41 protein-coding genes (1 of these 41 running past the window's edge) are annotated in these 57671 nt (G+C 71.9%); 23 read left to right on the top strand and 18 right to left on the bottom strand.

Annotated features, from left to right (window positions below):
- Positions 1 to 2: 2 nt before the first annotated feature.
- The 3 genes from prfB to ACWGKT_RS03520 form a co-directional block, all read right to left on the bottom strand.
- Positions 3 to 1109 (bottom strand): peptide chain release factor 2, encoded by a 1107-nt coding sequence (gene prfB / locus ACWGKT_RS03510; protein WP_235452634.1) that lies wholly within the window; start codon positions 1107 to 1109, stop codon positions 3 to 5.
- A gap of 213 nt (positions 1110 to 1322) precedes the next feature.
- Positions 1323 to 2564 (bottom strand): serine/threonine-protein kinase, encoded by a 1242-nt coding sequence (locus tag ACWGKT_RS03515; RefSeq protein WP_453272284.1) that lies wholly within the window; start codon positions 2562 to 2564, stop codon positions 1323 to 1325.
- Between the two features lie 112 nt (positions 2565 to 2676).
- The gene (locus tag ACWGKT_RS03520) at positions 2677 to 4311 is read right to left on the bottom strand and encodes a serine/threonine-protein kinase (RefSeq protein WP_453272285.1); all 1635 of its coding nucleotides are present in this window, start codon (positions 4309 to 4311) and stop codon (positions 2677 to 2679) included.
- A gap of 326 nt (positions 4312 to 4637) precedes the next feature.
- Between ACWGKT_RS03520 and ACWGKT_RS03525 the strand changes: the two genes are divergently transcribed.
- The 9 genes from ACWGKT_RS03525 to ACWGKT_RS03565 all read left to right on the top strand — a co-directional run bounded on the left by ACWGKT_RS03525 (position 4638) and on the right by ACWGKT_RS03565 (position 21689).
- Entirely contained in the window at positions 4638 to 8039 is a 3402-nt protein-coding gene (locus tag ACWGKT_RS03525) for an FHA domain-containing protein (protein ID WP_453272286.1), read from the top strand.
- 157 nt (positions 8040 to 8196) lie between these two features.
- Complete coding sequence (locus ACWGKT_RS03530; RefSeq protein WP_453272287.1) at positions 8197 to 9573, top strand: ABC transporter substrate-binding protein; 1377 nt, start codon at positions 8197 to 8199, stop codon at positions 9571 to 9573.
- A 70-nt stretch (positions 9574 to 9643) separates the two neighbouring features.
- Positions 9644 to 10924, top strand: coding sequence for a carbohydrate ABC transporter permease (locus ACWGKT_RS03535; protein ID WP_453272288.1), 1281 nt, complete (start codon positions 9644 to 9646; stop codon positions 10922 to 10924).
- Complete coding sequence (locus ACWGKT_RS03540; RefSeq protein ID WP_356142702.1) at positions 10921 to 11829, top strand: carbohydrate ABC transporter permease; 909 nt, start codon at positions 10921 to 10923, stop codon at positions 11827 to 11829. Before ACWGKT_RS03535 ends, ACWGKT_RS03540 begins: the two co-directional genes overlap by 4 nt.
- A gap of 164 nt (positions 11830 to 11993) precedes the next feature.
- Positions 11994 to 14261 (top strand): bifunctional glycosyltransferase/CDP-glycerol:glycerophosphate glycerophosphotransferase, encoded by a 2268-nt coding sequence (locus ACWGKT_RS03545; protein ID WP_453272289.1) that lies wholly within the window; start codon positions 11994 to 11996, stop codon positions 14259 to 14261.
- A gap of 165 nt (positions 14262 to 14426) precedes the next feature.
- Positions 14427 to 16628: a bifunctional glycosyltransferase/CDP-glycerol:glycerophosphate glycerophosphotransferase gene (locus ACWGKT_RS03550; protein WP_453272290.1), complete on the top strand. Its 2202-nt coding sequence runs from the start codon at positions 14427 to 14429 to the stop codon at positions 16626 to 16628.
- A 6-nt stretch (positions 16629 to 16634) separates the two neighbouring features.
- On the top strand, positions 16635 to 18857 hold the full coding sequence (locus ACWGKT_RS03555) for a bifunctional glycosyltransferase/CDP-glycerol:glycerophosphate glycerophosphotransferase (protein WP_453272291.1): 2223 nt from the start codon (positions 16635 to 16637) through the stop codon (positions 18855 to 18857).
- Positions 18857 to 20131: a hypothetical protein gene (locus ACWGKT_RS03560; protein WP_356142694.1), complete on the top strand. Its 1275-nt coding sequence runs from the start codon at positions 18857 to 18859 to the stop codon at positions 20129 to 20131. Before ACWGKT_RS03555 ends, ACWGKT_RS03560 begins: the two co-directional genes overlap by 1 nt.
- A gap of 118 nt (positions 20132 to 20249) precedes the next feature.
- Complete coding sequence (locus tag ACWGKT_RS03565) at positions 20250 to 21689, top strand: hypothetical protein (RefSeq protein ID WP_453272292.1); 1440 nt, start codon at positions 20250 to 20252, stop codon at positions 21687 to 21689.
- Positions 21690 to 21713: 24 nt separating this feature from the next.
- On the opposite strand, the gene ACWGKT_RS03570 is transcribed toward ACWGKT_RS03565, so the two are convergent.
- A complete protein-coding gene (locus ACWGKT_RS03570) occupies positions 21714 to 22127 on the bottom strand; it encodes an organic hydroperoxide resistance protein (protein ID WP_356142690.1) in 414 nt (137 codons plus the stop codon).
- Between the two features lie 129 nt (positions 22128 to 22256).
- On the opposite strand from ACWGKT_RS03570, the gene ACWGKT_RS03575 reads away from it, so the two are divergent.
- Positions 22257 to 22787 carry a MarR family winged helix-turn-helix transcriptional regulator gene (locus ACWGKT_RS03575; RefSeq protein ID WP_453272293.1) on the top strand — a complete coding sequence of 177 codons (531 nt, stop codon included), beginning with the start codon at positions 22257 to 22259 and terminating at the stop codon, positions 22785 to 22787.
- Here ACWGKT_RS03575 and ACWGKT_RS03580 read toward each other — a convergent pair.
- Positions 22735 to 24360, bottom strand: coding sequence for a glycosyltransferase family 39 protein (locus ACWGKT_RS03580; protein WP_453272294.1), 1626 nt, complete (start codon positions 24358 to 24360; stop codon positions 22735 to 22737). The genes ACWGKT_RS03575 and ACWGKT_RS03580 overlap by 53 nt on opposite strands.
- 106 nt (positions 24361 to 24466) lie before the next feature.
- Here ACWGKT_RS03580 and ACWGKT_RS03585 point away from each other — a divergent pair, with 106 nt between their 5' ends.
- From ACWGKT_RS03585 to ACWGKT_RS03595, 3 genes are all read left to right on the top strand, one after another.
- Positions 24467 to 25783 (top strand): glycosyltransferase 87 family protein, encoded by a 1317-nt coding sequence (locus ACWGKT_RS03585; RefSeq protein WP_453272295.1) that lies wholly within the window; start codon positions 24467 to 24469, stop codon positions 25781 to 25783.
- Between the two features lie 72 nt (positions 25784 to 25855).
- Positions 25856 to 26836 (top strand): UDP-glucose 4-epimerase GalE, encoded by a 981-nt coding sequence (galE, locus tag ACWGKT_RS03590; RefSeq protein ID WP_453272296.1) that lies wholly within the window; start codon positions 25856 to 25858, stop codon positions 26834 to 26836.
- Positions 26837 to 26929: 93 nt separating this feature from the next.
- Positions 26930 to 27946, top strand: coding sequence for an ADP-ribosylglycohydrolase family protein (locus tag ACWGKT_RS03595; protein WP_453272297.1), 1017 nt, complete (start codon positions 26930 to 26932; stop codon positions 27944 to 27946).
- Here the strand turns inward: ACWGKT_RS03595 and ACWGKT_RS03600 are convergent.
- Positions 27923 to 28567, bottom strand: a complete 645-nt coding sequence (locus ACWGKT_RS03600; RefSeq protein ID WP_453272298.1) for a TetR/AcrR family transcriptional regulator — start codon at positions 28565 to 28567, stop codon at positions 27923 to 27925. The genes ACWGKT_RS03595 and ACWGKT_RS03600 overlap by 24 nt on opposite strands.
- A gap of 189 nt (positions 28568 to 28756) precedes the next feature.
- Here ACWGKT_RS03600 and ACWGKT_RS03605 point away from each other — a divergent pair, with 189 nt between their 5' ends.
- Together ACWGKT_RS03605 and ACWGKT_RS03610 are read left to right on the top strand one after the other, a co-directional pair.
- Positions 28757 to 29677, top strand: a complete 921-nt coding sequence (locus ACWGKT_RS03605; protein ID WP_356142677.1) for an ABC transporter permease — start codon at positions 28757 to 28759, stop codon at positions 29675 to 29677.
- Positions 29670 to 30542 (top strand): ABC transporter ATP-binding protein, encoded by an 873-nt coding sequence (locus ACWGKT_RS03610; protein WP_453272299.1) that lies wholly within the window; start codon positions 29670 to 29672, stop codon positions 30540 to 30542. The genes ACWGKT_RS03605 and ACWGKT_RS03610 overlap by 8 nt, the downstream gene beginning before the upstream one ends.
- A 40-nt stretch (positions 30543 to 30582) precedes the next feature.
- Here ACWGKT_RS03610 and ACWGKT_RS03615 read toward each other — a convergent pair whose 3' ends face one another.
- Together ACWGKT_RS03615 and ACWGKT_RS03620 are read right to left on the bottom strand one after the other, a co-directional pair.
- On the bottom strand, positions 30583 to 31065 hold the full coding sequence (locus ACWGKT_RS03615) for a GtrA family protein (protein ID WP_453272300.1): 483 nt from the start codon (positions 31063 to 31065) through the stop codon (positions 30583 to 30585).
- A gap of 168 nt (positions 31066 to 31233) precedes the next feature.
- Complete coding sequence (locus tag ACWGKT_RS03620) at positions 31234 to 36189, bottom strand: NAD-glutamate dehydrogenase (RefSeq protein WP_453272301.1); 4956 nt, start codon at positions 36187 to 36189, stop codon at positions 31234 to 31236.
- Positions 36190 to 36767: 578 nt separating this feature from the next.
- Here ACWGKT_RS03620 and ACWGKT_RS03625 point away from each other — a divergent pair.
- Positions 36768 to 37334, top strand: a complete 567-nt coding sequence (locus tag ACWGKT_RS03625; protein WP_356142671.1) for a DJ-1/PfpI family protein — start codon at positions 36768 to 36770, stop codon at positions 37332 to 37334.
- Positions 37335 to 37386: 52 nt separating this feature from the next.
- Here the strand turns inward: ACWGKT_RS03625 and ACWGKT_RS03630 are convergent, their stop codons facing one another.
- Complete coding sequence (locus ACWGKT_RS03630; RefSeq protein ID WP_356142669.1) at positions 37387 to 38052, bottom strand: HAD family hydrolase; 666 nt, start codon at positions 38050 to 38052, stop codon at positions 37387 to 37389.
- A gap of 91 nt (positions 38053 to 38143) precedes the next feature.
- Positions 38144 to 38656 (bottom strand): DUF6912 family protein, encoded by a 513-nt coding sequence (locus ACWGKT_RS03635; protein ID WP_453272302.1) that lies wholly within the window; start codon positions 38654 to 38656, stop codon positions 38144 to 38146.
- Between the two features lie 332 nt (positions 38657 to 38988).
- Between ACWGKT_RS03635 and ACWGKT_RS03640 the strand changes: the two genes are divergently transcribed.
- The gene (locus ACWGKT_RS03640; protein WP_356142666.1) at positions 38989 to 39453 is read left to right on the top strand and encodes an Rv3235 family protein; all 465 of its coding nucleotides are present in this window, start codon (positions 38989 to 38991) and stop codon (positions 39451 to 39453) included.
- A 316-nt stretch (positions 39454 to 39769) separates the two neighbouring features.
- Here the strand turns inward: ACWGKT_RS03640 and secA are convergent, their stop codons facing one another.
- A complete protein-coding gene (gene secA, locus ACWGKT_RS03645; protein ID WP_356142664.1) occupies positions 39770 to 42586 on the bottom strand; it encodes a preprotein translocase subunit SecA in 2817 nt (938 codons plus the stop codon).
- A 313-nt stretch (positions 42587 to 42899) separates the two neighbouring features.
- On the opposite strand from secA, the gene ACWGKT_RS03650 reads away from it, so the two are divergent.
- Entirely contained in the window at positions 42900 to 43484 is a 585-nt protein-coding gene (locus ACWGKT_RS03650) for a GNAT family N-acetyltransferase (RefSeq protein WP_453272303.1), read from the top strand.
- A 121-nt stretch (positions 43485 to 43605) separates the two neighbouring features.
- On the top strand, positions 43606 to 44781 hold the full coding sequence (locus ACWGKT_RS03655; RefSeq protein ID WP_453272304.1) for a winged helix-turn-helix domain-containing protein: 1176 nt from the start codon (positions 43606 to 43608) through the stop codon (positions 44779 to 44781).
- A gap of 15 nt (positions 44782 to 44796) precedes the next feature.
- Here ACWGKT_RS03655 and ACWGKT_RS03660 read toward each other — a convergent pair whose 3' ends face one another.
- The 7 genes from ACWGKT_RS03660 to mtnA form a co-directional block, all read right to left on the bottom strand.
- Positions 44797 to 45543 carry a response regulator gene (locus tag ACWGKT_RS03660; RefSeq protein ID WP_235452576.1) on the bottom strand — a complete coding sequence of 249 codons (747 nt, stop codon included), beginning with the start codon at positions 45541 to 45543 and terminating at the stop codon, positions 44797 to 44799.
- Between the two features lie 204 nt (positions 45544 to 45747).
- On the bottom strand, positions 45748 to 46440 hold the full coding sequence (hpf, locus tag ACWGKT_RS03665) for a ribosome hibernation-promoting factor, HPF/YfiA family (RefSeq protein ID WP_374292803.1): 693 nt from the start codon (positions 46438 to 46440) through the stop codon (positions 45748 to 45750).
- Between the two features lie 314 nt (positions 46441 to 46754).
- Positions 46755 to 47786 carry a ComF family protein gene (locus ACWGKT_RS03670; protein WP_453272321.1) on the bottom strand — a complete coding sequence of 344 codons (1032 nt, stop codon included), beginning with the start codon at positions 47784 to 47786 and terminating at the stop codon, positions 46755 to 46757.
- A gap of 148 nt (positions 47787 to 47934) precedes the next feature.
- Positions 47935 to 49755, bottom strand: a complete 1821-nt coding sequence (locus ACWGKT_RS03675; protein WP_453272305.1) for an LpqB family beta-propeller domain-containing protein — start codon at positions 49753 to 49755, stop codon at positions 47935 to 47937.
- On the bottom strand, positions 49745 to 51829 hold the full coding sequence (mtrB, locus tag ACWGKT_RS03680; RefSeq protein WP_453272306.1) for an MtrAB system histidine kinase MtrB: 2085 nt from the start codon (positions 51827 to 51829) through the stop codon (positions 49745 to 49747). The genes ACWGKT_RS03675 and mtrB overlap by 11 nt, the downstream gene beginning before the upstream one ends.
- A gap of 1 nt (position 51830) precedes the next feature.
- Positions 51831 to 52520 carry a two-component system response regulator MtrA gene (gene mtrA / locus ACWGKT_RS03685; protein WP_015659998.1) on the bottom strand — a complete coding sequence of 230 codons (690 nt, stop codon included), beginning with the start codon at positions 52518 to 52520 and terminating at the stop codon, positions 51831 to 51833.
- Between the two features lie 104 nt (positions 52521 to 52624).
- Positions 52625 to 53770: an S-methyl-5-thioribose-1-phosphate isomerase gene (mtnA, locus tag ACWGKT_RS03690; RefSeq protein WP_356142653.1), complete on the bottom strand. Its 1146-nt coding sequence runs from the start codon at positions 53768 to 53770 to the stop codon at positions 52625 to 52627.
- 140 nt (positions 53771 to 53910) lie between these two features.
- Between mtnA and ACWGKT_RS03695 the strand changes: the two genes are divergently transcribed.
- The 4 genes in view from ACWGKT_RS03695 to ACWGKT_RS03710 are tightly spaced (at most 4 nt apart) and all read left to right on the top strand, a layout consistent with a single transcriptional unit that may run on beyond the window.
- Entirely contained in the window at positions 53911 to 55290 is a 1380-nt protein-coding gene (locus tag ACWGKT_RS03695; RefSeq protein ID WP_453272307.1) for a DUF7544 domain-containing protein, read from the top strand.
- 4 nt (positions 55291 to 55294) lie between these two features.
- Positions 55295 to 56020 (top strand): DUF4129 domain-containing protein, encoded by a 726-nt coding sequence (locus ACWGKT_RS03700; RefSeq protein WP_453272308.1) that lies wholly within the window; start codon positions 55295 to 55297, stop codon positions 56018 to 56020.
- Positions 56017 to 57216 carry a DUF4350 domain-containing protein gene (locus ACWGKT_RS03705; RefSeq protein WP_453272309.1) on the top strand — a complete coding sequence of 400 codons (1200 nt, stop codon included), beginning with the start codon at positions 56017 to 56019 and terminating at the stop codon, positions 57214 to 57216. The genes ACWGKT_RS03700 and ACWGKT_RS03705 overlap by 4 nt, the downstream gene beginning before the upstream one ends.
- Positions 57216 to 57671: the 5' portion of an AAA family ATPase gene (locus ACWGKT_RS03710; protein ID WP_453272322.1), read on the top strand. Its footprint extends 534 nt past the window's final position; the window shows 456 of its 990 coding nt (coding positions 1-456); its start codon is at positions 57216 to 57218; its stop codon lies beyond the right edge, outside the window. The genes ACWGKT_RS03705 and ACWGKT_RS03710 overlap by 1 nt, the downstream gene beginning before the upstream one ends.

Genomic DNA, 57671 nt, shown 5'->3' on the forward strand with positions numbered 1-57671 from the left:
AGTTACTTCTCTTGCTGCTTGCGCCAGCGAATGCCGGCTTCCAGGAAGCCGTCGATCTCACCGTTGAACACGGCCTCCGGGTTGCCCACTTCGTGCTCGGTGCGCAGGTCCTTGACCATCTGGTACGGGTGCAGCACGTACGAACGCATCTGGTTGCCCCAGGAGTTGCCGCCGTCGCCCTTGAGCGCGTCCATCCTGGCCTGCTCCTCCTGACGGCGCCGCTCCAGCAGCTTGGCCTGGAGGACGTTCATCGCGGTGGCCTTGTTCTGGATCTGCGACCGCTCGTTCTGGCAGGAGACCACGATGCCGGTGGGGATGTGGGTGAGGCGCACCGCGGAGTCGGTGGTGTTCACGCCCTGGCCGCCGGGGCCCGAGGACCGGTACACGTCCACCCGCAGCTCGGACTCGTCGATCTCGATGTGGTCGGTCTGCTCGACCACGGGCAGCACCTCGACGCCCGCGAAGGAGGTCTGGCGGCGGCCCTGGTTGTCGAAGGGCGAGATGCGCACGAGACGGTGCGTGCCCTGCTCGACGGAGAGGGTGCCGTAGGCGTAGGGGATCTGGACGGCGAAGGTGGTGGACTTGATGCCCGCCTCCTCCGCGTACGACGTCTCGTACACCTCGGTCTTGTAGCCGTGCTGCTCCGCCCAGCGCAGGTACATCCGCTGGAGCTTCTCGGCGAAGTCGGCGGCGTCCACGCCACCGGCCTCGGCGCGGATGTTGACGAGCGCCTCGCGGGAGTCGTACTCGCCGGACAGCAGCGTGCGGACCTCCATCTCGTCCAGTGCCTTGCGGACGGCGGCGAGCTCGGACTCGGCCTCGGCAAGGGTGTCCGGGTCGTCCTCCTCCTCGGCCATCTCGAAGAGCACGGCGAGATCGTCGATCCGTCCGCGCAGCGCCTCCGCCTTCCTGACCTCGGCCTGGAGGTGGGAGAGCTTGCTGGTGATCTTCTGCGCCTCGTCCGGGTTGTCCCACAGGGACGGCGCGGCCGCCTGCTCCTCGAGCACGGCGATGTCTGCCCTCATGCTGTCGAGGTCCAGAACGGCCTCGATCGACTCCATGGTCGAGGAGAGGGACTTGAGCTCTTCGGATACATCGAGGACTGCCACGCATCCAGCGTAACGGCTCCGCCGGGCGACCAGTGCCGGGCGGCTGCGCCTGGCTTTCGCGGGTGCTTCAGGCGCCCGGTACCTGCGCGGCACCCGGTGCGTGTGTGGGCCTTCCCGGGGGCTGTGCCCCCGACCCCCCTTCGGCCTGGACGGCCTCGTCCTCAATCGCCGGACGGGCTGATCGTGCGGGCGCCTCTCAGATGGTGGCCCTTGTCACGGTGTCGACGACGTGTGCGTTCCCGGTGGGGTGTCCGGGTCGTCGCCCGAGGTCGCCAGCCAGGCGCCGATGCCGAGGGCCGCGGCCAGGACCGCTCCCGCCACGGCCAGGGTGATCCTGCGGCGGCGGGCAACGGCCCGGTGGCGGGCCGAGCCGGGGCGGGGTGCCCCCGCGGGGCGCGGCACCCGGGCCGTCCCGCGCGCACCGCCGGCCAGCTCGTCGGGGCCCGGCACCCGCATCGACGTGTGCGTGTCACGGTTGGAGTCCGGCTTCGCGCCGGGGACCAGGGGCACCGCGCCGCGCCGTACCTGCTCCCCGGAGGCGGACGGCGTCGAGGGGGTCGCCTGTGTCTCGTCCGCCGCCCCCTCCTCGGCGAGGTCCGCGTCCGGCTCGTCCACGTCCAGCGGGGGCATCCCGGCCAGCGTCGGCAGCTGCTCCTTGAGCCGCGCCGCCAGTTCGGACGCCCGCAGCCGGGAGGCCGGTGCCTTGGCGAGGCACTGGACGATCAGCTGCCACAGCTCGTCCGGGATCCCGGGGAGCGGGACCACGGTCTCCGTGACGTGCCGGCGCAGCACCGCGCCGGGGTGGCCGCCGCCGAAGGGCGTGAACCCGGCGAGCAGCTCGTACAGCACGGTCGCGAGGGCGTAGATGTCGACCGCCGCGCGCGGCGGCAGGCCCTCCACGATCTCCGGGGCCAGATAGTCCGGCGTGCCGATGATCTTCGTGGCCCGGGTCCGCTTCGGGGAGTCGATCAGCTTGGCGACGCCGAAGTCGGTCAGGAGGGCGGGGTGCGCGCCGCCGGGGCCGAGCGGCCCCTGCATGTCCAGCAGCACGTTCTCCGGCTTCACGTCCCGGTGCACGACCCCGGCCGCGTGCGCCGCGGCGAGCCCGTCCGCCACGTCCGCGACGATCGCCACCGCCGCCTCGGGCGACAGGCGCCGCTCCCGCTCCAGCCGGGTGCGCAGGTCCGTGCCGCGGACCAGGTCCATGACGAGCGCGAGGTCGTTGCCGTCCACGACCAGGTCGCGCACCGACACGATGTGCGGGTGCTCCAGGCCGAGCAGGGCCGTGCGCTCCTGCACGAAGCGTCCGACGAGCTCCTGGTCGGACGCGAGGTCCTCGCGCAGCAGCTTGATGGCGACGGGCCCGTCCGGCCCCTCGCCCAGCCACACCGTGCCGGCGCTGCCCCGCCCCAGGATCTGGTTGGCGGTGTACCGGCTGCCGATCTTCCGTGCCAAGACTGCTCCTACCAGACGCGTGTTGTCGCTAAAAGTACGCGTCCGACGAGCCAACCTTCACCACGGAGGCGGAAATCACCCGCCAGATATCGACAAATCAACAGGCCAATCGTCAGTTACTGCCGGTAGCGTTCCCGAGCTTCTTGACCCAGTCGCTCACGGTGCCGGCCCAGTGGGTCAGCTCCTGCCAGTAACTGCGGCCCGTTCCGAGCCAGTGCTGCAGCGGACTGAACTCCCAGATCAGCCATCCCGCCACAAACAGGATGACGATCGTGAACAGACAGCCCTTCAGGCAGCCGAGCCCGGGGATCTTCATCGGGTTCGCGCTGCGCTGCCTCGGCTGCCGGGGCTCGCGCACCGGCCGCTGGGGCTCCGGCGGGGCGGCGGGCGGCGCGTACCGCTGAGGCTGCTGACGCTGCGGGGCGTACTGCTGCGGCTGCTGCTGTTGCGGATAGCCGTAGCCGGGCGGCGGGCCCTGCTGCTGCCGGCGCGGCTGCTGTTGCTGCTGCGGCCGGGCCACCTGCCGCTGCGGGCGGCGGCGCAGCGGGTCCTGGTCGGGGTCGAGGTACTGGATCTGCGTCTGCTCGTTGCGGTCGCGAGCCGCGGCCAGCTGGTTCTGCCAGGGGTGCGGCTGGTCGGGCCGCTGTCCCTGCGGCAGCACGGCGGTGGGGTCCGCCGCGCCGGTGTTCGGCAGGACGGCGGTCGGGTCGGCCGCTCCGGCGGGACCGCCGGTGTGGGGCAGGACGCTGGTCGCCGCGTTCGGGTCGTACGCGCCCTGCGCCGAGCCGGTCGGCAGCACCTGGGTGGGATCGGCGGCCCCCGGTACGGCGGTCGGCGCCGGGTCGGGGGCCAGCAGGGCGCCCACGCCCTCGGCGGCGGCGATCTGCGCGGAGTTCGCGTGCACGCCGATGCCCTCGGCGACGACCCGCAGGCCGCGCGCGAGGTTCTCGGCGCTGGGCCGCTCGTCGGGGTTCTTGCGCAGGCAGCGCTCTATGACCGTCCACAGCGGGTCGGGCACGGTGGAGGGGCGGCGCGGCTCGGCGCTCAGGTGCTGGTGCAGCACCTCGAGGGCGCTGCCGCCGGAGAACGGCGGGCGGCCGGTGACCAGTTCGTACAGCAGGATGCCGGCGCCGTAGATGTCGACGGCGGAGGTCTGCGGGCGGCCCTCGGCCGACTCCGGGGCGACGTACGCGGGCGTGCCCACGAACTCGTGGGTGCGGGTGAGGCCGGGGGAGTCGGCCAGGCGCGCGATGCCGAAGTCGGTGAGCAGCGGGTGCAGCTGGCCGTCGCGCTGCTGGAGCAGGACGTTGGCGGGCTTCAGGTCGCGGTGCACGACGCCGTCGGCGTGGCTGGCCGCGAGCGCGTCGGCGATCTGCGCCGTCATCAGCGCGGCGGCGACGGGCGTGAAGGGGCCGTTCTCGCGCAGGTAGCGGTGCAGGTCGGGGCCCTCGACGAGGTCCATGACCAGCGCCAGCAGTTCGCCCTCGACCACCAGGTCCCGGACCCGGACGATGTTCGGGTGGGTCAACCGGAGCAGAACGGACCGTTCCCGCAGGAACCGCATCACGATGTCCGCGTCGCTCGCGAGCTCCTCCTTGAGGACCTTGATCGCGACGGTCTCACCGGGCTGCCCGGGCACGGCCGCCTCGGCGCCCGCGGTCTCACGCTGGCGGGCTCGCCAGACGGTCCCGGTGGCGCCGCGTCCGAGCGGCTCCTCCAGGAAGTACTTGCTGCCTACCGGCCGCACGTCATGTGCTCCCTGCTGCTTGCTGGTGTTCCGACCACTGTAGTGCCGCTCCCCTGGGCACTACGTACGCGTTCCCGAGCATGTTCGAAGGAAAGACGCTCGCCTTGGTCTCCCGGTTGCCGAAGCCGGACGTGACCGATCTCAAGTGATCGCCGACGAGGTACTGGTCAGGCACTTTTAGGGGCAGAGCTGACCAATCAAGATCACTTATTACCGGGTCGCGGGCGCGTTGTCAGTGGCAGGTGCGAGGATGCCTGCAGTACTGGCCGACGTGCTCGTGGGGTGGGGGGTAGTCCGCGCCCGCGCAGAAGGGACCGCTGACGCCGATGCAGATCCGGCTGACCGTCGTAGACCCGCTTGGCCCGTCCCCGCAGCGGGGCCGTGCCGCGAGCCGCGACGTGCTGGTCACGGCGCCCGCGGGCACGGACCTGGCCGCGGTGGCGTCGGCACTATCCTCGGCGGTCTCCGGGGACGGGAGCGTGGGCCGGGAGGCCGGCGGCGCCCCGGTCGTCTTGTTCGCGGGCGCGGAGCGGCTCGACGCCCGCCGCAGCACCCTGGGCGAACCCCCGCTGGTCGACGGCGCCGTGCTGTCCCTGGGCGCGCCCGCCGATCCCGAACCGCATCCGGAGCTCGACGACGCCCCGACCCAGCTGCACGTGGTCGCGGGCCCCGACGCGGGCGGCGTCCACCTGCTGCACGGCGGCCAGGTCACCATCGGCCGCTCCGCCGACGCCGACGTCCCGCTCGACGACCCCGACGTCTCCCGCCTGCACTGCGCGGTGACGGTCGCCGCGGACGGCCGCGTCTCGCTCGCCGACCTCGACTCCACGAACGGCACCAGCCTGGACGGCACCCGCGTGTCCGCCCGCCCCGTGCGCTTCCCCGAGGGGGCCCTGCTGCGAATCGGCGAATCCGCCCTGCGGCTTGCTCCGTCCGGGGGGCCGGGCGCCCGGGTGGAGACCGTGCCGGACGGCGAGGGGTGCGTGCGGGTGGCCCTGGACGAGGCCGCGGCGGACGACGCCGCGGAGCCCCACGCGCGCGTGACGCACACCGCGAGCGGCGCCACCCCGGACGGAACCACGCACCACGCGTACGGCTCGGCGGGCTGGGAGGACCCGGACGCCCAGGAGCACCTGCCGGCGGAGGCGCCCGTGGTCCCCGGTCAGGGCGGCGCACCGCGGATCGAGACCCGGGGCTCCGTGAGCGGCGGGGCGGACACCCACGCCGGCCGCTTCGGCGTCGGTGGCCCGGGCCATTCCTTCGGGGCCACGCCCCCGGGCACGACGGCCCACGGCACGGCACCGGACGACGGCCTCTCCGAATCCGACGCCCGCGCGCGCGAGGAACGCGACGAACACCGGGAAGCCGCCCCCGGCGGCCGCAAGGGCACCCCCCTGCGGGGCACCGACGTCCCCCCGGGCGTGCGCAGGCGCGGGATAGGCAAGTGGGCACGCCGACTGGCCGGCGGGCGCGGCGAACAGCCGACGGCCGACGCGGAGGCGTACGGCGAGGAGGGCGGCGTCGAGATCGGCGCCCCCGCCGAGGGCCTGCCGCGACTGCCCGAGACCTGGCCGGACCCGGCGGCGCTGCTGCTGACGGCGCTGGGGCCCGGACCGCGGCTGTGGGAGCGCGGACCGGCCCACCCGGAGACCCTCACGGTGCGGCTGGGCACGGCCGACCGGGCGGTGCCGGGCGGCTCGGGCCTGCTGCCCGCCGTGCCGGTGACCGCGGATCTGCGCGAGGCCGGGTCGCTGGGCCTGGCCGGTCCGCGCGCGCGGCTGTCGGGGCTGGCCCGCGCCGTGCTGGCCCAGCTCGCCGCGCTGCACTCCCCCGACTCCCTGGAGCTCGTCCTGCTCAGCGCGGACCGCTCGCGCACCCTGGAGGAGCGCACCGCCGAGTGGTCCTGGCTCGGCTGGCTCCCCCATGTCCGTCCGGGCCACGGCCAGGACTGCCGCCTTCTGCTCGCCTTCGACCGCGAACAGGCCGCGGCCCGCACCGAGGAACTCCTGCGCCGCCTTGAGGAGTACCTGGCCGACGGGACGGCGGCGCCGCGCCCGTCGGCCGCGGCGCACGGCGACGCCGCCGACGGCGAGCGGCGAGCCGCCCGCCGGCCGTCCTGGGCCCGGGACGACGCGGACGGGACGGGCGGCTTCGCCGGGCCGTACACCGTGGTCGTCGTGGACGGCGACCCGGGCGGCGCCGGTCTGCGCGAGTCGGTGGCCCGGCTGGCCCTGGAGGGGCCGCGGGCCGGGATACACGTCGTGTGCCTCGCCGAGACGGCACCCGCGTCGCCCACCTCGCCGGTTTCCGAGACGTACGAGGCCGCGTGCGCGGTCGCGCCGACGTTCCGCGCCTGCGGGGCCGTGGCGCTGCTCGGCGGTGACGTCGCCACGGCGCTGCACCTGGTGCGCGTCGCGCGCGCGGACGCCCACGGCGCCGCGGCGCACCCCGTCGGCCCCGGCGCCGTCGCCGCCGTCGACGCCGTCTCCCCCGCCTGGGCCGAGCGGTTCGCGCGGGCGCTGGCGCCGCTGCGCACGGACGGCCCGGCCGGTGAGCGGCACACGCGCGTGGCCGCACCGCTGCCCCAGTCGGCGCGGCTCCTGGACGAGCTGGGCCTCGCCCGGGCCACTCCGGCGTCGCTGATGGCGCGCTGGGCGGACGCCGCCGACGACACACAGTCGCTCGGCGGGCGGGCCTGGGCCGTGCTGGGCGCCGGGCCGCGCGGCCCGCTCAGCGCCGACCTGGTCGCCGACGGACCGCACCTGCTGATCGAGGGACCGCCCGGCAGCGGCCGTACGGAGCTGCTGCGGGCGGTCGTCGCCTCGCTCACCGCCGCCGAGCGTCCCGACCGGCTGGGCGTGGTCCTGATCGACGGCCGGGACGGCGTCGGCACGGGTGCCGGGCACGGCGAGGGCCTGCGCGTCTGCACGGACATACCGCATGTCACGACCCACCTCACCGCCAACGACCCGGTCCGGATGCGGGAGTTCGCGCAGTCCCTGAGCGCCGAGCTGAAGCGGCGGGCCGAACTGCTCGGCCGGTCCGACTTCGCCGACTGGCACGCCCACCACGAGGTGTCGGGCCGCATGGTCCCGCAGCGGACGGCCACCGCGCGGCCCGCCGCGTCCGGGAACGGGGACATAGAGGCGCCGCCCAGTTCGACGCTGCGGCTGCGGCCCTCGGCGACGGCCCGTCAGCAAACCGAGGCCGCACCACCGTTGCCCCGGCTCGTGGTGGTCGTGGACGACCTGGACGCGCTGGTCTCCCCCGCGCTCGGTTCGCCCGGCCGGCCCGCCGCGGGGTCCGTCATACGCGCGCTGGAGGCGGTGGCCAAGGAGGGCGAGCGGCTCGGCGTCCACCTGGTGGTGGCGGCCGGCACCGGCGGCCGTACGGCGGAGACGGAACCGGCGCGCCGGGCCACCCTGCGGGTGACACTGGACGCCCCGACCGCCGGACCGGACGAACCGGCACCGGGACGCGGGCGTCTGACGTCGGCGGACGGACGCGTCACCGCCTTCCAGGGAGGCCGCGTGACGGGCCGCATCCCCCGCACCGCGACCCAGCGCCCCACGGTCGTGCCCGTGGAGTGGCACCGCATGGGCGACCCGCCGGCCCGCCGTCCCGTGCGCGAACTGGGCAACGGGCCGACCGACCTGGCGCTCCTGGCGAGCGCGGTGGAGCGGGCGGCGCGGGAGGTGGGCGCGGCGGAGGTTCCCTCGCTGCTGTAAGCCCCGCATCGCCCCGCATACACCCCTGGTCACGAGCCGGTCACGATCACCCGGTTGACAGCGCGGGTGCTCTTGCCGCCTTCGAGTGGCCGGGCGTAGACCGGACCGCACGGGACAGCGCTCGGACGTTCAACGGAGAACGAAGAACGGGGCAGTGATGCGCAGCAGCAGCAACACCATCCGGACAAACAGGGCCGTCACGACACTCGCCACCCTGCTCGCGGGAGCGCTCGCGCTCACCGCTTGCTCAAGCAACGACGACAAGGACGGCACCGAGAGCCACAGCACCACCGCGACCGGTTCCGGCCTCAGCCTTCCCAAGCTGGACGGCACGAGCCTGGAGGTCGCCGCCGTCTGGACCGGTCAGGAGCAGAAGAACTTCAAGCAGGTCCTCGCGGAGTTCGAGAAGCGCACGGGGGCCAAGGTCACCTTCGTGCCCGCCCAGGACCCGATCATCAACTTCCTCGGTTCGAAGATCGCCGGCGGTCAGCCGCCGGACGTCGCCCTGCTTCCGCAGCCGGGCGCCATCAAGCAGGCCGTGCAGAAGAAGTGGGCCAAGCCCCTCGGCGCCGAAGCCCAGGCCGAGCTCGCCAAGAACTACTCGCAGGGCTGGCAGGACATCGGCAAGGTCGAAGGCAAGCAGTACGGCGTCTACTACAAGGCCGCCAACAAGTCGCTGATCTGGTACAACGCCAAGGCCTTCGAGAACGCGGGCGCCAAGGAGCCGAAGACCTGGCCGGAGCTGCTGACGGCGGCGCAGGCGGTCTACGACTCGGGTGTCACCCCGTTCTCCGTCGGCGGCGCCGACGGCTGGACCCTGACCGACTGGTTCGAGAACGTCTACCTCTCGCAGGCGGGCCCGGAGAAGTACGACCAGCTCGCCCAGCACAAGATCAAGTGGACGGACCCCTCCGTGAAGGCGGCGCTGACCACGCTCGCGCAGGTCTGGGGCAAGAAGAACTACGTGGCGGGCGGCGCGGACGGCGCGCTGCAGACGGAGTTCCCGGCCTCGGTCACCCAGACCTTCACCGGCGGCGACCAGCCGAAGGCGGCCATGGTCTACGAGGGCGACTTCGCCCAGGTCAACATCGGTGAGACCAAGGCGAAGGTGGGCACGGACGCGAAGGTGTTCCCGTTCCCGGCGGTGGGCTCCACCGCGCCCGTGGTCTCCGGCGGCGACGCGGCCGTCATCCTGAAGGACTCCAAGGGGGCCCAGGCGCTGGCCACCTTCCTGGCCTCGCCGGAGGCGGCGACGATCCAGGCGAAGCTCGGCGGCTATCTCTCCCCGAACAAGAACGTGCCGGTCTCGGCGTACCCGAACACGGTGCAGCAGACGATCGCCAAGGCCCTGATCGCCTCGGGCGACGACTTCCGCTTCGACATGTCCGACCAGGCCCCGCAGGCCTTCGGCGGCACCCCCGGCAAGGGCGAGTGGAAGGACCTCCAGGACTTCCTGAAGAACCCGAAGGACGTCGCCGGCACCCAGGCCAAGCTGGAGAAGGACGCGGCGGCGGCGTACGGCAGCGGGAGCTGATCCGGCAATGACGTCGGCAGCGGCGGCAGGGGTCCCACCGGCCCCTGCCGCACCGAAGCGTCGCAAGAGCGTGACCGGCACCCGCAGGACCGTGGCAGCGCTCTTCCTGCTGCCCGCCCTGGTGCTGCTCGGCGCGCTCGTGGTCTACCCGATCGGGTACTCGATCATCCGCAGCTTCTACAACGCCTCGGGCGACGGTTTCGCCGGGGTCGACAACTACAAGGCGCTGTTCACGGACGACGGCATCCGCACCGCCCTGAAGAACAACATCATCTGGGTGGTGTTCGCGCCCACGGTCTCCACCGCCCTCGGCCTGATCTTCGCGGTGCTGACCGAACGGGTGAGCTGGGGAACGGCGTTCAAGCTGGTCGTCTTCATGCCGATGGCGATCTCGATGCTGGCCGCCGGGATCATCTTCCGGCTGGTGTACGACCAGGACCCGGACAAGGGTGTCGCCAACGCCGTGTGGGTCGGCGTCCACGACACCTTCGCCCAGTCGTCCGCGTTCCCCAAGGCCCACCCGGGCCGCGAGTCGCCGCTGGTCGCGCGGGACGGCGGGTTCATCACCAAGGCGCCCGTGCACACCGGCCAGGTCGTCGCCCTCCCCCTCGTCGGCGTGGCCCCCGACCAGATGCCCGACGGCGCGAAGAAGGCCGCCGCGGCGAAGCCGGACCCCGCCGGGATCACCGGCACCACCTGGCAGGACTTCACACGGGGCAAGGGCGTCGGACGGCTGGGCGCCCCCGACCCCACCGAACTCGGCTACTCCGGGATGAAGATCGAGGCGGTCCTGGACGGCAAGGTGGTGGCCACGACGAAGGCGGCCTCCGACGGCACCTTCACCCTCCCGGCCAAGGCCGACGGCGCGCTGCTGCGGCTTCCGGCGGGCAACTTCAAGGAGCCGTACAACGGCGTCGAGTGGCTCGGCCCCTCGCTGGTCACCCCGGCCATCATCGGCTCGTACGTGTGGATGTGGGCGGGCTTCGCGATGGTGCTGATCGCGGCCGGGCTCGCCGGCATCCCCCGGGAGTTGCTGGAGGCGGCGCGCGTCGACGGGGCGAACGAGTGGCAGGTGTTCCGGCGGGTCACGGTCCCGCTGCTCGCGCCGGTCCTCGCGGTCGTCGCCGTCACGCTGATGATCAATGTGCTGAAGGTCTTCGACCTGGTGTTCATCATCGCGCCGGGCTCGTCCCAGGACGACGCGAACGTGCTCGCCCTGGAGCTGTACCGGAAGGGCTTCGCGGAGGACCAGCCGGGCATCGCGAGCGCCATCGCGGTGTTCCTGCTGCTGCTCGTGATCCCGGTGATGGCGTTCAACATCCGCAGGCTCAGGCGGGAGGTCAGGCGATGACGACCCATGCCGGAAGCATCGGCAAGGTGGCTCCCGCGCAGACGGTGAAGGCCCGGCGGTCGCTCGGCTCGCGGATCGCAGAGAAGTTCAGCGGCGGTCTGGTCCGGGTGTTCCTGATCGTCGTCGGCCTGTTCTGGCTGGTGCCGACCATCGGTCTGCTCGTCTCCTCGCTGCGCACGCCCGAGGACATGAGCGCCAGCGGCTGGTGGAAGGTGTTCACCGAGCCCTCCCAGCTCACCTTCGACAGCTACCAGAAGCTGCTGGAGAACAGCGACATCACCGACTCCCTGGTGAACACGCTGCTGATCACCGTCCCGGCGACGATCCTGGTCGTCGTCATCGGCTCGCTCGCGGGCTACGCGTTCGCGTGGATGGAGTTCCCGGGCCGCGACTGGTGGTTCCTGGGCGTGGTCAGTCTGCTGGTCGTCCCGGTGCAGGTGGCGCTGATCCCGATCGCCGAACTCTTCGGCAGGATCGGGCTGTTCGGGACGATCTTCGGGGTGATCCTGTTCCACGTGGGCTACGGCCTGCCCTTCGCGGTGTTCCTGCTGCGGAACTTCTTCGCGGAGATCCCACGGGAGCTCCTGGAGGCGGCCCGCCTGGACGGCGCCGGTGAACTGCGGCTGTTCGCCCGGGTGGTGATGCCGCTGGGCGGGCCCGCCATCGCGAGCCTCGGCATCTTCCAGTTCCTGTGGGTGTGGAACGACCTGCTGGTCGCCCTGGTGTTCACCAAGTCGGGCACCCAGCCGATCACGGTCGCGCTGCAGACGCAGGTACGCCAGTTCGGCAACAACATCGACGTCCTGGCGCCCGGCGCGTTCATCTCCATGGTGATCCCACTGGCCGTGTTCTTCGCGTTCCAGCGGCAGTTCGTGTCGGGCGTCATGGCGGGTGCCGTCAAGTAACGGACGGACCAACACATCAGGGCACACGAGAAGGGCGAGTCGGCCACCGGCTCGCCCTTCGGAGTTCACCCGGCATCCCCCACATGCCGTACGAACCGTAACCAATTCACTCCATCGGCCGTTCCCGGGCAGAACGCCCGCGCCGACCGACCCATGGATGTCCCTTGCCCAGGTTCAGTGTCATTGTCCCCGCGTACAAGGTCCAGGCGTATCTGTCCGAATGCCTGGACTCGGTGCTCACGCAGTCGTATCCCGATCTCGAACTCATCGCGGTGAACGACTGCTCGCCGGACGCCTGCGGGGCGATCATCGACGAGTACGCGGCCCGCGACGCACGGGTGCGACCGGTGCACCTGCGCGAGAACCAGGGGCTCGGCCCGGCACGCAACGTCGGCATGGAGCACGCGAGGGGCGACTACCTGCTCTTCCTGGACAGCGACGACACGCTGACCCCGGACGCGCTGCGCGCCATCGCCGACCGGATCAAGGAGACCGACGAACCGGACCTCCTGGTCTACGACTACGCGCGCACCTACTGGTCCGGCGAGGCCGTCCGCAACCAGGTCTCGCTCGCGCTGACCGAGCAGGGCCCGGCCCCGTTCCGGCTGGCGGACCGCCCCGGGCTGCTGCGGGTGCTGATGGTGGCCTGGAACAAGGCGTACCGGCGGGAGTTCGTCGAGCGCGAGGGGTTCGTGTTCCCGCCGGGCTACTACGAGGACACCCCGTGGACCTACCCGGTCCTGATGACGGCGGAGTCGATCGCGACGCTGGACCGGGTCTGCGTGCACTACCGCCAGCGCCGGCAGGGCAACATCCTGTCCACCACCAGCCGCAAGCACTTCGACATCTTCGAGCAGTACGACCGCGTCTTCGCGTTCGTCGAGGAGCGGCCCGAACTCGCCCCGTGGCGACCGGTGTTGTTCCGCCGCATGATCGACCACTTCTCGACCGTGTTCACCCGGCGCGACCGGCTGCCGCGCGGCACCCGCGCCGAGTTCCTGCGCCGGGCCCGCGCCCACTACCGCCGCCACCATGCCCCCGGCGCCCCGGTCCCGCTGCGCTCCCGGCTCCGGCACACCCTGGTCCGCCTGGGCCTGCACCGCACCTACCGCATGCTCCAGCTGGCCATGTCCGCGCGCCGCCGCGCCCGCAAGCTCGCCGCGCAGCTCACCCGCGCCACCCGGGCGGCCGCCCTCCAGCTGCACTACCGCGTCCAGCTGCGCCTCCCGCTGCGCGTGGACCGTGCCGTCTTCGCCGCCTCCTGGGGACGCGGCCACTCCTGCAACCCGGGCGCCCTGGAGGCCGCGTTCCGCAGCCACGCCCCGCACATCCGCACGGCGTGGATCGCCCGCCCGGAGCACCACCACACGCTCCCGCCGGGCCCGCGCCGGCTGCGTCCCGGCACGGCCGCCTACTGGACGGCGCTGGCCCGCTCCAAGTACCTCGTCAACAACGTCAACTTCGACCGCCGGCTGGTCAAGCGCCCGGGCCAGGTCTTCGTCCAGACCCAGCACGGCACCCCCCTCAAGCACATGGGCCTCGACCTCCAGGAACGCCCGGCGGCCGCCCGGAACACGGACTTCGCGGCCCTGCTGAGGGGCGTCGACAAGTGGGACTACCTGCTGTCCGCCAACCGGCACACCACCCTGACCTGGGAGCGCGTCTACCCCGGCCGCTACACCACGCTGGAGTACGGCTACCCGCGCAACGACGTCTTCCAGAAGGCCACTTCGGCGGACGTGTCCCGACTGCGCGAGGAACTCGGCGTCCCGGAGGGCTCGGTGGCGCTCCTGTACGCGCCCACCCACCGCGACTACCGCCGCACCCAGTGCGCCGCCCTCGACCTGGAGCGTGTGGCGCGCCGCCTCGGCCCGCGCTTCGTGATCCTGGCCCGCGCCCACCTCTGGCACGCGGGCCCTCTCGCGCAGGGCCAGGGCCCGCGGATCATCGACGTGAGCGACCACCCGAGCGTCGAGTCCCTCTGCCTCGCCTCGGACGCGCTGATCACCGACTACTCGTCGATCATGTTCGACTACGCCAACCTGGACCGGCCGATCGTCATCCACGCCGACGACTGGGAGGCGTACGAGGCCGCCCGCGGCGCCTACTTCGACCTGCGCTCCTTCCCGCCGGGCGCGGTCGCGCGCGGCGAGGACGAGCTGATCGACATCTTCGCGACCGACCACTGGCGCGGCTCGCGCTCCAGCCAGCTGCGGGCCACGTTCCGGGAGCGGTTCTGCCCGTACGACGACGGGCGCGCCGCCGAACGGGTCGTACGGCACGTCGTGCTGGGCGAGACGACGGGGCTGCCGGCGTTCATCCCGCTCGCCGAGCGCCACCCCGTGCCGTCGGCGGCCTCGGCCCTCACCCGGCCCCCGCTCGCAACCCTGTCGCAACCTTCTGCCCCTCTCCCCGTCACCGAGAGCCACTGAACGCCGTTTGGCCTATCGGGAGTACCGATGCCCCCCAACACCTCGCGGCCCACCCCGACCCGGCCGTCCACCTGGCGGCCGGCCGGGCGGCCCGGCCGCCTCCGTACGGCCTGAACCCCAGGACGACAGGGCCTGGACGTCAGGACAGACACAAGAAAGAGCAGAATGCCCCGCTTCAGCATCATCGTCCCGTCCCATGGGGTCGCCGGCCGGCTGTCCCAGGCGCTGGACTCGGTCCTCGCGCAGTCCTTCGGCGACCTGGAGCTGATCCCGGTCTGCGACGCGCCGGACTCACCGGCCGCGGACGTCGTCGCCGGCCGTGCCGAGCGGGACTCCCGGGTGACCGTCGTGTACTCGCCGCCCTCCGCCGGGCCGGGTGGGGCGCGCAACACCGGGATGCGGGCGGCGACCGGCGCGTATCTGCTGTTCCTCGACGGCGACGACCTGCTGCTGCCCGGGGCGCTCGCGGCCCTCGACGCCCGGCTCGCCGGGACCGGCGACGTCGACGTGCTCTACTTCGAGCACGAGCGGACGCCGTGGTGGGAGGGCGAGCCCACCAACCCCGCGGCACCCCTGCTGGCCGGGGCGCCGAAGGGCGCGTTCCCCCCGGCCCGGGCGCCGCGGCTGACCGGCGTCCCGCTCCCGGCGTGGAGCGCCGCCTACCGCCGCTCCTTCGTCGCCGCACAGCACATCACCTTCCCCGAAGGACACTTCACGGACCTCGGCTGGGGCGGGCTGACCACGATCGCCGCCGAGCGGATCGCCGTCCTCGGCTCGGTGCTCGTCCGCCACCGGCTGCGGCGCCAGGGCAGCAGGCTCAACCTGCCGGGCGCGCACCAGCACCAACTCCTCGACCAAGTGGACCTGGTACTGACCCGGGCCGCCGAACAAGGGCTCGACGCGGAGCGGTCGCGGCCGCTGTTCGAGCAGCTGTTCGCGGTCGTCCTGAAGACCGCCTCCCGCCCCGAGCGACTGCCCTCCGGGCACCGGGCCTTCTTCCGCAGCGCCCGCCGTCTCTACCGCCACCACCGCCCGGCCGGCTTCCGGGTGCCGGACGGGAGCGTGGGCGTACAGCACCGACTGTTGGCGGCGGGGGCGTACACGGCGTTCCGCGCGCTGCGGGGCGCCAACCAGGTGGCGGCGAAGGCGGTCGAGCGCCTGCCGCGTCCCCGCATGCTGCGCACGCGGCTGCTCTACCGCGGTCAGCTGCGCCGCCCCCTCGACCCGCGGCTCGCCGTGTACTGCGCGTACTGGGGTCGCGGCTACGCCTGCAGTCCGGCCGCGATCCACGCCAAGGCCCGTGAACTCGCCCCGCACATCCGCTCGGTGTTCCTGGTCGAGGCCGACCAGGCGCACACGATGCCGCGGGACGTCGACCACGTGGTGATCGGCAGCCGCCGCTACTGGGAGGTGCTGGCCCGCGCGAAGTACCTGATCAACAACGCCAACTTCGCCGAGGGCGTGGTCAAGCGGCCGGGCAGCGTCCATCTGCAGACCCAGCACGGCACCCCGCTGAAGAAGATGGGCGTGGACCAGTCGACGTACCCGGTGGTGGCCGCCCAGACCGGCAGTTTCGCCAAGCTGCTCGGCCGGGTCGACCGCTGGGACTTCAACCTCTCCTCCAACCGCCACTCCACCCAGATGTGGGAGCGCGCCTTCCCCGGCTCGTACGAGGCGCTGGAGTACGGCTATCCGCGCAACGACGTCTTCTACTCGGCGACCGCGGACGACGTCGCCCGGATCCGGCGCGAACTCGGCGTCCCGGAGGGCAGCACCGCCGTCCTGTACGCGCCCACCCACCGCGACCACCACACCGGCTTCGAGACCGGCCTCGACCTGGAGGCCTTCTGCGAGGCGGCCGGCGAGGACGTGGTCGTACTGCTGCGCGCCCACTACTTCTACGACCGGGGTCCGGGCCGCCACAGCGGCCGGATCATCGACGTCACCGGGCACCGCTCCTCCGAGGACGTGTGCCTGGCCGCGGACGCGCTGGTCACCGACTACTCGTCGATCATGTTCGACTACGCCAACCTGGACCGGCCGATCGTCGTGTACGCCGACGACTGGGAGGTCTACCGGGAGACGCGGGGCGTCTACTTCGACCTCATGGCCGAGCCGCCGGGCCCGGTGGCCCGCACGCCCGGGGAGCTGGCGCGCGTCTTCCACGACGGCTCGTACCGGGGGCCGGAGTCCAGGGCGCTGCGGGCCGCGTTCCGGGAGCGGTTCTGCCCGTTCGACGACGGGCGGGCCGCCGAGCGCGTCGTACGGCGGGTGCTGCTCGGCGAGCCGCCGGAGGCGATCCCGCCCGTGATCCCGCTCGCGGAGCGCATCCCCGCCCCCGCCGCCGCGACCCTCGTCAGGAGCTGACCCGCCGTGCCCCGCTTCAGCGTCATCGTCCCCTGTTACAAGGTGCAGGGCTTCCTGCGCGAATGCCTCGACTCGGTCCTGGAGCAGTGCTTCCACGACATCGAGCTGATCGCCGTGAACGACTGCTCGCCGGACGGCTGCGCCGCGATCCTCGACGAGTACGCGGCCCGCGACCCGCGCGTGAAGGTGCTGCACCTGCCGGAGAACGTGGGCCTCGGCCGCGCCCGCAACGCCGGACTCCCCAAGGCCACCGGCGACTTCCTCTTCTTCCTGGACAGCGACGACACCCTCACGCCCGGCGCGCTGCGCGCGATCGCCGACCGCCTGGACGAGGCCGGCGACCCGGACGTGCTGGTCTTCGACTACGCGCGCACCTACTGGTGGGGCGGGACGCGTCGCAACGTCCTCGCCCATGTGCTGGCCGAGGCGGGCGACGGCACCTTCACCGCGGCCGACCATCCGGAGATCCTCGACCTGCTGATGGTGGTGTGGAACAAGGTCTACCGGCGCGACTTCGTCGAGGAGAACGGGTTCCGCTTCCCGCCCGGCTACTACGAGGACACCCCCTGGACGTTCCCGGTGCTGCTCAGCGCCGGGCGGATCGCGGCCCTGGACCGGATCTGCCTGAACTACCGGCAGCGCCGCCAGGGCAACATCCTGTCCACCACCAGCCGCAAGCACTTCGACGTGCACGCCCAGTACGAGCGGGTCTTCGCGTTCGTCGACTCCCGTGCCGAGCTGTGGAAGTGGCGGCCCTATCTGCACCGCAAGATGGGCGAGCACTGCCTCGACATCCTCGCCAAGCCGGACCGGCTGCCGCCCGGCGACAAGGCCGAGTTCTTCCGGCGGACGGTGGAGCTGTTCCGCCGGCACAAGCCCGAGGACGCCCTGGTCGACGGAGAAGTGGCCCTGCTGGAAGGGCCGTACGCGGTGTACCGGGCGCGACGGCAGGCCGGGCGGGTCGGCCGGGAGCTCGGGCGGCGGGGGCTCCAGGCCCGCGGCGCCGTGGGCGGGCGGCTCGGGCGGGGCTGGTCCGGGCTGCACGGCCTGCGCCCCCTCGACCCCGAACTCGCCGTGTACTCGGCGTTCTCGCACCGGGGCGTGCTCGGCGATCCCGCGGCCGTCTACCGCAAGGCGCGGGAGATCGCGCCGCACATCCGGGGCGTGTGGGTGGTCCGGGACCGGGAACAGGCCGAGCAGCTGCCGCCGGGCGTCGAGCACGTGCTCCTCGGCTCCGCGGCGTACCACCGGCTCACCGCGCGGGCGACGTTCTTCGTCAACAACGTCAACTGGCCCGGCGGCCTGGTCAAGCGGCCGGGCAGCGTGCACATCCACACCCACCAGGGCACCCCGGTCAAGTACATGGGTGCCGACCTGCTGGACAAGCCCGGCGCCCGGTACGGCTTCGACGTACCGCAGATGCTGCGCCGTGCCGACCGCTGGGACTACAGCCTGGTCGCCAACCGCCACTCCGAGCTGGCCTGGGAGCGGGCCTACCCGTGCCACTTCACCTCGGCGCGCACCGGCAGCCCGCGCAACGACGCGCTGGTCGACCCGCCGCAGGACGCCGGGTGCCAGTTCCGCTTCCGCTACGGCATTCCGGAGGACCACCGGGTCGTTCTGTACGCGCCGACCCGCCGCGACTACCACCGCGGCGGCCATGTGGAGCGCGTGGACCTGGCCCGGTTCGCCGCGGACCTGGGCGCGGGCCACACCCTCGTCGTCCGTCTGCACCCCGCGCTCGTGACGGGTCCCGCGCGCGGGCTGGGCCTCGCCGAACTGCACCGGCGCGGTGTGCTGGTGGACGCGACGGACGAGCCGCACGTCGAGGAGGTGATGCTCGCCTCCGACGTCCTGGTCACCGACTACTCGGCCCTGATGTTCGACTACGCCAACCTCGACCGGCCGATCGTCGTCCACGCCGACGACTGGGCGGCGTACACGGCGAGCCGGGGCGCCTATCTCGACGTCACGGCCGAGGCGCCGGGCCATGTGTCGCGCTCGCAGCGGGAGTTGGCGTGGCTGTTCGCCTCCGGGAGCTGGCGGGACGAGGAGTCGGCGCGGCTGCGCGCCGCGTTCCGGGAGCGGTTCTGCGAGTTCGACGACGGACGGGCCGCCGAGCGGGTCGTACGGACCCTGATGCTGGGCGAGTCGATGCCGCGCCCGTCCTCGCCCGCCGCCGAGGTGCCCTCCCCGGTCACCGGCCGCGACGTGCTGACCTCCTCGTGATGCGGGCGCGCACCTGGGTCCTGGTCCTGGCCGCCGTCTTCGCGCTGCTCCAGTTCGCCACGGTCACCGGCCGGGACACCCCCGACTCCAAGAACTACGTCTCGTACGCGCTGAGCCTGGCCGGCGAGGACAAGCGGGCGGCGGCCGCCGCGACCATCGACTGGGTCTGCGCGGGCCAAGCCTCCCTCGCCCGGCGGACCCAGAGCGTGGACGTGGTCCGCTTCCACCGGCCGGACCCCACCCGGCAGGTGGAGAGCGAGTGCCGGGACGACGAGTGGCAGCGGGTGGACCGGCGGCTGCGGGCCGGACAGACCGAGGGGCACATCGTGCCGTTCGTGTCGCCGCGGCTGAAGCGGATCTTCGAGGTGCGGCCCGGCTATCCGGTGTTCCTGGTGCCGTTCGTGACGGTGCTGGGCGTGACCTGGGGCGTGTGGCTGGCGAGTGTCCTCGTCACCGTCGCGGGCGGGGTGCTCGCCTTCCTGATCCTGCGCACCCTGTCCGTGTCGATGCCCTTCGCGCTGACCGGCCAGGCCCTGTTCTACGTGCTGCCGTGCGGGGCGACCGCCATGCGTCCGATGACGGAGGGCCTGATGCTGGCGCTGACCCTGGCGGCGGTGTGGGGCTGCGCGCTGGCCCTGAACCGCCGTCCCCGGGCCGGTACGGCGCTGGTCGGCACCTCGCTCCTGGCGCTGTTCGCGGTCAAGCACTCGCAGTCGCTGTTCCTCGGGCTGTGCCTGGCCGTGGCGGGGGCGGCGGTCGCCGTCCGGCGCCGACGGCGAGGGCGGGCCGTAGGCCGCGGGGTCCCCGCGATCGCCGCCGTGGCCTGCTGTGCCGCCCTGGGGACGCTGCTGCTGGCGCGGCTGCTGCACTACCCGTCCGAGTCCGAGAGCCTCCAGGACCTGCTGACGAACCACTACGCCCGGCCCGACCGCGCGCGTCCGTGGCCGGAGCTGCTGCAGCTGGAGGGCAACTTCTGGCGGGAGTGGGCACGGCGGCAGCTGGGGCAGCCGCTGTTCCCGGTCGCGCTGGCGGCCGGCGTCTGGGGCGCGCTGCGGCGGCCCGCGTTCGGCTGCTTCCTGGCGGCGGCCGCGTTCACCGGGATCCTGACCCAGGCCGGGCACCCCGACATCGCCATCTGGGGCGACCGGCTGATCGTGCCGGCCTGGCTGCTCCCCGTGGTCGGGCTGCCGCTGCTGCTGGAGCCGTTCGTGCGCCGGACGCTGCCGCTGCCCGCGCAGGGGCACGGCGAGCGGCACGCTCACTCGTTGAGGTGAGCGGAGGCAAAGCCGCCGGTCAGGGCGGGAAGGATCTGGGGATGTCCCGCCTCGTCCCCTCCTCTCCCATCCCTCCCTTCCCTCCCTTCCCTCCCTTCCCTGCCGTCCCGGCCGTCCGGTGACCTCCGGTGTCCTGACCCGGCGTGCCGCGCGCGGAGCGACCGCCCTGCGCGGCGGCCGCGTCTGGCGCCCCACCCCGTACCAGGTCTTCGGCTTCCTGTTCTGGCTGCTGATGACCCTGGCCTACTGGAGGGTGCCGCCGTGCTGCGACGCCGGGCAGCACGCGGGGGTGGTGGAGCGGCTGCGGGCGGGCCTGCCGGACACCGGCTTCCACTCGCCGTACGTGCTCGCGCAGACCGCGTTCGCCCGGCTGACGGGGCTGACGGGCTGGGAGGTGCTCCGGGTCTTCGGCCCGCTGAACCTGCTGGTGCTGCTGACGGGCCTCGGCCGTTTCGTCCGCGTCCTGACGCCCCGCCCGTGGGCGCCGGTGCTCGCGCTGACCTTCCTGACCCTGCTGTGGGGCACCGAACCGACGGCGGGCGGCGCCCATCTGGCCCTGCTGCCGATGACCGGCAACCTCGCCTATCCGTCCACCTTCGCGACCGGCCTCGCGCTCGGGGCCTGGGCCCTGACGGGGGCGCGGGCTCGCGACGTACGGCCGGTGCGGTACGTGGGGCCGAGCGGGCTGCGCAGTTTCTCGGGGTTCGCGGCGCTCGGGGTGCTGTACGGCGTCGTCGCCCTGGTCGACCCGGTGGTCGGGCTGGGTGCGGCGCTCGGCGCGGTGGCCCTCGTGGTGGGCTGGCAGCGCGGCCGGTGCGCCGCGGTGGGCGGGCGGTGGGCGCTGACCTGCGCGGTGGCGGCGCTGGTGGCCTGGTATCGCCCGTATTCCGGCACGAGCGCCCTCGCCCGGGGCATCGACAGCGGGCTGCCCGGGCAGTGCTGGCTGGGGCTGCTCGGCGTACCGGCGCTGTGGCTGCGGGCGCGGCGGGGCGGGTGGCGGGATCCGCTCGTGGTGATGTGCGCGCTGGAGTGGCCGGTGCTGGTGTACGGCCGGTTCGGCGGGCTGCTCGGGCTCGCGCTGGCGGCGCCGCAGTGTGCGCTCGCGGTGGAGCTGGCGGCGGCACGGCCCTGGCCGGTGTGGCGGCGGGCGCTGGGCTGGGCGGCGGCGGGCGGGACCTGCCTCGGTTTCCTCACCGTGCACGCCGGCGCGGTGGTGCCGCGCTCGCTGGACCCGGTCGGCTTCGCACAGCCGCCGCGCTGGCCGTCGTACGACTGGGCGGCGGTGCACGTGAGAGCGGGCGACGTGGTGATCACCGACGATCCCCACGCCGCCCGGAGCCTCCCGGGGTACGGCGCCGCTCTCGCCGACCCGGGCGACTATCTCTCACCGGGTGCGACCCGTGCCGAGCGCCTCGCGTACGTCCGCCGCCACCAGGTGCGCTGGCTGCTGCTCACGCGCCGGCGCAAGGTGCCCGAGGAGGCGGTGGTGGTGTCCTGGAGCCGGCGGACGGGGGAAGTGCTGGCACGGGTCGTTCAGGGGCCCGGTACCGGTCGGTGACCGGGCGTCGCCCGAGGGCGGGTGTTACTCGATGACGAGGTTGACCTCGATGTTGCCGCGCGTGGCGTTGGAGTACGGGCAGACCTGGTGGGCCTGCTCGACCAGCTCGCGGCCGGTCGCCTCGTCCACGGTGTCGGGCAGCTCGACGCGCAGGGTCACCTTCAGGCCGAAGCCCTCGCCCTGCTTGCCGATGCCGACCTCGGCGGTGACGGCGGCGTCGCTGACGTTCACCTTGGCCGCGCGGCCGACGAGGCCCAGGGCGCTGCCGAAGCACGCGGCGTAACCGGCGGCGAAGAGCTGCTCCGGGTTGGTGCCCTGGCCGTTGCCGCCCATCTCCACCGGCAGGCCGAGGGCGAGGTCGATCTTGCCGTCGGAGGAGACGGCGCGGCCCTCACGGCCGTGGGTGGCAGTGGCGACAGCGGTGTAGAGCGCGTCCATGGAAATCCATCCCTCTCAAGACTGAGGTTCACGTTCCGGCGGCCCGGTCCGGCCGCCCTCACAACCACAAGTAGAGCACACAATTCAATTGCACACAACTAACTGCCTCGCGGGGCTACTCTTGGAGCCATGACCGCCACGCCGACTCCCACCACGCCGACTCCGGCCGTCCTTGCTCCCGCCGCCCCCGCTCCGGCCGCCGAAGAGGACTGGCTCCGCCTGGACCACCAGATCTGCTTCTCCCTGCACGCCGCGTCCCGTGCCTTCAACGGCGTCTACCGCGTGGTCCTCAAGGACCTCGGGCTCACCTACCCGCAGTACCTGGTGATGCTGGTGCTCTGGGAACACGGCGACCAGCCCGTCAAGAAGCTCGGCGAGCATCTGCGTCTGGACTCCGGCACGCTGTCGCCGCTGGTCAAGCGGCTGGAGGCGGCCGGTCTGGTGCGGCGGGAGCGCAGCACCCGCGACGAGCGGTCGGTCGACGTCCGGCTGACCGAGGAGGGTGCGGCGCTGCGCGAGCGGGCGGTTCAGGTGCCACGGCGGATCGTCGCCTCGACCGGGTTCGCACTCGACGAGATCGACGCGCTGCGCCAGCGGCTCGACGAACTCACCACCGCTCTGGACGCGGCCGCGCTGCAGGAGACACCGGGCTGCGCGTAGCGAGCAGGCCGCGGGCGGCGAGCGGGTTGTCGGCGGCGAGCGCGCGGCGGACGTAGAGCCGTACCGTCGACCGGTTGCGCACCGTCTCCTCGGCGAGCGCGAACTCCTGGTTCAGCACGGTCAGTTTGAGCCGCTCGGTGGGGCTGCGCGGCGGTTCGGCCCCGTTCACCATGTACCGCTCGGCGATCACCCACACCCGGTCCAGCCCGGCGAGCCTGCGCCGCAGGGCGTCCGGGCCGACCTCGGTGCCGTACAGGGTCCCCGACGCCGACGCTCCCACGGCCAGCGCCACGTCCCGCGTCCCGCGGAACCCCGCCGGATAGGTCAGCGCCGTGTTCCGCGCGTGCGAGGGCAGGAACAACACCGGGTCACCGGGCCGCAGTTGCCGCCCGGCGACCGCGGCGACGGCACCCAGGTCGTCGGGACGGTGACCGGCGAGGCGGTCCTGGCGCAGGAGGGGCAGTTGGTGGCCGAGCGCGAGGGCGATCGCGACGACTCCGGCGAGGGTGAGGTGCGGGGACGGCAGCAGACGGCGCAGCGCCACCGCCACCCGGTCCGCCCCGACGGCCACCAACAGCGGCGCCCCGGCGAGCGCGTACAGCACGTACCGGTCGACGTACAGCGGCGAGAGCTGCGAGACGAGCATCAGCACCACCGGCGGCAGCACCGCCAACGGCAGCGCCACCCCCGCGCACGTCACCTCTCCGCGCCGCCCCACCAGACGGGTCGTCCCCACCACGGCGAACGCCAGGCAGGTCCAGTACACCCCGGGTGTCGGCCCCAGGAACGCCCGCAGCAGTCCCTCCGCGCGCTCCGGCGTCGGCGCTCTGAGCCAGGCGACCTGTGCCGACTGGGCGTGCGAGACGGCCACCATCGGCAGCAGCGTCAACACCACGACGACCGCCGCGCGCCCCCACCCCCGCCACACCCGCCCGCTCACCCGCGCGAGCGACAGCGTGGCCGCGTGGGCGACGAGGAGCAGCACCGCGAGTTCGTGCAACCAGCAGGTGACACCGAGGACCGTGCCGTACGTCCACCAGAGCCGGCCGCCGGCCGCGACGGCCCGGACGAGCAGCAGGGTCGCCCCCGTCGCGCCGGCCGCGACCAGGGCGTACGAGCGGCCCTCCTGCGCGTAGTGACCGGCCATCGGCGTGACCGCGTACAGCAGCCCGGCCCACAGTCCGACGCGCGGCCGCACGAGCCGGGCGCCGAGCGCGCCGACCAGGCCCGCGGTCACCGCCGCCGCGCACACCGAGGGGAGCCGGAGCAGGACCTCGCCGGGGTGGGGGACGAGGAGGACGTGCATGAGCACGTAGTACAGGCCGTGCACCGCGTCCACGCCGTGCAGCAGCCGCCAGATCTCCGGCACCGTGCGCCGCGCCACCTGGAAGGTGACGGCCTCGTCGCGCCACATGCCGCCGCGGTCCAGCCCCCACAGCCCGAGGACGAACAGCACGGCCGCCGGGACGGCGACGGCGGCGGCCGTCGCACGACGACGGACAGGGCTCGTCGACGGTCTCAGCGGCGTCCGCGCAGGCGGCCTCGACGGCGCTCTCAGCGGCGGTTTCAGCATGGGCCCGATGTTCACCACGGCCTGATCTTTTGCGATTAGCCAACCTTTGCCGGGTATTGACGGCATATCAGCACGTATACACCATCCGGGCGGCTTACGCTCCTGAATGATGAATCGCCGTCAGTTCCCCCTCGTGCCCCTCGTGTCCCTCGCCTTCCTCTGGCTCACCTCCCGCGCCCTGATGCTGTGGCTCCTCGCCCACAACAACGAGCCGTCCCTCGGCAAGGGAGCGGTCGCGCGTGAAGTGTGGCGGTTGTACTACCACTGGTACGGCGTCCTGTCGCACGGCACCTTTCCGGCGCACGACACGCTGTGGCAGTATCCGCCGGGCGCGGGCGCGGTGCTGCTCGCGCCGGGGCTGCTGCCGGGACTCACGTACTTCCAGGCGTTCGTGGCCCTGACGCTCGCCACCGACGCGCTGATCACGGCCGCGCTCGTCCGCGCGGGCACGCGGCCGGGCCGCAGCCTGCTCGGCGCGACGCTGTGGACCGGCTGTCTGCCGCTGCTGCTGCACATCCCACTCGCCCGGTACGACGTGGAGGTCACCGCGCTCGCCGTCATCTCCCTGTTGACGATGACGCGCTCCACGCGCGCGTGCGGGGCGTTCGCGGCGCTGGGCGCCCTGGTGAAGGTGTGGCCGGCGCTGGTGCTGCTGGGGACGCCGAAGGGGCGGGAGACCCGGTCGGCGTGGACATGGGCGACCACGGCCGGGGCGGCCTCGCTGGGGATCTTCGCGGCATTGTTCAACAATCCTCTGGCCTTCCTGCGACAGCAGGGCGGCCGAGGCGTGCAGATCGAGTCCCTGGGCGGTACGGCGCTGAGCCTGGCGCGCCACGCCGGTTGGCGGGGAAGCGTGCGCTACCAGTACGGCGCGATGGAACTCGTCGGCCCGTACGTCTCCGCCGTCGCGACCGCCTCCCTCGCGCTCACGGCGGCCGCCTGCGCGCTCCTGCTGCTGTGGCGGGTGCGGGCGCGGCGCTGGAGCGAGGCGACGCCGTACGACGCCGCGTTCTGCGCGGTGCTGCTGTTCACCGTCACCAGCCGGGTCATCAGCCCCCAGTACATGATCTGGTTGCTCGGCCTGGCCGCCGTGTGCCTGACCTCGCGGCGCACCACCCAGCGCACGGTCGCCGCGCTGGTGGTGGCGGCCACGGCGATCAGCGCGGTCGCCTACCCCGGGCTGTACGGCGAGGTCGTGGGCTGCACCTGGACGGGCTGCCTGCTGATGCTCACCCGCAACGGCCTGCTGGCGACCGCCGCCGTCCTGTCCTTCACCCGGCTGTGGCGCTCGACGCGGCCCGTGGCCACGCGGCCCGTGCCGCTCATGGAACCCCGCCCCGGCGCGGCCGCCCCCTCCCGCGCCCCGCAGGTGGGCGCCCCGCAGGTGGCCGCCCCGCAGGTAGGCGCCGCCCTCCCCCGCTGATCGCCGCCTGCTCGACCGGAAGCCGCCTGCTTCACTGGAAGTGGACCGAACGTACTGAGGGGACGGCCGCACATGACCTGGCTGATCACCGGCGGCGCCGGTTACATCGGGGCGCACGTCGTACGGGCGATGACCGAGGCCGGCGAACAGGCCGTGGTGTACGACGACCTGTCCAGCGGCCTCGGCGATCGCGTGCCGGACGGGGTCCCCCTGGTGATGGGCTCGACGCTGGACGGCGAGCTGCTCGCCCGCACCCTCGCCGAGCACGCCGTGACCGGCGTCGTGCACCTGGCGGCGAAGAAGCAGGTGGGTGAGTCGATGGTCCGTCCGCTGCTCTACTACCGCGAGAACGTGGAGGGCCTGCGCGTCCTGCTGGCGGCGGTGACGGCGGCGGAGGTGCCCTCATTCGTCTTCTCCTCGTCCGCCGCCGTGTACGGCATGCCGGACGTCGAACTGGTGACGGAGGAGACGCCGTGCGCGCCGATGTCGCCGTACGGCGAGACGAAGCTGGCGGGCGAGTGGCTGGTCCGGGCCACCGGCCGGGCGACGGGCCTGGCCACGGCCTCGCTGCGGTACTTCAACGTGGCGGGCGCGGCGCGTCCGGACCTGGCGGACGTGGGCGTCCACAACCTCGTCCCCATGGCCTTCGAGAAGCTCACGGAGAACGCGCCACCGCGCATCTTCGGCGACGACTACGCGACCCCGGACGGCACCTGCGTACGCGACTACATCCACGTGGTGGACCTGGCCGACGCGCACGTGGCCACGGCCCGCGCCCTCCAATCCTCGCCCGGCCTCGGACTGACGCTCAACATCGGCCGGGGCGAGGGCGTCTCGGTGCGCGAGATGATCAACCTCATCAACGCCGTCACCGGCTACGACCGTCCCCCGACCGTCACCCCCCGACGCCCCGGCGACCCCGCCCGCGTCGTCGCCTCCGCCGATCGCATCGCCATCGAACTCGGCTGGAAGGCCAAGCACGACGTCCAGGACATGATCACGTCGGCCTGGGAGGGCTGGGTGCGCCTCCACCCGGAGGCGGCCCGCTCCTGAGGAACGCGGCTTCCCGGCGGCGACACCGGCATCGGCGGCGGGACCGGGCGGGGAGCCGGCGGGGGGCGCCGCTCGTCCTCATAGGCTGCCCGGATGACCGGTCCGCACCGCCCTTCCCGCATGGAGCGCGCCATCGGCCCTTCCCGTATGGAGCGCGCCCTCGGCGCCGTCATCGGCTCCGCCGTCGGTGACGCCCTCGGCGCGCCCTTCGAGTTCGGGCCCGAGGGTGCCTTCTCCGCACGCTTCCCGGAGCCCGGCCAGGGCGGGGAGATGTGCGGGGGCGGCGGCTGGGATCCGGGCGAGGCGACCGACGACACGCAGATGGCCGTGCTGGTCGCCCAGTCGCTGCTGGAGCGCGGCGGGCTGGACCTGCCGGACGTGTTCCGGCGCTTCCAGCGGTGGGCGGCGGCCGACCCGAAGGACATCGGTCTGCAGACCGAGGCGGTGCTGGGCAGCGGCGACCCCTGGAACCTGGCCGCCGCGCTGCACTTCCAGGCCAGCCAGCGGGGCGCGGGGAACGGGGCGCTGATGCGGGCCGCGCCCTCGGCCGTGCGGTTCGCGGACCTGGGCCGGGAGGGCACCATGGACGCCGCCCGCCGCATCGCCGCGCTCACGCACGGGGACCGGGCGGCGTGGGAGGGGACGGCGGTGTTCCACGAACTGGTCCGGGTCGCCCTGGACGGCGCCGACCCGCTCGCCGCCGTACCGGACGCCCTGGAGGCGGTGCACGCCGACCACCGGGAGCGGTACGCCGTCGTCCTGGCCCCCGACTGGCATCCGGATCTGGCCACCGAGTTCAACGGCGCCGTCTGGCCCTGCCTCGGCTCCGCCGTCTGGGCGCTGCGGACCACCTCCACCTACGAGGGGGCCGTCCGCGCGGCCGTCGACCTGGGCGGCGACACCGACACCGTGGCGGCCGTCACCGGCGGGCTCGCCGGTGCCGTGTACGGCGTCGACGCCGTGCCGGAGCGCTGGGTGGACGCGCTGCACGTGCCGCTGCCGGGGTTCGGTGACCGGGTGCTGCGGGCGGAGGAATTGGCGGGGCTGGCGCGCCGACTGGCCGGGGACTCCTCCCCGGGTGGGCTCTCAGACGTCCGGGGATCCGGGTAGCGCCTTCAGGGCCTCGGCGGTGGCCCGGGTCAGTGCCTCCAGGTAGCCCTTGGGGAGCTTGGGGCTGCGGATGACGACCGAGCGCCAGTAGAGGGGGCCGGAGATCAGGTCGAGGGCGAGTTCGTCGTCGACGCCGTGGCGGAGTTCACCGCGCCGCTCGGCCGCCGCGATGATCTTGATGGCGACGCCTTCCTGGCCGTCTCGCAATGCCTTCTGCATGGCCTCGGCGATCTCGGGATTGCGGGCCGCCTCGGCTTGGAGGTCCGGGATGATCTGCGAGGCGACGGGGTGGCGCAGGGCGCGGGACGTCACCTCGTACAGCAGGCGGAGGTCGCTCTCCAGGGAGCCCGTGTCCGGGACGGGCAGGCCCAGGACCGCGAGGGCCGAGACGACGTCGAGGACCAGGTGCAGCTTGGACTTCCACCGGCGGTAGACGGCCGTCTTGCCGACCCCCGCGCGGCGCGCGATGCCCTCGATGGACATCCGCGCGTACCCGACGGACGCGAGCTCCTCGAAGACGGCGGCCCGGATGGCCTCGGTCACGTCCTCCCGGAGCACGGCGGCCCCGGCGGGAGCCCGTCGGCGCGGGCGCGTCTGGGGCTCGTCGGCGTTGGTCGTCATACGGACAGCATAGGGGCGTTACGACGAAACGGTTGCGTTCCGACGCCAGATAGCTCTACGCTCCCGTTGCGACGATACGGTCTCGTCCCGACGTAAGAAAACGTGAAGAGAAGCGTAAGGAAACGCCGGGCGTCGGACCCGACAGCCGCCGGACGCACGAACCCCTCCCCCCGAGCGAAAGCAGCGGATGTGAGCCAGGTCCTCCACACACCGCCCCCGACACCGGCCACCGCCCCGGCCGACGACGACCTCGCGGCGCTCGCCGCGCGCCACGGTCTCTCGGTCAGCGGTGCGCGCCCCACCCTGGGCGAGTACATCGGCCAGCTGTGGGCGCGCCGGCACTTCATCACCGCCTTCGCCACCGCCAAGCTGACCGCGCAGTACAGCCAGGCAAAGCTCGGCCAGGTCTGGCAGGTCATGACCCCGCTGCTGAACGCGGCGGTCTACTACTTCATCTTCGGCGTCCTGCTGGGCACCAAGCAGCACGTGCCGGACTACATCCCGTTTCTGGTCACGGGCGTGTTCATCTGGACCTTCACGCAGAGCTCCATCATGGCCGGCACCCGGGCGATCTCCGGCAACCTCGGCCTCGTCCGGGCGCTGCACTTCCCGCGGGCCGCGCTGCCGATCTCGTTCGCGATCCAGCAGCTCCAGCAGCTGCTGTTCTCGATGGCCGCCCTGGTCGTCATCCTGCTCTGCTTCGGTGTCCCGCTCGCCCCGTCCTGGCTGCTGGCGGTCCCGGTCCTGGTGCTGCAGTTCACGTTCAACGCCGGCGTCTCGATGGTCATGGCCCGGCTGGGCGCCAAGACCCCGGACATCGCCCAGCTGATGCCGTTCGTGCTGCGCACCTGGATGTACGTGTCCGGCGTCATGTGGAGCATCGACAAGCTGACCAAGAAGGACCACCTGCCGCACCTGGTGACGATCGCGCTGGAGACCAACCCGGCCGCCGTCTACATCGACCTCATGCGGTACGCGCTGATCGACAGCTTCCACGCGAGCCAGCTCCCCCCGCACGTGTGGGCGGCGGCGGCCGGCTGGGCGCTGATCGCCGGTGTCGGCGGCTTCATCTACTTCTGGAAGGCTGAGGAGACGTACGGCCGTGGCTGAGAACCTGAACGACCAGTCCCCCGCCGGGATCCCCACCGTCATCGCCGACGGCGTCGACATCGTCTACCGGGTCAACGGCACCGGCGCCGGACGCGGCACCGCGACCGCCGCCCTCAACCGCATCCTGCGCGGCAAGAAGGCCGAGAAGGCAGCGGGCGTGCGCAAGGTGCACGCGGTCAAGAAGGTCTCCTTCGTCGCCTACAAGGGCGAGGCGATCGGGCTCATCGGCACCAACGGCTCCGGCAAGTCGACGCTGCTGAAGGCGGTCGCCGGCCTGCTCCCGGTGGAGAACGGCCACATCTACACCGACGGCCAGCCCTCCCTCCTCGGCGTCAACGCGGCCCTGATGGGCGACCTCACCGGCGAGCGCAACGTCTACCTGGGCGGCCTGGCCATGGGCATGTCCCGGGAGGAGATCAAGGAGCGCTACGAGGACATCGTCGACTTCTCCGGCATCAACGAGAAGGGCGACTTCATCACCCTCCCCATGCGCACGTACTCCTCCGGCATGGGCGCCCGGCTGCGCTTCTCCATCGCCGCCGCCAAGGACCACGACGTCCTGCTGATCGACGAGGCGCTGGCGACCGGCGACCGCTCCTTCCAGAAGCGGTCCGAGGAGCGCATCCGCGAGCTGCGCAAGCACGCGGGCACCGTGTTCCTGGTCAGCCACAACAACAAGTCGATCCGCGACACCTGCGACCGGGTGCTGTGGCTGGAGCGCGGCGAGCTGCGCATGGACGGGCCGACGGAGGACGTCCTCAAGGAGTACGAGGCGTTCACCGGCGACAAGAAGCCGAAGCCCGCGGCCAAGCCCCCGGCGCCGGCCCGGACGGCCGAGCAGCCGAAGGCCGCCGTTTCCTCCTGAGCCCCGACTCCCCTGAACCCCGGACCGGGACGCGCTCCGCCTACGCGGTGCGGTGCGCGTCCCGCTGGAAGACCCAGGTGCGGTAGACGAGGAAACGGAACGCCGAGGCGAGGACGATCGACAGCGCCTTCACGGCATTCGATTCGAGCGGACTGTTCATACCGAGGACGTGATATCCGACGTAGAACAGTCCGCTTTCCATGACCACGCCCAGACCGCTGAAAACGAAAAACAGTACGATCTGGCGTCGGGTGCGCGAGGCCCGGTCCCGATAGGCGAAATAGCGGAAGCCCAGGTAATTCGTGGCCATGGCAATACAGCTGGCCAGCACCGTGGCGACCATGGCCGACCAGGCCAGGCCGTGCAGCAGCACGTTGAACACCAGGAAATTGACGAGGACTCCGCTTCCGCCGACGACCCCGAATTTCACGACTTCGAGGACGACGCGCGTCACCGGCCTGGTCGGTGCGGCGGTGGCACCGGCGGTCACCACAGGGCGGGTCTCGGATACGTTCGCTGTCACGCGGCGACCCTATCCGAAACATCCGGATTAGCAGGAAACGGTAAATTCGCCGTCGGATTTTCCCTAAGCGACGGCAAGAACAGAGTTCGACCGCGTACAGAAACGCGCAAAGAAAGCGGGGGCGCCCCGGACCGTTCACGGCCCGGGGCGCCCCCGTCTGTGTACCGCTTACACGTGCGTCCGCAGCAGCGTCCGCATCGTGCGCATCGCCACCGACAGGTTGGCGAGGTCGAAGGAGTCCGAGTTGCGGATCTCCTCCAGGGTGGCGCGGGCCCGGCTCAGGATCGGCGCGTTCTTCTGCTCCCAGGCCGCGAAGCGCTGATCGGGAGTCGAGGTGCCGTTGCCGACGGCGAGCACGTCCGCGGTGACGGCCGCGTGCGCCGCGTACAGGTCCTCACGGATGGCCGCGCGGGCCATGGACTGCCAGCGGTCGGAGCGGGGCAGCTCGATGATGCGGTCCATGAGCTGGGTGAAGCTGAGGCGGTCGGCGAGGTCGTAGTAGACCTCGGCGACGTCCAGCGGCTCCTTGCCCATGCGGTCGGCCACCGAGACGATGTCCAGCGCCGGGAAGGCCGAGGAGAACCCGGCCACACGCGTCGCCAGCTCGTCCGGCACGCCCGCGCCGGACAGCTCGTCGTACACGTGCTCGTACCACTCCAGGTCCGCGCCGCGCAGCAGCTTCGGCAGCTGCTGCCAGACCTGCTCGACCCGCTCCGAGAAGAAGTCGACGGTCTCGGCGAGCTGCAGCGGCTGCGGCCGGTTGTTGAGCAGCCAGCGCGTGCCGCGCTCGACCAGCCGACGCGAGTGCAGCCGGATCCGGGTCTGGACGGCGGCCTCGACCTTGTTGTCCAGCTCCTCGACGGCGTCCCACACCGGGGCCGAGCGGAAGATCGCCCGGGCCGCGGTCTGCGCCCGCACGATCTCCTCCAGCGAGGCGCCGGTCTCCTCGCGCAGACGGTGCAGGTAGGTCGTACCGCCCGTGTTGACCGTGTCGTTGACCAGGACGGTCGTGGTGATCTCGCGGCGCAGCGGGTGGTTGTCGATGCCCTCGGGGAACCGTTCGCGCAGCGCCGTCGGGAAGTAGGTGTCCAGCAGGCTGCGCAGGTACGGGTCGTCCGGCAGCGAGGTCTGCAGCAGCTCGTCGGCGACCGTGATCTTCGTGTACGCCAGCAGGACGGCGGTCTCCGGGCTGGTCAGACCCTGACCCTGGTTGAGCCGCTCGCGGATCTGGCGGTCCGCGGGCAGGAACTCCAAGGCCCGGTCGAGGTGACCCTCACGGACCAGGTGACGGATGAACCGCTGCTGGGCGTGGAGCATGTCCTTGGACTGGGCCAGCGCGTTGGCGAGCGCGGTGTTCTGCGCGTAGTTGTTGCGCAGCACCAGGGCGCCGACCTCGTCGGTCATCTCGGCGAGCAGCTTGTTGCGCTGCTTGACGGTCATGTCGCCGTCCGTGACCAGGCCGTTCAGCAGGATCTTGATGTTCACCTCGTGGTCGGAGGTGTCCACGCCGGCGCTGTTGTCGATCGCGTCGCTGTTGATCCGGCCGCCGTGCAGCGCGAACTCGATGCGGCCGAGCTGGGTCAGACCCAGGTTGCCGCCCTCGCCGACGACCTTGACGCGCAGGTCGCCGCCGTCGACGCGGATGGCGTCGTTGGCCTTGTCGCCGACGTCGGCGTTGGACTCGGCCGACGACTTCACGTACGTACCGATGCCGCCGTTCCACAGCAGGTCCACCGGCGCCTTGAGGATCGCCTTCATCAGGTCGGCCGGGGTCACCTTGGTGACGCCCGACTCGATGCCGAGGGCCTCGCGGATGTGCGAGTTGACCGGGATCGCCTTGGCGCTGCGGGGGAAGATCCCGCCGCCCGCCGAGAGGAGCTCGGTGTTGTAGTCGGCCCAGCTGGAGCGGGGCAGTTCGAACAGGCGGCGGCGCTCGGCGTAGGAGGTGGCCGCGTCCGGGTTCGGGTCGATGAAGATGTGCCGGTGGTCGAAGGCGGCGACCAGGCGGATGTGCTCGGAGAGCAGCATGCCGTTGCCGAACACGTCACCGGACATGTCGCCGATGCCGACGACGGTGAAGTCCTCGGTCTGCGTGTCGACGTCGAGCTCGCGGAAGTGCCGCTTCACAGACTCCCAGGCGCCGCGGGCGGTGATGCCCATGCCCTTGTGGTCGTAGCCCGCGGAGCCGCCGGAGGCGAAGGCGTCGCCGAGCCAGAAGTTGTACGACATCGCGACGTCGTTGGCGATGTCCGAGAACGTCGCCGTGCCCTTGTCGGCCGCGACCACCAGGTAGGTGTCGTCCTCGTCGTGGCGCACGACGTCCTGCGGCGGCACGACCTCGCCGGCCACCATGTTGTCGGTGATGTCGAGCAGCGCCGAGATGAACGTCTTGTAGCTGGCGATGCCCTCGGCCAGCCACGCGTCCCGGTCCACGCTCGGGTCCGGCAGCTGCTTGGCAACGAAGCCGCCCTTGGCGCCGACCGGCACGATGACGGTGTTCTTCACCATCTGCGCCTTGACCAGGCCGAGGATCTCGGTGCGGAAGTCCTCACGCCGGTCGGACCAGCGCAGACCGCCGCGCGCGACCTTGCCGAAGCGCAGGTGCACGCCCTCGACACGCGGCGAGTACACCCAGATCTCGTACGCCGGGCGGGGCGCCGGCAGGTCGGGGATCGCCTGCGGGTCGAACTTCATCGAGACGTACTCGTGGGGCCGGCCGCCGAGCGTCTCCTGGAAGAAGTTCGTGCGCAGCGTCGCCTTGATGACGGTGAGGAAGGAGCGCAGGATGCGGTCCTCGTCCAGGCTCGCCACCTGGTCGAGGGCGGCGTCGAGCTCTTCGAGGAGGGCGTCGACGATCTCCAGCCCGGCGCGCTGGCGCTCCGGGGACTGCCGCGCCTCGAAGAGGGAGACCAGCAGCCGCGTGGTGTGGACGTTCGTGCGGAGGGTGTCCTCCATGTAGTCCTGGCTGAAGGTGGAGCCGGCCTGCCGCAGGTACTTGGCGTACGCGCGCAGCACCATGGCCTGCCGCCAGTTCAGCCCGGCGCCCAGCACGAGGGCGTTGAAGCCGTCGTTCTCGGCCTTGCCGGTCCAGGTCGCGGCGAAGGCGTCCTGGAAGCGCTCGCGGGCGTCGTCGGCCAGGATGTGGTCGCCGTTGCCGCCGCCCAGGGAGCGCGGGATGCGCATGCCGAAATCGTAGATCCAGGCGGTCGTCCGGTCCGCGCAGCGCAGCTCGTACGGCCGCTCGTCGATCACCTCGACGCCGAGCCGGTTGAGGACCGGCAGCACGGCGGACAGGGAGATCGAGGCGCCCTTGCGGTAGATCTTGAAGCGGCGCTCGTCGGGGGCGGCGCCCACCGGCTCGTACAGGCTGAGGGCGAAGTCGTGGCCCTCCTCCTCGCTGAGCCGCTCCAGGTGCACCAGGTCGGCGACCGCGGCACGCGGGGTGTGGTCGGCCTTGTAGCCCTCGGGGAAGGCGTTGGTGTAGCGGCGCAGCAGTTCGGCGGCGCGCTCCTCGCCCAGCTCGGCGTTGAGCGCCTCGGCGAACCCGTCGGCCCAGGAGCGGGCCGCCTCGACGAGCCGTGCCTCGATGCGCTCCTTGTCGGAGTCGGACAGCTCGGGCAGCTCGGTGCCCTGCGGGACGCGGATGACGAAGTGCAGCCGGGAGAGGATCGACTCGGTGTTCCAGGCGGTGAAGTCGACGCTGATGCCGCCGAGCTCCTCCTTCAGGATGTCGATGATCCGCAACCGGACGCCGGTGGTGTAGCGGTCGCGGGGCAGGTAGACCAGCGCGGAGTAGTAGCGGCCGTACTCGTCCTGGCGCAGGTAGAGGCGCAGTCGGCGCCGCTCCTGCAGGTACAGGACGGAGGTGGCGATCGAGCGCAGCTCGTCGGGGGGCGTCTGGAAGAGCTCGTCGCGCGGGTAGGTCTCCAGGATCTGCAGCAGGTCGCGCCCGTCGTGGCTGTTGGGCGAGAACCCGGCGCCCTTGAGCACCTCGTCCACCTTGCGCCGGATGACGGGCACGCGGCGCACGGACTCGGTGTAGGCGGCGGAGGAGAACAGGCCGAGGAAGCGGCGCTCGCCGACGACGTTGCCCTGCTCGTCGAACTTCTTCACGCCCACGTAGTCGAGGTACGACGGGCGGTGCACGGTGGCGCGGCTGTTGGCCTTGGTCAGCACGAGCAGCTTGTGCTCGCGGGCCTTGGCGCGGGCGTCGGCCGGGAGCCGCTCGAAGGAGGGGCTGACCGGGTGGCTCTCGTCGGTGGCGTGGTGCGGGTCCGAGCGCAGTATGCCGAGCCCGGTGCCGGGGACGGCGGCGAGGGAGTCGTCCTCGCGCAGCTGGTACTCGCGGTAGCCGAGGAAGGTGAAGTGGTCGGCGGACAGCCAGCGCAGCAGCTCGCGGGCTTCCTCGACCTCGGGGCCGGCGAGGTCTGCGGGGCGGGGCTCGGCCGCGAGATCCTCGGCCATGCGCAGGGCCGTGTCCCGCATCTTCTCCCAGTCCTCGACGGCCTCGCGGACGTCGGACAGGACGCGCAGCAGGTCGGCGGTGATCTGCTTCAGGTCCGCGCGGTCGGTCTCACGGTCGATCTCGACGTGGATCCAGGACTCGATGTGCGCGTCGTGCGGGAGGTCGGCGGCGTTGGGCGGCGTGGGCAGGACCTCGATGAGCTTGCCGGTGAGGTCGCGCCGGACGACGAACTGCGGGTGGATGACCACGTGGATGCCGCGGCCCTGGCGGGTCAGCTCATTGGTGACGGAGTCGACCAGGAACGGCATGTCGTCGGTGACGACCTCGACGACGGTGTGGCTGCAGGTCCACCCGTTCTCCTCGACGGTCGGGGTGTGCACCCGCACGTTGGCCGTGCCCTGCGGCCGGGTCTCGGCCAGCCGGTAGTGCGACACGGCGGCTCCGAAGACGTCGACCGGGTCGCGGTCGCCGAGGTCCTCCGGGGCGGTGTGCAGGTAGTAGCGCTGGAGGAACGCGAGCACGGATTCCTGGTCCGGGGTGCCCGGAGTGCCCTCGCCCGTCGTCCCAGTCGGTAGGTGCCCCCCGACCGGGCTGTTCTCAGCTACCCGAGCGGCCCTCTCCAGCAGCTCGGCCTTTGCTTCGTCCAGCTTGGTCTGCATTGTCCTCTGGCTCCTGTCGCGCGCCGTTGCGTGACGTAGAAAGAAGTACGGTCTCTTCCCCTTCGACGTAACGCCACGGCCCGGGGTGTCCGGTCCGTTCCGACGCTATGCCGCAAGGCGAGATGAGCGGGGGGTATTCAGCCATTCTCGACGCGCCCGACGGGTGTGACGCTGCTCTCCGCGACGCCGGTACCCGGGGGATGCGCGGCGCCTCGGGGGCCCATACGCCCCCGTCCCGCCCGCGAAGACCAGCGACCGCCGCCCGGTCACGGATGTGGTCCGTGCTCACCGGGCGCAGGGCAGGGGCGACGTTGCCCCCGCGACATATCGCGCTGATCACGCCACCAAGGCTATCGCTCTCCACCCGGGGCCCGTCATGAGCCGTATGTGTACAAAACCGGGGGTGGAAGTTTGACGTTCTGCACAGGGGCGGTGCGGGCGCGGAGGGCGTATCCGGGGACGCGACCGCCCGCCGCCCCGGCGTGCACCGTAAACCGGCGGGTCCTCTTGGCAACCGGACCTGATCGGAGGCACGTTTGCCCAGACAGGTCATGTCCTCCCGAGAGGAGCCGCACGAGATGACCGCCAAGATCCTCATCGTCACCGGCGACGCAGCCGAGTCGCTGGAGGTCCTCTACCCCTACCAGCGCCTTCGCGAGGAGGGGTACGAGGTCCACATCGCCGCCCCCGCCCGCAAGAAGCTCCAGTTCGTCGTCCACGACTTCGAACCCGGCTTCGACACGTACACCGAGAAGCCCGGTTACACCTGGCCCGCCGACCTCGCCTTCTCCGAGGTGGACCCCGGACAGTACGTCGCCGTCGTGATCCCCGGGGGCCGCGCCCCCGAGTATCTGCGCAACGACCCCGAACTCCGCAAGATCCTCAAGGCGTTCTTCGACACCGACAAGCCGGTCGCCCAGATCTGCCACGGCCCCCTGCTGACGGCCGCGACCGACAGCCTGCGCGGCCGCCGGGTGACCGCCTACCCCGCCCTCGAACTCGACATGCAGGCCGCAGGCGCCACCTTCCAGGACGCCGAGGCGGTCGTGGACGGCACCCTCGTCTCCTCGCGGGCCTGGCCGGACCACCCCGGCTGGATGCGCGAGTTCCTGACCGTCCTGCGCGCGAAGGCGCCGGTGACCTGATCCCCGCCGGCAGGCGGACGGCTCCCTCGGGCCGGGCAGCCTGGCGGCCCCCTCAGGCCGCCAGGCGCTCCGCCTCCGCCACGGCCTCCGCCAGCGTGTCCACCACCGGCACGCCGGTGGCCTCCAGGCTGGCCCGGCTGTGCGAGCCCCCGGTGTACAGCACGGCCCGCGCCCCCACGTACTGTGCCGCCACCGCGTCGTCGGCGGCGTCGCCGATCACCACCGTGCGCGCGGGCTCCACACCGGTCAGCTCCCGCAGGTGGCGCACCATGTGCTCGGCCTTGCTGCCCCCGGACGGTCCGACCCGTCCCTCGACCCGTATGAAGTGCGTCTCGATCCCGAACCCCCGCACCAGCGGCACGAGTTCGTCGTGCACGTACATGCTGAGCAGTGACTGGCTGTGCCCCGCCGAGAGCCAGCCCCGCAGCAGCTCGGCCGCGCCGTCGGTGAGCGAGCACCGGACCCGGTGTTCCGCGTAGTACCGGTGGAAGATCTCGTCCATGATCTCCCACTCGGACTGCGTGGGCAGCCGCCCCATCAGCCGCTCGTAGAACTTCGGCACCGGCACGCAGTACAGAGCCCGGTACTGGTCCAGGGTGATCGGTTCAAGACCCAACTCGGCCGACGCCGCGTTCGTCGCGCCGATGATCGCGTCGTTGTCGTGGAACAGCGTCCCGTTCCAGTCCCAGACGATGTGTGCGCCTTTGTGCATCCCCATGCTCCACAACGTACCCGCCGCCACTGACAGTCACGGACGACAGCGGGTCGAAAAGGATCACCGCGGCCGTCCGGCTTGTGCCGGCCCAGGACTACTCCAGCCCGACCAGGTTGGGGATCTCCTGCGTGGCGTACCAGAGCAGCTCGTGGTCGTCGGCCCCGTCCACGACGAACTGCGCGTCGTCGTCCCCGCCGTCCGCCGCCTCCAGCGCCTGCGCCGCCGCGGACACGTCCGCCTCCGCGTCGTGCGCGTCGACGTGCACGGCGGCCGCCTTGGCCAGCCGGACCGCTCCGGCCACCCGCACCTCACCGAGCGCCACCGGGTCGAGCCCGCGGTCCGGGTCGGCGGTCGCCGCGCCGTCGGCCACGTCGACGGCGACCACGACCCGGCGTCGCGCCGCGCCGGGGTCGGCCGCGAGGAGCCGCAGCGAGGCCAGTCCGGCCCGGCTCAGCGCCGCGTACTCCAGTTCCTCGATGTCGTCGGAGACGTACCACTCGCGCAACGCGGGCGTGACGGCGTAGGCGACGAAGGGTCCGGCCCCCAGCTCGCCCGTCTTGTACGCCTCGGCGAGACCGGAGAGGGTCAGGGGGACGTAGACGCGCATGGCTCGCCGCTCTTTCGTGGTCGAAGGCTCCGCTGGGGCTCCGGGACGGGCGGTGCCGCGTCTCCCGGAGGGCCTTCAGGATACGTGCCGGGCGTCCCCTTTCGGGTCCCCGACCGCACCCCCGCAGGCGTCCACCCGACGCCCCGCGACTCACCCGGTGCCGCCCCATCTCCTCGGGCTTTCCGACCCTCCGGGCCACTCGGATAGGTGAACTTTCCCGGCCCCGCGACGCGCGCCGAGCTTCCTTGCCGCCGGCGTCCGCGCCCCCGTACAAGATCCCCAACCGCAAGTTACCGCCCGGTATCCGCCGGGCCCGCCGAACGGGGATCCCCATGAACAAGGTCATGAACAGGACATCCCAGCGCCGCCCGGGCACCCGCCCGCCGGGCCGGCGCGACACCCGCCGCCCCGGCGGCGCCGCGCCCCGGACCCCCACGACGGGCAGGGCGGTCACCGCACCCCGCCCCACCGACCTCTTCGCCGACCGTCTCCTCGCCGTGCTGAGCGGCCAGCGCCCCGTCCACTGGATGCTGCGGCACACCGCCGGCCGCGCCTACGACGAACTGGCCCGCCTCGCCGAACGCGGCCCCCTGCGCACCCGCGGCACCCGCCCCGTCGTCCGCGACATCGGCTACTACGTCCCGTGCGAGGGCGCCATCGAGGCCTTCGCCCGCATCGGCGCCGGCGACCAGCTGCGCGCCATGGCGTTCCGCCTGGAACAGGGCCCCGACCTCCGCTGGCGCTGCACGGCGGTGGAACTGGGCGGCCCGCGTGAGCCACGAGCGGACGAGGACTGACGCGGCGGCCCGTGGGGACCGACGGCGAGGGCGCGTTGTGCTCGTCGGGGTGGGTGTGCGGAGGAGTGGTCGGGCTCGGGGCCGGTGACGAGGGCCGGTGCGGCCTCCTCCGCGTCGCCCCGGTCCCGACGCCCCCCACTCCGCGCCCTCCTCCGCGACGCCTCCGGCCCGGCTCCGCCCGTCTCGGCGAGGGCCCTCGGGGTTGCCGTCGCGGTCCGTCTACGGGCCGCACACCGCGCCACGCACGCCGAAGGGCCAGGCACACCTCGGTGGCCCGGCCCTTCGTTCCGCTACGGCGCCTCAGGCGCCGACACGGTCACTTCTTGCGGCGACGGCCGCCCTTGGCCTGCTTGCGGCGCTCCGCTCGCGTGAGGCCGTCGGACTCGGAGCGCACGGGCTCGTCGTCGTCATAGGTGAAGTCGCCCTCGACGATGCCGCCCTCACCGTCCACGGTGGCCGCGGAGAAGTGCAGGCTCCGCCGCTGCGGCGCGTCGAGCCCCTTGGCACGGATCTCGGGACGGGGGCCCGCCTGAGCCGGCACCGCGTCCTGGACGCCCTCGGCCACCGGCGCGGCGTCCTCGACCGGAACCTCCTCGACCTGCTGCTCGACCTGGACCTCCAGGTTGAACAGGTAGCCGACGGACTCCTCCTTGATGCCGTCCATCATGGCGGTGAACATGTCGAAGCCCTCGCGCTGGTACTCGACCAGCGGGTCCTTCTGGGCCATCGCGCGCAGGCCGATGCCCTCTTGGAGGTAGTCCATCTCGTAGAGGTGCTCGCGCCACTTGCGGTCCAGGACCGACAGCACGACCCGGCGCTCCAGCTCACGCATGATCTCGGAGCCGAGCTGGGCCTCGCGGCTCTCGTACTGCTCGTGGATGTCGTCCTTGATGGACTCGGAGATGAACTCGGCGGTCAGACCGGCCCGGTCACCCGCCGCGTCCTCCAGCTCGTCGACGGTGATCTTCACCGGGTAGAGCTGCTTGAACGCGCCCCACAGCCGGTCCAGGTCCCAGTCCTCGGGGAAGCCGTCTGCGGTCTCCGCGGCGACGTAGGCGTCGATCGTGTCGTCCATGAAGTGCACGACCTGCTCCTGCAGGTCCTCGCCCTCCAGGACGCGGCGGCGCTCGCCGTAGATGACCTCGCGCTGGCGGTTGAGGACCTCGTCGTACTTCAGGACGTTCTTACGGGTCTCGAAGTTCTGCTGCTCGACCTGCGACTGCGCGGACGCGATCGCGCGCGTGACCATCTTGTTCTCGATCGGCACGTCGTCCGGCACGTTCGCCATGGACATCACGCGCTCGACCATCTGGGCCTTGAACAGGCGCATCAGGTCGTCACCGAGCGAGAGGTAGAAGCGGGACTCGCCGGGGTCGCCCTGACGGCCGGAACGACCGCGCAGCTGGTTGTCGATCCGGCGCGACTCGTGCCGCTCGGTGCCCAGCACGTAGAGGCCGCCGCTCTCCTCGACCTCGTCCTTCTCGGCCTTGACCGCGAGCTCCGCACGCTCCAGGGCGGCGGGCAGGGCGTGGGCCCACTCCTCGATGTGCTCCTCGGGGTCGAGGCCGCGCTGGCGCAGCTCCGCCTCGGCGAGGTCCTCGGGGTTGCCGCCGAGCTTGATGTCCGTACCACGGCCGGCCATGTTGGTGGCCACCGTGACGGCGCCCTTGCGGCCGGCCTGGGCGACGATCTGCGCCTCGCGCTCGTGGTGCTTGGCGTTGAGCACCTCGTGCTGGATGCCGCGCTTGCTGAGCTGCTGCGAGAGGTACTCGGACTTCTCGACCGAGGTGGTGCCGACCAGGATCGGCTGGCCCTTCTCGTGCTTCTCGGCGATGTCGTCGACGACCGCCTCGAACTTGGCGACCTCGGTGCGGTAGATCAGGTCCGACTGGTCCTTGCGGACCATCGGCTTGTTGGTCGGGATCGGGACCACGCCGAGCTTGTAGATCTGGTGGAACTCGGCGGCCTCGGTCATCGCCGTACCGGTCATACCGGAGAGCTTCTTGTAGAGGCGGAAGAAGTTCTGCAGGGTGATCGTCGCGAGCGTCTGGTTCTCGTCCTTGATGTCCACCCCTTCCTTCGCCTCGATCGCCTGGTGCATGCCCTCGTTGTAGCGGCGGCCGGCGAGGATACGGCCGGTGTGCTCGTCGACGATCATGACTTCGCCGTCGATGACGACGTAGTCCTTGTCCTTCTTGAAGAGCTCCTTGGCCTTGATGGCGTTGTTCAGGTAGCCCACCAGCGGGGTGTTCACCGACTCGTAGAGGTTGTCGATGCCCAGCCAGTCCTCGACCTTGGACACGCCGTTCTCGTGGATGGCGACCGTGCGCTTCTTCTCGTCGACGTCGTAGTCGCCGGTCTCCTCGAGGCCCTTGAGCGGGTTGCCCGCCTCGCCCTTCTTCAGGCGGGTGACCAGCTTGGCGAAGTCTCCGTACCACTTGGTGGCCTGGTCGGCCGGGCCGGAGATGATCAGCGGCGTACGGGCCTCGTCGACCAGGATGGAGTCGACCTCGTCGACGATGGCGAAGTTGTGGCCGCGCTGGACGAGCTCGTCCTTGGACCAGGCCATGTTGTCGCGGAGGTAGTCGAAGCCGAACTCGTTGTTCGTGCCGTACGTGATGTCGCACTCGTACTGCTCGCGGCGCTGGGCCGGCGTCATGTTGGCCAGGATGCAGCCGACGCTCAGGCCCAGGAACTTGTGGACGCGGCCCATCATCTCGGAGTCGCGCTCGGCCAGGTAGTCGTTGACCGTGATGAGGTGGACGCCGTCTCCGGAGAGGGCGTTCAGATACGCGGGCAGGGTGCCGACGAGGGTCTTGCCCTCACCGGTCTTCATCTCGGCCACGTAGCCGAGGTGGAGGGCGGCGCCGCCCATCATCTGGACGTCGTAGTGCCGCTGGCCGAGGACGCGCTTGGCGGCCTCGCGGACGGTGGCGAACGCCTCGGGGAGCAGGTCGTCGAGGGACTCGCCGTCGGCGTAGCGCTGCTTGTACTCATCGGTGAGGGCCCGCAGCTCGGCGTCGGAGAGGTCGACGAAGTCCTCTTCGATGGAGTTGACCTGGTCCGCGATGCGGTGCAGCTTGCGCAGGATTTTGCCTTCGCCTGCACGCATGATCTTCGAGAGGACGGACACGGGGGTTGGTCTCCTTGCCGGTCGGGCCTGGGACGGTCGGTTTCCATTGACGTACTGAGCAACGGCCATCGTATGCGAGGACCCGGCCACGCCGGGAGGGCTGGGCTGGCCGACGGCCTTCCTGCGCTCTTTTGGCACTCGCTTCAATGGGGACAACGGACGGGAAGCACGGATAGTGCCGCCCCGCTCCGAGGAATTGCGCGAATTGTGATCACGCGCTCACGCTCGGCGCCGTGCCGCGTCCCGCATCGATCGGAGGACGTACTCGGCACATGCTTGGCGACCGCTGTGCCACCCGAGCAGAATCGGGCCGATGGAACCCGTCACGCTCACCACCGCCCGTCTCCTCCTGCGCGCGCCCGGTCCGCAGGACACCGATGCCGTGCACGCGGCCGCCCAGGATCCGGATCTGCAGCGCTGGATCTCCCAGTTCCCCTCTCCTTACCTGTACGAGCACGCCCAGAGCTTCACCGAGCAGCTGGTGCCCGACGGCTGGGCCGCCGACTCGATGTTCACCTTCGGCCTCTTCCTTCCCGAGGGGGAGCTTGCGGGCATGCTCGGCATCACGATGCGCGCCCTCGGCGTCGGCGAGATCGGCTTCTGGGCCACCAAGGAGCACCGCGGCCACGGCTACGTCACCGAGGCCACCCTCGCCGTCGCCCGCTGGGCCTTCACCGGCCTGTCCATCGACCGCGTGGAATGGCGTGCCGAGGTGGGCAACCTGGCGTCCCGCGCGGTCGCGGAACGCGCGGGTTTCACCATCGAGGGCACGCTGCGCTCCGCGACGAACAACAAGGGGGTCCGCCGCGACTGCTGGGTGGGTTCCCTGCTCCCGTCCGACCTGGGCCTGCCGTCGGCGGCGCCCTACCTGCCGGCCCCGGACCGCAAGGCACCCTAGCCCCGACCGGCGCCCCCACCGGCCCCACGAGCCCCACGAGCCCCGGCCGGAGTTCATCGACCCTGCCGTAAATCCCCAGCTCATCCCCCACTGTCAGTCCGACCGCCTACCCTCCGAACCCATGACGACCCTTCCGCGTCCGAGCACCACCCTCTCGGCAGACGACGCCCGCCGCATCGCCCTGCGCGCCCAGGGCTTCCTCGGCGCCCCCGACCGCCGGGCCGGTGTCCGCGGCGTCCTCCGCCACCTCGGCGCGGTCCAGCTCGACACGATCTCGGTGCTCGCCCGCTCCCACGAACTCATCCCGTACGCCCGCCTCGGCGCGGTCGGCCGCAAGACGGTCGACAACGCGTACTGGACCGACACGCACGCCTTCGAGTACTGGTCCCATGCCGCCTGCATCCTCCCCGTCGAGGAGTGGCCCCACTTCGCGTTCCGCCGTCGCGCCTACCGCGACCGCCCGCACTGGTCCCATGAACTCCCCGACGGCGCCTACGACCAGGTCATCAAGCAGCTGCGCGCCGAAGGCCCGCTCACCGCGACGGAGTTGGGCGGCGCGAAGCGCACCAGCGAGTGGTGGGACTGGTCCGGCACGAAGGTCGCGGTCGAGCGCGCGCTGATGTACGGGGAGGTGGTGTGCGTGGAGCGCCGCGGCTGGAAGCGGGTGTACGACCTCGCCGAGCGCGCCGTCCCGGACGCGCTGTTGCACGACGAACTGGACGACGCCGAGTGCCTGCGCCGCCTGGTCCGCCTGGCGGGCCAGTCCCTGGGCGTCGGCACGCGCGCGGACATCGCCGACTACCACCGGCTCAAGGGCGATCAGGTCGACGCGGTGATCGCGGACTCGGGTCTGGTCCCGGTCACCGTGGAGGGCTGGGGCAAGCCGGCCTGGGCCGACCCCGCGGCCCTGGAGACGCCGCCGCGCGGCCGTCACCGCACGACGCTGCTGTCCCCGTTCGACTCACTGATCTGGGAACGCGCCCGTACGGAACGGATCTTCGGCTTCACCCACCGCCTGGAGGCCTACGTCCCCAAGCCGAAGCGGGTGTACGGCTACTTCGCGATGCCCGTCCTGTCCGGCGGCCACCTCGTCGGCCGCGTCGACCCGGCGCGCGAGGGCCGCACCCTGGTGGCCAAGCAGGTCACCCTGGACGGCGCGAAGGCGGTCCCGGCCGTGGCCCAGGCCCTCGTCGAGGCGGCGAGCTGGGTGGACTGCACGGACGTACGCGTGGAACGTGTCGACGCGCCCGAGCTGCGCGAGCCCCTCACCAGGGAACTCGCCCGCGCTCTCGCGTGACCCGACCCCGACCCGCTACCGGATCTCCAGGATCTTCTCGCGCATCGCGTAGACCACCGCCTCCATCCTGGAGTGCAGCTGCAGCTTCTCCAGGATGTTGCGGACGTGGTTCTTCACGGTGTTCTCGGAGATGAACAACTCCTTGGCGATATCGCGGTTGTTCATGCCCGTGGCGACGAGTTTGAGCACTTCGAGCTCGCGGTCGGTGAGCCGCGGCGCCGGCACCAGCCGGCGTTCGTCGGTCCGCTGGATCATCGACTTGAACTCGGTGAGCAGTTTCGACGCCATGGACGGGCTGATCTGCGACTGCCCGTCGGCGACCGCGCGAATGGCGGTGGCCACCTCGTCCGTGGAGATCTCCTTGAGGAGATAGCCGGTCGCGCCCGCCTTGATCGCGTCGTAGAGATCGGCCTCTTCGTCGCTGATCGTCAGCATGATGATCTTGGCGCTGGGGGCGACTTCCTTGATAGAGGTGCAGGCCTCGATCCCGCCGCGCTTGGGCATCCGCACGTCCATCAGCACGATGTCGGGCAGGAGATCGGCGGCCTTGTCCACGGCCTCGGCACCGTCCCCCGCCTCGCCGACGACCTGGATGTCCTCCTCGGCCGCGAGCACGATCTCCAGGCCGCGGCGGAAAAGGGCATGGTCGTCCACGACAAGGACTCTGATCGGCTCCTTGCGTGGTGAGCCCGCGTCCGGGCCCATGCCGACGACGCCGTCGTCGACGTCACCCTCCTGCATCGGTCCGAAGCTGTCCGCCATCGTTCCTCCCCCTGAAGGCTGCGGCTGGTCCTGTGCCATCGCCAACCCAAGGCAGCGGCCCACCGGTTGGGCCGGTGCGGCCATGATTTCATGCCCGGCCGACACTGAGGTGACGGAGAGGGGCGCGAAGTGGTCGCACGTAGGTGCCCCTGGGGGCGCACACGCGCGCTCCAGGGGCACCTGCTCAGTCGTCAGCCGGGCGAGTCAGCCGCCCAGCGTGCCACCTGCCGCGGGGGAATGCGCCTGGGCGACCATCGGGTCCGTGCTGAGGTGGATGACACCGTAGTCGTAGGCGTGCCGGCGGTAGACGACGCTCGGTTCCTTGGTCTCGGAGTCGACGAACAGATAGAAGTCGTGTCCGACCAGTTCCATCTCGTAGAGAGCCTGGTCGAGGGTCATCGGGGAGGCGACATGGGTCTTCTCGCGGACGATGAGCGGGCCTTCGCCCTGCACTTCCAGCGAACCCATCTTCTTCGTGGGTACCGAACCCGCGTCTTCGTCGTGAACGGGGATGCCGTTCCCGTTGAGCGTCGCCGCGCCCGGAACGTGGTCGGGGACCTCGGCCGCCGAGATCCGGCGCGCACCACGGCGCGAGAACCGCTTGTCGTGCTGCTTGCGCAGCCGGGCGTCCAGCTTCTCCGCGGCCAGGTCGAGTGCCGCGTACGGGTCGCTGGCCGCTGCCTCCGCCCTGATCACCGGACCGCGGGAGCGGAGCGTGATCTCCACTCGGTCGCAACGGTCGGCCTGTCGGGGGTTGGGCTCCTTGGACACCTCGACGTCGAGGCTGATCACCTTGCCATCGAGCTTCTGGATCTTCTCCAGCTTCAGCTTCTCGGCCACGTGCTTGCGGAACCGCTCGGGCACCTCGGTCTTGCGGCCTTTGACGACGATGTCCACGCAGAACTCCGTTCCCGGATCGCTCCGCTCCAGCGGCGGAGCATCTCCCTTTTGCACCAGGTTCCAGGGAGCCCCGGAACCTCGGACTCGGTGACTTCCACCTCCTCCTCCCCCATGGGCAAGATCTGCACCCCAGCGCCGCGGGTGATTGCGGAAAACCAGCGGCACGGCATTCGGATATGAGAGGGATGGCCTGCGCCTTTCCCTCACACCGAACATATCTCGCCCGGACGGATGTCGTCACCCTCTACTGCGGCGTACCTCCATTCAGGCGAATAGGCCCTCTCACTACCTGCAACGATGCAAGTTCGCAGTCAGTTCCGGTTTATTTCGAAGGAATCCGGCGGTGCCGCGACCACGGCCGCACACCGCACCCCGTTGTCCCTCTCTCCCGTTGATCCGGCTGTCGGTTCCTCTCTTCCTTCCCGAGTTGCGCGCGCGTACACGGCCGTTGTCCCGCCATCCGGCCCGGCCGCCTCCCACAAGGCCCGCGCCGCCTCCGTCAGGGAGGCGCCGGTGGTCATCAGGTCGTCGACCAGCACGACGTGCCCGCCGCGCAGCAGCCGGACGCCGCCGGGCGCCACCTCCAGCGCGCCCGTGAGGTTGGCCAGCCGCTGCCGGGAGTCGAGTCCCGACTGGTCGGCCACGACACGCCGCTGGCGCAGTACGGCAACCACCCGGGCGGGCGTACCGGTCCGCCGCAACTCACCGGCCGCCGCCAGCGCGATGTGCCGCACCGGGTCGTGCCCACGGGCCCGCACGGCCCGTCGCGCGGAGGGCACCGGAACGAGCAGCACGGGCGCGTCCCCGATTCCGCCCCCCACGCCGTCGTCCCGCGACGACACGCACCGCGCACGCCCGTCGCCGAGCGCGACCACACGGGCCCCGGCCACCCCTGCTGCCCCGACGACCCCGGCAGCCCCGGCAGCCCCGGCAGCCCCGGCAGCCCCGGCAGGCACGATCGGCGCCGCGACTCCCTGCGCGTACCGACGGGCCGGTCCCGTCGCCGTACCGTGCTCGCGCCGACCGGCTCCTCCACCACATCCACCAGGGCCCTGGAGCCCCGCCCGCACCGCCCCCGCCAGAGCCGTGCCCAGAGGCCCGGCGAGTGCCAGTGCGCCGCGTTCCTTGTGGGCGAGGAGGATCGCCCGTACCTCGTCCACGTACGGAGCCGCCGCCTGGACCATCGGCAGTCCGGGCGGCTCCGGCACCGGTCGCACCCGGCACGGTGCGGCCCCGCTCAGGGCGGCACGGCACTCCGGACAGAGCACCGTGCGAGGCGTCCCACAGCCTCCGCACTCGGCCGGCAGCACCAGGTCGGTGAGGTCCTGCCACCACCCCCGCATGCCCACCACTGTGCCCATGTCCGAACGGACCGGCCACCCCTGTGGACGACTGCCTGTGGACAACTCCGCGCGACAGGCAAACCCGTTCACCCACTTGAGTGAACGAGCAGACCGGCGGCCTCGGAGGATGTCCTCCGGATCCGCCACGTCACCCCGGATAGACCGGTGCGGACCCTTCCCTGGCGATCTTCTGCCACTGCGCGCCGGAGGGCAGCCGCACGATGCCGTCGTCCTCCGAGTACGCCGCGAGCGGGACCCGGTCGTTCTCGGACGCCGCGACGGCCTTGACGCCCGTGAGCGCCGCGGGCGCCGGGCCCTCCGGGGTGGAGCCGTCGACCTGGACGAACCGCATCTGCTGCACGCCGTCCTGCTCACGCCCGACCACCACGAGCCGGCTGTCCCCGGACCACGACATGGCGGTGACCTGTTCCAGCCCGGGCGTGGCGGAACGCAGTTCGAGGACGGAGACCACCGGCTGCTCGCCGGACTTCTCCTCGCGTTCGATCCGCCCGACGAGCAGCGACTGCTTGTCGCCCTGCTCCACGATGAGCGCTATCCGCACGCCGTCGGCAGCCACCCGCACGTCCTTGATGCGGCCGGACAGCTCCGGGGTCCGCACCTCGACCGGCCGGCCCCCGCCCTGTTCCAGCAGGAGCAGCCGTGGGTCGCGCCGGTCGCGGTCGGCCACCCACAGGTCGCCGCGGGCGTCCCAGCTGGGCGTCGTCAGCCGGTCGTCCGAAGTGGCGCCCTGGCTGTGTACGACGGGATCCCCGAGCGAACCGCCCGACGCGAGCGAGGTGACGTACAAAGACTTGCCGTCGTAGCTGACCCCGGCCGCGTCGTGCTCGTCGCGCGAGACCGCCACCGAGCGCAGCGGCTTGTCACCTTCACCCAGCGCACCCGGCACCGGAACGACGCTCGTGCTCGAACTGACGTCGGCCATCCGCACCAGGCGGTGCTTGTCGTCCAGGAAGTAGAGGTATTCGGGGCCCTTCGCGGAGCCCCGTTCGCGGGCGAAGTCGCACAGCCTCTTGCCGTTGGCGCCCTGGAGCTCGACCGCGTCCAGCGTGGGCGTCAGATCCTGCAGTGTGAGCAGCATCTGGGTCGCCATCTCGGTGCACTTGGCCGTCCCGACCCGGGAGGCGCGGGCATTCAAGGGCACCGTCAGCTTGTTCTGGTCGTCGGGCGTCAGCGAGTCGACGCCCTTCTTCAGCTCCGTACGGGTCGGGAAGCTGGACCTGACCACGGGCTCCAGCCAGCTCGTCGGCCCCTTGAGCAGCGAGCGCACCAGCTGGGTCATCGGGTCCACGCGTTCACGCACGAAGACCGGATCGGCGACGGTCACCGGCTGCCCGGTCGTCCCGGCCGAGGTGTTCGAGGCGAAGTAGTACTTGTTGACGGACGTGTAGTTGCGCTGGAAGTCCGACTTGCCCATGACGACACCCGCGGGCGGCGCGTCGATGCGCCACTGCCCACTCTTGGGGTCCCTGGTCAGATGCACATTCCTGTTGTACGGCCCGTGGTCGGGCGAGTACGCCTGCTGTGCGTCGACCGTGGCGACCCTGCTGCCGACCAGCGTGTAGGTGAGGTTGCCGGAGTCCTCCCGGCCGCCCGCCTTGGGGTCGGGCTGGGTGCTCGGCCCGTCGGCGAGCACGGTGGTGGACCGCTCGGGTCTCCACTTCTGCGCGGCAGCGGCCGTCAGATACTTGCGCGCCGTGTCGTAGTTCGGATCGTCGCTGGTCAGGGCCTCCAGGAAGCCCTGCACGATCTCCCCGGGCGCGGCGTCGTCCCGGGGCGGCATCGCGAAGACCCGCACCTGGGTGTCCTGCCGCGGGGTGGACTCGACGTCCCGCAGATCCCCGCTGTCCGGCATCGACGCACACCCCGCCAGCAGTACGACACCGCAGACGCCGTATGCCACCGCGCGACCCGGCCTGCGCCGGACGCCCCCCTCGCGGTCAACGCCCACGAAATGCCTCCCCTGGCTTGTTCGAGTCCCCCTCGCCGGAGGCCGCACCGCCCGGCCCGTCTCCGGTCTCGTCGCGCGCCGCGTCAGCGGCGGGCGCGTCGTCCTGGCGTCGTGCGCTTCCGGTGGGCCGGGGCACCACACGCGCGCCGTTGCCCGGCAGCGCCGTCGGGTCGGCGGCGGGAACGGCGGCCGTCAGCCGCTGTGCGATCGGGGCACGAGGCGGCAGCGGTGCGTGGCCGCCCCTCTGCTGCACCGGCACGGTCGCGCGCTTGTCCTCGCCTCCGCGCGGCAGACCGGCGTCGGTCAGCCCACGGTTGCGACGCGAGTCCTTCGGCTCCAGCGGTATCGGCGAGCCCCGCAGCGGCTCGTCGGCCGTGCGCGGCAGCGTCAGCCGGAACTGCGAGCCGCCGCCCGGCTCACCCCACGCCTGCAGCCAGCCGCCGTGCAGCCGGGCGTCCTCCAGGGCGATGGACAGCCCCAGGCCCGTACCGCCGGTGGTACGCGCGCGTGCCGGGTCGGCCCGCCAGAAGCGGCTGAAGACCCGGGTCGCCTCGCCGGGCTTGAGCCCGACGCCGTAGTCGCGCACCGCGACGGCGACCGCGCCGCCCGCGGAGGCGAGCTTGACGACGACGTCCTTGCCCTCGCCGTGCTCGACGGCGTTGACGACGAGATTGCGCAGCACCCGCTCCACGCGCCGGGCGTCCGCCTCGGCCACGACCGGCTGCTGGTCACCGACCACGCGTATGTGCGTACCCTTGCGCTCCGCGAGCGGCTCGGCACCGCTGACGACCCGCCGCACGACGTCTCTGAGGTCGATCGGCTCGGCCTCCAGCGCCGCCGCGCCCGCGTCGAACCGGCTGATCTCCAGCAGGTCCGCGAGCAGCGACTCGAACCGGTCCAGCTGGTCGGCGAGCAGCTCGGCCGACCGCGCGGTCACCGGGTCGAAGTCCTCCCGGGCCTCGTGGATGACGTCGGCAGCCATACGTACGGTCGTCAGCGGGGTGCGCAGCTCGTGCGACACGTCCGACACGAACCGCCGCTGCATCCGCGACAGGTCCTCCAGCTGCTGGATCTTCAGCTGAAGGTTCTGCGCCATCTTGTTGAAGGCCTCGCCGAGCCGCGCGATGTCGTCCTCGCCGGTGACCTTCATTCGCTCCTGCAGGCGTCCGGCGGACAGCCGCTCGGCGATCCCGGCCGCCATCCGCACGGGCGTGACGACCTGGCGCACCACGAGCCACGCGATGGCCCCGAGGAGTACGACGACGAAGAGCCCGGCGGTCGCGAGCGTGCCCTTGACCAGGCTCAGCGACTTCTCCTCCTGCGTGAGCGGGAAGAGGTAGTACAGCTCGTACGGGTCACCGTTCGGGTCGTTGACCTGCTTGCCGATGACCAGCGCGGGCTGGGAGTCCTTGCCGTTCTTGTAGAGGATGCGGGTGTAGCTCTGGGCCGCCGTCGGGCTGCTGTTGACCCGGTCCCGCAGTGCCTCGGGCACGCTGGCGGACGGGTCGACGTCCCCGGAACCGCGCGGGCTGCGCCCGCCACCGCTGTCGTCGCCGGCCGGGAGGGTGACCACGTCGAAGGCGCCCTGGCCACCGCTGGAGAGCGACTCGACCAGGTCGCTCATCCACTGGATGACGTTCTGGGACTGCCGTCCGTCCACCGCCGACGCGTCGTCACCGCCGCCGCTCGCCGCCTCGTCGGCCTGCTGCTTGGCCACCGCGAATCCACCGGTGGCCTGGCTCTGCGAGGCCTTCACCTTGGCGTCGAGCAGGCCGTTGCGCACCTGCCCGATCACGACGAAGCCCAGCAGCAGAACGACGCCCAGCGACATCAGCAGCGTCGTGGCGACGACCTTGAGCTGGATGTTGCGCCGCCACAGCCGCATGACGGGCAGCAGCGGCCGGCGCACCCAGCGCATGAACAACCGAAGGACCGGGCTGCCCTGGACTCCGCCCTGCAGCAGCCCGCCCTCGAAGAACCGTCCCCAGCGCGAACCCGCCGCCTTTCGGCCGACAGGCCGCTCCGGACGGGCCCCGGACCGTCCGGGAACCGAAGCGGCACTGTCCCCGGACATATCAGCTCGGTCCGGCCTTGTAACCGACACCACGGACGGTCACCACGATCTCCGGCCGCTCCGGGTCCTTCTCGACCTTGGAGCGCAGCCGCTGCACATGCACGTTGACCAGACGGGTGTCTGCCGCGTGCCGGTAGCCCCACACCTGCTCCAGGAGCACCTCGCGCGTGAACACCTGCCACGGCTTGCGGGCCAGCGCGACCAGCAGGTCGAACTCCAGCGGCGTCAGCGCGATCGACTGACCGTCCCGCTTCACGGAGTGGCCGGCCACGTCGATGACGAGGTCACCTATGGCGAGCTGTTCGGGCGCCGGCTCCTCGGACCTCCGCAGCCGCGCCCGGATCCGGGCGACGAGCTCCTTCGGCTTGAACGGCTTCACGATGTAGTCGTCCGCGCCCGACTCCAGGCCCACGACGACGTCCACGGTGTCGCTCTTGGCCGTGAGCATCACGATCGGCACCCCGGACTCCGCCCGGATCAGGCGGCACACCTCGATGCCGTCCCGGCCGGGCAGCATCAGGTCGAGGAGCACCAGATCCGGTTTGGTCTCACGGAATGCGGCCAGCGCCTTGTCGCCGTCGGCTACGAAAGACGGCTCAAAACCTTCACCACGCAGCACGATGCCGAGCATCTCGGCCAGTGCGGTGTCGTCGTCGACGACAAGGACTCGTCCCTTCATAAACGACATCATCCCATTCTCATAACAGCGAAGGTGGCGCAGGTGAGCAGGGTCACCGGCCAGTGACGATAGTCGTACCCGGCCGTCACTGTCTGCCCTCGTCCGCCGCGCGGCTGTCAGCCCCGGGACTCGCGCACCGGCGCGCGGTCCAGCATCCCCGCAAGAGCCTGTGCCGTCACGGGCGAGGCGACGCCCTCCTCGGTGACGATCGCCGTCACCAGCTCGGGCGGCGTCACGTCGAACGCCGGGTTGTACGCCTGGGTCCCCAGGGGAGCCACCGGTATACCGCCTCCCGCGCCCGCGGCGGCCGCCTGCGGGGCTGTGACCTCAGTCACCTCGTACCCGGGGCGCTGCTCGACCTCGATGGCCGCCCCGTCCGGCGTGCCCGCATCCACCGTCGTCACCGGCGCCACCACGATGAACGGCACATGGTGATACCGGGCAAGCACCGCGAGCGGGTAGCTCCCCACCTTGTTCGCCACCGAACCGTCCGCAGCGATGCGGTCCGCCCCTATCAGCACCGCGTCGACCTCTCCCGCCGCGAACAGCGAGCCGGCGGCGTTGTCGGTGAGCAACGTGTACGCCATCCCGCTGCGGGCCGCCTCGTACCCCGTCAGGCGGGCCCCCTGCAGCAGCGGACGCGTCTCGTCCACCCACAGGCGCCGCAGCCGCCCGGCCCGGTGCGCCGCGAGCGCCACCGCGAAGGCCGTGCCCTCACCGCCCGACACCAGCGATCCGGTGTTGCAGTGGGTGAGGATGCGGTGCCCGCCGCCGGGCAGCAGCTCGTCGAGCAGCGCCAGACCGTGCCCGGCCATCCGTGCGCTGGCCTCGGCGTCCTCGCGGTGCAGCACGCGCGCCGCGGCCAGCGCCGCCGCGGCCGCCTGCCGGGGCTCCCCGGACTGGGCGAGCGCGGCGCGGTAGGCGGACCGCGCCCTGTCCACACCGACGGAGAGGTTCACCGCGGTCGGCCGGGCGCTCTCCAGCGCCTGCGCGGCCTCGTCCACGTCGAAGCCCCGCGCGGCGGCGAGCGCGACACCGTACGCCCCGGCGATGCCGAGCAACGGCGCCCCGCGCACGGCGAGCGTACGGATCGCCTCGACCAGGGCCGGGGCGTCCGTGCACACCAACTCGACCTCCTCGGCCGGCAGCCGCGCCTGGTCGAGAAGGACCAGGACGGGACCTTCGGGCGGCTCCTCCCATCGGATCACCGGTATCTCAGTCGGCCTCTTGCCCTCGCCGGTTTGCGCGTACTGATCAGCCATGCGGTCAGTCTGCCCGCTATCCGGCGGACAATTGAAGGTGTGCAGCCCATACCGCGGCCGGTCGCTCGATGACCACCCCATGGCACGATGGCTGCCAACCTGCCACCGCGACCGCGGACGGGCACCGTGAAGGAGCTTCGATGAACGACACTCCGGGCTGGGCCTCGCCCGGATCCGCCCCGTCCAACGGGCAGGAACCCGGTGCGTCCGGACCTGCCGAGCCCGCCGACCGGCCCGGCCCCGCACAGCCCGCCGAACAGCCGGGCACGGGCCCGCAGGACGGCGATTCGAAGTGGTCGAAGGAGCAGCCGCCACCCGGCCAGTGGTCCGCGCCCACAGGCGCCGCGGCCCCCGGCCAGGCACCGCCGCCACCACCGCCCGGCCCGGGCTGGGGCGGTGGACACCCCGGCGGTGGCTACGGAGGCCCCGGCGGTTACGGGGGTCCCGGTGGCTACGGCGGCCCCGGTGGGTACGGCGGCCCCAGTGGGTACGGGGCCTGGGGCGGCGGCTGGGGCGGACCTCCGCCCGCGGCCAAGCCCGGCGTGATCCCGCTGCGCCCGCTCGGCGTCGGCGAGATCCTCGACGGTGCCGTCTCCACCATGCGCACCTACTGGCGCACGGTCCTCGGCATCTCGCTGACCGTCGCCGTCCTCACGGAGGTCTTCGTCATCCTCCTGCAGGGGCTCGTCCTGAACGACAGCGCCAGCACGAAGACCCTCAGCGACCCACACGCCTCGCTCGACGAGGTCACCCACGCCCTGGGTGAGGTCATGCTCAGCACCGGCGCGGTCGTCCTGATCTCCATGATCGGCACCATCATCGCGACCGCCCTGCTGACGACCGTCACCAGCCGAGCCGTACTCGGCAAACCGGTGAGCATCGGCGAGGCCTGGCGCGACGCCCGCCCCCAGGTCCCCAAGCTGTTCGGCCTGATCTTCCTGCTGCTGCTCATCGCCGTCGGCATCCTGCTCTGCGGCGCGCTGCCCGGCATCCTCGTGGCGGTAGGCGGCGGAAGCGGCGGCGGAGCTGCCGCACTCGCCGTCTTCGGCCTCCTCGGAGCCGGCATCGTCACCCTGTGGCTCATGATCCGCTTCTCCCTGGCCTCGCCGGCGCTGATGCTGGAGAAGCAGGGCATCCTCAAGTCCATGAGCCGCTCCGCGAAGCTGGTGCGCGGCTCCTGGTGGCGGGTCTTCGGCATCCAGCTGCTCGCCACGATCATCGCGAACATCGTCGCGTCGATCGTCGTGATCCCCTTCGCCGCGATCGCGGCCGCCGTCAGCGGAGACGGCGTCTCCAACCTCTTCAACGGCAACGCCGGCGACCTCGGCTGGACGTACCTCGTCATCAGCGGGATCGGGTCGGTGATCGGCTCCATGATCACGTTCCCGATCACGGCGGGCGTGACCGTCCTCCTCTACATCGACCAGCGCATCCGGCGCGAGGCCCTCGATCTCGAACTGGCCCGCGCCGCCGGTGTCCAGGGCTACGGCGCCACCTCCGGCGCCACCCCCGGGAGCTGACACGGTGGCTCTGGCGGGGGGAGTTCTCACCACGGCGTCGGCCGTGCTGTCACTATCGCGCTCGGGCGACGAGCCACCGGTGACCATTCCGCGCGATCCCGCGCGGGAGGCGGCCCGGCGTGAGCTGGCCAAGCGGATGTACCACGAAAACGATCCCGGCCTGCTCCAGCGGGCCCTGGACGCCTTCTGGAACTGGCTCGACAGGCTGCTCAACACGGCCGCGGCCGCGACACCCGGAGGAACGATCGGCCTCCTCGTCGTGATCCTGGCCGTGGTCGCGGTGCTGGCTGCCCTCTGGTGGCGCCTGGGCACCCCGCACCGCCAAGCCGCCTCCGCCCCCGCACTGTTCGACGACCGCCCCCGCAGCGCCGCCGAACACCGCGCGGCCGCCGAGTCACACGCGGCCCAGGGCCACTGGAACCAGGCCCTCCAGGAACGCATGCGGGCCATCGTCCGCTCCCTCGAAGAGCGCGCCCTGCTCGACATCCGCCCCGGCCGCACCGCCGACGAGGCGGCAGCGGAAGCCGGTCGCGCACTGCCCTCCCACACCGACCGGCTGCGCACCGCCGCCCGGGAGTTCGACGACGTGACGTACGGCGGACGCCGGGCGAGCGAGGAGTCGTACCACCGCATCGCCGAACTCGACCGCGACCTGGAGCGCAGCAAGCCGGTCCTGGCGAGCAGCACGAACAGCGCGGCCCACACCACCCACAAGGGGGCCGCCGAATGACCACCGGGGCCACCACGCTCCCGTCCACCTCGGCCTCGCCCACCGCCCGCCAGGTGTGGACCCGTTCGCGCGGCGTCGTACTCGCCCTCGTACTGCTCCTGGTCGGTGCCGTCGCCATCGCCGTCGTCCGCTCCGACGTCCACCACGGCAGCCTCGACCCGCGCTCCGTCGACCCCTACGGCAGCCGTGCCGTGTCCGCACTCCTCGCCGAGCGTGGCGTGTCCACCCGCGTGGTCACCACCCTCGACGAGGCCCGCGCCGCAGCCGGCCCGGACACCACCCTCCTGGTGGCCGTCCCCGACCTGCTGACCCACCGTCAACAGAGCCAACTGCGCTACGCGACCGCCCACTCCGGAGGACGCACCGTCCTGGTCGCACCCGGCAGCTGGTCCGTCGAACGGCTCGCCCCAGGGGTCACCGCGGACCCGGCCACCAGCCTCGACTCCACGCTGTCCCCCGACTGCGCCCTGCCCGCCGCCCGGCGCGCGGGCAGCGCCGACACCGGCGGCATCCGCTACACCACCAGCCATCTCGACGCCGACTCGTGCTACCCCAGCGAGCGCCTGGCCACCCTGGTACGCGTCCCCGCGGCATCCGGGGGCGGTGACACCGTCGTCCTCGGCGCGCCCGACATCCTCTACAACGACCGCCTCGACGAGCAGGGCAACGCCTCGCTCGCTCTTCAACTCCTCGGCTCCCGCCCCCATCTGGTCTGGTACCTCCCCTCGCTCTCCGACGCCACGGCCACCGGCACGGGCGAGCAGAAGGGCTTCTTCGACCTGCTCCCGTCCGGATGGCTGTGGGCCACGCTGCAGCTGTTCTTCGCCGCGGCCCTCGCCGCCCTCTGGAGGGCACGCCGACTCGGCCCTCTGGTGCCCGAAAGACTTCCCGTGGCGATCCGCGCCTCCGAAACCGTCGAAGGCCGCGCCCGCCTCTACCGCAAGGCCAACGCCCGCGACCGCGCGGCCGCCGCCCTGCGCTCCGCCACCCGCACCCGACTGGCTCCCCTCGTCGGCGTACCCACGGCCCAGGCGCACACCACCGAGGCCCTGCTCCCCGCTCTGTCCGCGCACCTCCACGGCAACGGACAGGCCCTGCACTCCCTCCTGTTCGGCCCGCCGCCAGGCGACGACGCCGCCCTCATCGCACTGTCCAACCAACTCGACGCCCTCGAAAGAGAGGTACGCCGTTCATGATGGCCCCGACCACTGACAACGCCGGGTACGCCGGGGATCCGGGCAGCGCCCGCGCCTCCCTGGAAGCCCTGCGCGCCGAGATCGCCAAAGCCGTGGTCGGCCAGGACCCCGCCGTGACCGGCCTCGTCGTCGCCCTCCTCTGCCGCGGACACGTTCTCCTTGAAGGAGTCCCCGGAGTCGCCAAAACGTTGCTCGTCCGCGCGCTCGCGTCCGCACTCGAACTCGACACCAAGCGCGTCCAGTTCACCCCGGACCTCATGCCGAGCGACGTGACCGGCTCCCTGGTCTATGACACCCGCACCGCCGAGTTCTCCTTCCAGCAGGGCCCGGTCTTCACCAACCTCCTCCTCGCCGACGAGATCAACCGCACCCCGCCCAAGACCCAGTCCTCCCTCCTGGAGGCCATGGAGGAGCGCCAGGTCACGGTCGACGGCACGCCCCGCCTGCTCCCCGAG

The organism is Streptomyces sp. NPDC054794, from assembly GCF_053611585.1.

Bases quoted from the DNA above. Each gene is read 5' to 3' on its own strand.
- ACWGKT_RS03575 (WP_453272293.1), top strand. From the start codon at position 22,257: ATGACCGCCACGCCGACTCCCACCACGCCGACTCCGGCCGTCCTTGCT.
- ACWGKT_RS03625 (WP_356142671.1), top strand. From the start codon at position 36,768: ATGACCGCCAAGATCCTCATCGTCACCGGCGACGCAGCCGAGTCGCTG.
- ACWGKT_RS03600 (WP_453272298.1), bottom strand. From the start codon at position 28,567: ATGACGACCAACGCCGACGAGCCCCAGACGCGCCCGCGCCGACGGGCT.
- ACWGKT_RS03650 (WP_453272303.1), top strand. From the start codon at position 42,900: ATGGAACCCGTCACGCTCACCACCGCCCGTCTCCTCCTGCGCGCGCCC.
- mtrA (WP_015659998.1), bottom strand. From the start codon at position 52,520: ATGATGTCGTTTATGAAGGGACGAGTCCTTGTCGTCGACGACGACACC.
- ACWGKT_RS03630 (WP_356142669.1), bottom strand. From the start codon at position 38,052: ATGGGGATGCACAAAGGCGCACACATCGTCTGGGACTGGAACGGGACG.
- ACWGKT_RS03560 (WP_356142694.1), top strand. From the start codon at position 18,857: ATGCGGGCGCGCACCTGGGTCCTGGTCCTGGCCGCCGTCTTCGCGCTG.
- ACWGKT_RS03655 (WP_453272304.1), top strand. From the start codon at position 43,606: ATGACGACCCTTCCGCGTCCGAGCACCACCCTCTCGGCAGACGACGCC.
- ACWGKT_RS03705 (WP_453272309.1), top strand. From the start codon at position 56,017: ATGACCACCGGGGCCACCACGCTCCCGTCCACCTCGGCCTCGCCCACC.
- ACWGKT_RS03585 (WP_453272295.1), top strand. From the start codon at position 24,467: ATGATGAATCGCCGTCAGTTCCCCCTCGTGCCCCTCGTGTCCCTCGCC.
- ACWGKT_RS03635 (WP_453272302.1), bottom strand. From the start codon at position 38,656: ATGCGCGTCTACGTCCCCCTGACCCTCTCCGGTCTCGCCGAGGCGTAC.
- ACWGKT_RS03620 (WP_453272301.1), bottom strand. From the start codon at position 36,189: ATGCAGACCAAGCTGGACGAAGCAAAGGCCGAGCTGCTGGAGAGGGCC.
- ACWGKT_RS03640 (WP_356142666.1), top strand. From the start codon at position 38,989: ATGAACAAGGTCATGAACAGGACATCCCAGCGCCGCCCGGGCACCCGC.
- ACWGKT_RS03695 (WP_453272307.1), top strand. From the start codon at position 53,911: ATGAACGACACTCCGGGCTGGGCCTCGCCCGGATCCGCCCCGTCCAAC.
- ACWGKT_RS03660 (WP_235452576.1), bottom strand. From the start codon at position 45,543: ATGGCGGACAGCTTCGGACCGATGCAGGAGGGTGACGTCGACGACGGC.
- mtrB (WP_453272306.1), bottom strand. From the start codon at position 51,829: ATGTCCGGGGACAGTGCCGCTTCGGTTCCCGGACGGTCCGGGGCCCGT.
- ACWGKT_RS03570 (WP_356142690.1), bottom strand. From the start codon at position 22,127: ATGGACGCGCTCTACACCGCTGTCGCCACTGCCACCCACGGCCGTGAG.
- mtnA (WP_356142653.1), bottom strand. From the start codon at position 53,770: ATGGCTGATCAGTACGCGCAAACCGGCGAGGGCAAGAGGCCGACTGAG.
- ACWGKT_RS03540 (WP_356142702.1), top strand. From the start codon at position 10,921: ATGACGACCCATGCCGGAAGCATCGGCAAGGTGGCTCCCGCGCAGACG.
- ACWGKT_RS03595 (WP_453272297.1), top strand. From the start codon at position 26,930: ATGACCGGTCCGCACCGCCCTTCCCGCATGGAGCGCGCCATCGGCCCT.
- galE (WP_453272296.1), top strand. From the start codon at position 25,856: ATGACCTGGCTGATCACCGGCGGCGCCGGTTACATCGGGGCGCACGTC.
- ACWGKT_RS03670 (WP_453272321.1), bottom strand. From the start codon at position 47,786: ATGCGGGGGTGGTGGCAGGACCTCACCGACCTGGTGCTGCCGGCCGAG.
- ACWGKT_RS03525 (WP_453272286.1), top strand. From the start codon at position 4,638: ATGCAGATCCGGCTGACCGTCGTAGACCCGCTTGGCCCGTCCCCGCAG.
- ACWGKT_RS03550 (WP_453272290.1), top strand. From the start codon at position 14,427: ATGCCCCGCTTCAGCATCATCGTCCCGTCCCATGGGGTCGCCGGCCGG.
- ACWGKT_RS03530 (WP_453272287.1), top strand. From the start codon at position 8,197: ATGCGCAGCAGCAGCAACACCATCCGGACAAACAGGGCCGTCACGACA.
- ACWGKT_RS03580 (WP_453272294.1), bottom strand. From the start codon at position 24,360: ATGCTGAAACCGCCGCTGAGAGCGCCGTCGAGGCCGCCTGCGCGGACG.